At 44.9% G+C, this 57,671-nt stretch carries 48 protein-coding genes, 2 tRNA genes and 1 pseudogene (1 of these 51 running past the window's edge); 15 read left to right on the top strand and 36 right to left on the bottom strand.

Translation table 11 applies throughout. The annotated features are described in order from the left end of the window. From VX941_07890 to VX941_07855, 8 genes are all read right to left on the bottom strand, one after another. Positions 1 to 1,145, bottom strand: partial view of an MmgE/PrpD family protein gene (locus VX941_07890; GenBank protein MEE2933329.1) — the 5' portion only. The gene continues 241 nt to the left of window position 1, outside the view; the window shows 1,145 of its 1,386 coding nt (coding positions 1-1,145); the start codon lies at positions 1,143 to 1,145; its stop codon lies off the left edge, out of view. A gap of 28 nt (positions 1,146 to 1,173) precedes the next feature. Further along, the gene (locus tag VX941_07885) at positions 1,174 to 2,652 is read right to left on the bottom strand and encodes an aldehyde dehydrogenase (GenBank protein MEE2933328.1); all 1,479 of its coding nucleotides are present in this window, start codon (positions 2,650 to 2,652) and stop codon (positions 1,174 to 1,176) included. A 94-nt stretch (positions 2,653 to 2,746) separates the two neighbouring features. Further along, positions 2,747 to 6,352 carry an ABC transporter ATP-binding protein gene (locus VX941_07880; protein ID MEE2933327.1) on the bottom strand — a complete coding sequence of 1,202 codons (3,606 nt, stop codon included), beginning with the start codon at positions 6,350 to 6,352 and terminating at the stop codon, positions 2,747 to 2,749. A 28-nt stretch (positions 6,353 to 6,380) separates the two neighbouring features. Beyond that, a complete protein-coding gene (locus VX941_07875) occupies positions 6,381 to 7,262 on the bottom strand; it encodes an alpha/beta hydrolase (protein ID MEE2933326.1) in 882 nt (293 codons plus the stop codon). A 14-nt stretch (positions 7,263 to 7,276) separates the two neighbouring features. Then, positions 7,277 to 8,173 (bottom strand): alpha/beta hydrolase, encoded by an 897-nt coding sequence (locus tag VX941_07870; protein MEE2933325.1) that lies wholly within the window; start codon positions 8,171 to 8,173, stop codon positions 7,277 to 7,279. 6 nt (positions 8,174 to 8,179) lie between these two features. Further along, on the bottom strand, positions 8,180 to 9,013 hold the full coding sequence (locus VX941_07865; protein MEE2933324.1) for an alpha/beta hydrolase: 834 nt from the start codon (positions 9,011 to 9,013) through the stop codon (positions 8,180 to 8,182). Then, positions 9,003 to 9,917 (bottom strand): alpha/beta hydrolase, encoded by a 915-nt coding sequence (locus VX941_07860; GenBank protein ID MEE2933323.1) that lies wholly within the window; start codon positions 9,915 to 9,917, stop codon positions 9,003 to 9,005. Before VX941_07860 ends, VX941_07865 begins: the two co-directional genes overlap by 11 nt. A 95-nt stretch (positions 9,918 to 10,012) precedes the next feature. After that, positions 10,013 to 10,915 (bottom strand): DUF1932 domain-containing protein, encoded by a 903-nt coding sequence (locus VX941_07855; protein MEE2933322.1) that lies wholly within the window; start codon positions 10,913 to 10,915, stop codon positions 10,013 to 10,015. Between the two features lie 257 nt (positions 10,916 to 11,172). Between VX941_07855 and VX941_07850 the strand changes: the two are divergent. After that, positions 11,173 to 11,781: pseudogene (locus tag VX941_07850) on the top strand (tripartite tricarboxylate transporter substrate-binding protein). A gap of 28 nt (positions 11,782 to 11,809) precedes the next feature. Here VX941_07850 and VX941_07845 read toward each other — a convergent pair. The 7 genes from VX941_07845 to selA form a co-directional block, all read right to left on the bottom strand. Next, positions 11,810 to 12,031, bottom strand: coding sequence for a hypothetical protein (locus VX941_07845; GenBank protein MEE2933321.1), 222 nt, complete (start codon positions 12,029 to 12,031; stop codon positions 11,810 to 11,812). A gap of 21 nt (positions 12,032 to 12,052) precedes the next feature. Then, complete coding sequence (locus VX941_07840; protein ID MEE2933320.1) at positions 12,053 to 12,358, bottom strand: hypothetical protein; 306 nt, start codon at positions 12,356 to 12,358, stop codon at positions 12,053 to 12,055. 18 nt (positions 12,359 to 12,376) lie between these two features. Then, entirely contained in the window at positions 12,377 to 13,495 is a 1,119-nt protein-coding gene (locus tag VX941_07835) for a hypothetical protein (protein ID MEE2933319.1), read from the bottom strand. A 59-nt stretch (positions 13,496 to 13,554) separates the two neighbouring features. Continuing rightward, positions 13,555 to 14,106: a carboxymuconolactone decarboxylase family protein gene (locus tag VX941_07830; GenBank protein ID MEE2933318.1), complete on the bottom strand. Its 552-nt coding sequence runs from the start codon at positions 14,104 to 14,106 to the stop codon at positions 13,555 to 13,557. 41 nt (positions 14,107 to 14,147) lie between these two features. After that, positions 14,148 to 14,244, bottom strand: a tRNA-Sec gene (locus tag VX941_07825). 181 nt (positions 14,245 to 14,425) lie between these two features. Then, positions 14,426 to 16,369: a selenocysteine-specific translation elongation factor gene (gene selB / locus VX941_07820; GenBank protein ID MEE2933317.1), complete on the bottom strand. Its 1,944-nt coding sequence runs from the start codon at positions 16,367 to 16,369 to the stop codon at positions 14,426 to 14,428. A gap of 3 nt (positions 16,370 to 16,372) precedes the next feature. Continuing rightward, the gene (selA, locus tag VX941_07815) at positions 16,373 to 17,791 is read right to left on the bottom strand and encodes an L-seryl-tRNA(Sec) selenium transferase (GenBank protein ID MEE2933316.1); all 1,419 of its coding nucleotides are present in this window, start codon (positions 17,789 to 17,791) and stop codon (positions 16,373 to 16,375) included. Between the two features lie 387 nt (positions 17,792 to 18,178). On the opposite strand from selA, the gene VX941_07810 reads away from it, so the two are divergent. After that, entirely contained in the window at positions 18,179 to 18,961 is a 783-nt protein-coding gene (locus VX941_07810) for a TorF family putative porin (GenBank protein ID MEE2933315.1), read from the top strand. 180 nt (positions 18,962 to 19,141) lie between these two features. Here the strand turns inward: VX941_07810 and VX941_07805 are convergent, their stop codons facing one another. Continuing rightward, positions 19,142 to 19,990 carry a TauD/TfdA family dioxygenase gene (locus VX941_07805; GenBank protein ID MEE2933314.1) on the bottom strand — a complete coding sequence of 283 codons (849 nt, stop codon included), beginning with the start codon at positions 19,988 to 19,990 and terminating at the stop codon, positions 19,142 to 19,144. A gap of 309 nt (positions 19,991 to 20,299) precedes the next feature. Between VX941_07805 and VX941_07800 the strand changes: the two genes are divergently transcribed. The 3 genes from VX941_07800 to VX941_07790 all read left to right on the top strand — a co-directional run bounded on the left by VX941_07800 (position 20,300) and on the right by VX941_07790 (position 22,989). Continuing rightward, a complete protein-coding gene (locus VX941_07800) occupies positions 20,300 to 21,166 on the top strand; it encodes a DMT family transporter (GenBank protein MEE2933313.1) in 867 nt (288 codons plus the stop codon). A 228-nt stretch (positions 21,167 to 21,394) separates the two neighbouring features. Next, entirely contained in the window at positions 21,395 to 21,934 is a 540-nt protein-coding gene (locus VX941_07795) for a hypothetical protein (protein MEE2933312.1), read from the top strand. A 98-nt stretch (positions 21,935 to 22,032) separates the two neighbouring features. Then, a complete protein-coding gene (locus VX941_07790) occupies positions 22,033 to 22,989 on the top strand; it encodes a D-2-hydroxyacid dehydrogenase family protein (protein MEE2933311.1) in 957 nt (318 codons plus the stop codon). Here the strand turns inward: VX941_07790 and VX941_07785 are convergent. Continuing rightward, entirely contained in the window at positions 22,986 to 23,984 is a 999-nt protein-coding gene (locus VX941_07785; GenBank protein MEE2933310.1) for an MDR family oxidoreductase, read from the bottom strand. The genes VX941_07790 and VX941_07785 overlap by 4 nt on opposite strands. Positions 23,985 to 24,167: 183 nt before the next feature. Here VX941_07785 and VX941_07780 point away from each other — a divergent pair, with 183 nt between their 5' ends. Both VX941_07780 and VX941_07775 read left to right on the top strand, forming a co-directional pair. Beyond that, complete coding sequence (locus tag VX941_07780; protein MEE2933309.1) at positions 24,168 to 25,358, top strand: DUF898 family protein; 1,191 nt, start codon at positions 24,168 to 24,170, stop codon at positions 25,356 to 25,358. Next, complete coding sequence (locus VX941_07775; protein MEE2933308.1) at positions 25,348 to 26,454, top strand: M48 family metallopeptidase; 1,107 nt, start codon at positions 25,348 to 25,350, stop codon at positions 26,452 to 26,454. Before VX941_07780 ends, VX941_07775 begins: the two co-directional genes overlap by 11 nt. 169 nt (positions 26,455 to 26,623) lie before the next feature. Here the strand turns inward: VX941_07775 and VX941_07770 are convergent, their stop codons facing one another. Further along, the gene (locus VX941_07770) at positions 26,624 to 27,514 is read right to left on the bottom strand and encodes a folate-binding protein (GenBank protein MEE2933307.1); all 891 of its coding nucleotides are present in this window, start codon (positions 27,512 to 27,514) and stop codon (positions 26,624 to 26,626) included. A 254-nt stretch (positions 27,515 to 27,768) separates the two neighbouring features. Here VX941_07770 and VX941_07765 point away from each other — a divergent pair, with 254 nt between their 5' ends. Genes VX941_07765 through asnB form a run of 4 tightly spaced genes read left to right on the top strand, consistent with a single transcriptional unit; the run spans position 27,769 to position 32,117 of the window. Continuing rightward, the gene (locus tag VX941_07765) at positions 27,769 to 28,569 is read left to right on the top strand and encodes a glycosyltransferase family 9 protein (GenBank protein ID MEE2933306.1); all 801 of its coding nucleotides are present in this window, start codon (positions 27,769 to 27,771) and stop codon (positions 28,567 to 28,569) included. After that, entirely contained in the window at positions 28,562 to 29,326 is a 765-nt protein-coding gene (locus VX941_07760; protein MEE2933305.1) for a glycosyltransferase family 2 protein, read from the top strand. Before VX941_07765 ends, VX941_07760 begins: the two co-directional genes overlap by 8 nt. Then, positions 29,323 to 30,348 (top strand): glycosyltransferase, encoded by a 1,026-nt coding sequence (locus tag VX941_07755; protein MEE2933304.1) that lies wholly within the window; start codon positions 29,323 to 29,325, stop codon positions 30,346 to 30,348. The genes VX941_07760 and VX941_07755 overlap by 4 nt, the downstream gene beginning before the upstream one ends. Further along, positions 30,348 to 32,117, top strand: a complete 1,770-nt coding sequence (gene asnB, locus VX941_07750; protein MEE2933303.1) for an asparagine synthase (glutamine-hydrolyzing) — start codon at positions 30,348 to 30,350, stop codon at positions 32,115 to 32,117. Before VX941_07755 ends, asnB begins: the two co-directional genes overlap by 1 nt. Positions 32,118 to 32,189: 72 nt before the next feature. On the opposite strand, the gene ppdK is transcribed toward asnB, so the two are convergent. From ppdK to VX941_07725, 5 genes are all read right to left on the bottom strand, one after another. After that, complete coding sequence (ppdK, locus tag VX941_07745) at positions 32,190 to 34,853, bottom strand: pyruvate, phosphate dikinase (GenBank protein ID MEE2933302.1); 2,664 nt, start codon at positions 34,851 to 34,853, stop codon at positions 32,190 to 32,192. Between the two features lie 5 nt (positions 34,854 to 34,858). Next, the gene (gene glyS, locus VX941_07740; protein ID MEE2933301.1) at positions 34,859 to 36,937 is read right to left on the bottom strand and encodes a glycine--tRNA ligase subunit beta; all 2,079 of its coding nucleotides are present in this window, start codon (positions 36,935 to 36,937) and stop codon (positions 34,859 to 34,861) included. Further along, positions 36,930 to 37,802: a glycine--tRNA ligase subunit alpha gene (locus tag VX941_07735; protein ID MEE2933300.1), complete on the bottom strand. Its 873-nt coding sequence runs from the start codon at positions 37,800 to 37,802 to the stop codon at positions 36,930 to 36,932. Before VX941_07735 ends, glyS begins: the two co-directional genes overlap by 8 nt. A gap of 281 nt (positions 37,803 to 38,083) precedes the next feature. Next, on the bottom strand, positions 38,084 to 38,962 hold the full coding sequence (locus VX941_07730; GenBank protein ID MEE2933299.1) for a S49 family peptidase: 879 nt from the start codon (positions 38,960 to 38,962) through the stop codon (positions 38,084 to 38,086). 78 nt (positions 38,963 to 39,040) lie between these two features. Continuing rightward, positions 39,041 to 39,994 carry a DUF2007 domain-containing protein gene (locus tag VX941_07725; protein ID MEE2933298.1) on the bottom strand — a complete coding sequence of 318 codons (954 nt, stop codon included), beginning with the start codon at positions 39,992 to 39,994 and terminating at the stop codon, positions 39,041 to 39,043. 131 nt (positions 39,995 to 40,125) lie between these two features. On the opposite strand from VX941_07725, the gene VX941_07720 reads away from it, so the two are divergent. Then, positions 40,126 to 41,142, top strand: coding sequence for a polyprenyl synthetase family protein (locus VX941_07720; GenBank protein ID MEE2933297.1), 1,017 nt, complete (start codon positions 40,126 to 40,128; stop codon positions 41,140 to 41,142). 6 nt (positions 41,143 to 41,148) lie between these two features. Here VX941_07720 and VX941_07715 read toward each other — a convergent pair whose 3' ends face one another. From VX941_07715 to VX941_07670, 10 genes are all read right to left on the bottom strand, one after another. After that, positions 41,149 to 42,081, bottom strand: a complete 933-nt coding sequence (locus VX941_07715) for a DMT family transporter (protein MEE2933296.1) — start codon at positions 42,079 to 42,081, stop codon at positions 41,149 to 41,151. A gap of 32 nt (positions 42,082 to 42,113) precedes the next feature. After that, positions 42,114 to 43,676, bottom strand: coding sequence for a phosphonate ABC transporter, permease protein PhnE (gene phnE, locus VX941_07710; GenBank protein MEE2933295.1), 1,563 nt, complete (start codon positions 43,674 to 43,676; stop codon positions 42,114 to 42,116). A gap of 8 nt (positions 43,677 to 43,684) precedes the next feature. After that, positions 43,685 to 44,455, bottom strand: a complete 771-nt coding sequence (gene phnC / locus VX941_07705; protein MEE2933294.1) for a phosphonate ABC transporter ATP-binding protein — start codon at positions 44,453 to 44,455, stop codon at positions 43,685 to 43,687. Positions 44,456 to 44,496: 41 nt separating this feature from the next. Beyond that, on the bottom strand, positions 44,497 to 45,372 hold the full coding sequence (phnD, locus tag VX941_07700; protein ID MEE2933293.1) for a phosphate/phosphite/phosphonate ABC transporter substrate-binding protein: 876 nt from the start codon (positions 45,370 to 45,372) through the stop codon (positions 44,497 to 44,499). A gap of 76 nt (positions 45,373 to 45,448) precedes the next feature. After that, a complete protein-coding gene (locus VX941_07695; GenBank protein ID MEE2933292.1) occupies positions 45,449 to 46,567 on the bottom strand; it encodes an NTP transferase domain-containing protein in 1,119 nt (372 codons plus the stop codon). A gap of 218 nt (positions 46,568 to 46,785) precedes the next feature. Further along, positions 46,786 to 46,862, bottom strand: a tRNA-Pro gene (locus VX941_07690). Between the two features lie 146 nt (positions 46,863 to 47,008). Then, on the bottom strand, positions 47,009 to 47,737 hold the full coding sequence (locus VX941_07685) for an ABC-type transport auxiliary lipoprotein family protein (GenBank protein MEE2933291.1): 729 nt from the start codon (positions 47,735 to 47,737) through the stop codon (positions 47,009 to 47,011). Continuing rightward, positions 47,734 to 48,783 (bottom strand): MlaD family protein, encoded by a 1,050-nt coding sequence (locus tag VX941_07680; protein MEE2933290.1) that lies wholly within the window; start codon positions 48,781 to 48,783, stop codon positions 47,734 to 47,736. Before VX941_07680 ends, VX941_07685 begins: the two co-directional genes overlap by 4 nt. An 8-nt stretch (positions 48,784 to 48,791) precedes the next feature. Then, positions 48,792 to 49,565: an ABC transporter ATP-binding protein gene (locus VX941_07675; GenBank protein ID MEE2933289.1), complete on the bottom strand. Its 774-nt coding sequence runs from the start codon at positions 49,563 to 49,565 to the stop codon at positions 48,792 to 48,794. A gap of 14 nt (positions 49,566 to 49,579) precedes the next feature. Further along, a complete protein-coding gene (locus VX941_07670; protein MEE2933288.1) occupies positions 49,580 to 50,716 on the bottom strand; it encodes an MlaE family lipid ABC transporter permease subunit in 1,137 nt (378 codons plus the stop codon). Positions 50,717 to 50,894: 178 nt separating this feature from the next. On the opposite strand from VX941_07670, the gene VX941_07665 reads away from it, so the two are divergent. Continuing rightward, a complete protein-coding gene (locus VX941_07665; GenBank protein MEE2933287.1) occupies positions 50,895 to 51,410 on the top strand; it encodes an adenine phosphoribosyltransferase in 516 nt (171 codons plus the stop codon). Here the strand turns inward: VX941_07665 and VX941_07660 are convergent. Together VX941_07660 and VX941_07655 are read right to left on the bottom strand one after the other, a co-directional pair. Continuing rightward, positions 51,398 to 52,183 carry a creatininase family protein gene (locus tag VX941_07660; protein MEE2933286.1) on the bottom strand — a complete coding sequence of 262 codons (786 nt, stop codon included), beginning with the start codon at positions 52,181 to 52,183 and terminating at the stop codon, positions 51,398 to 51,400. The genes VX941_07665 and VX941_07660 overlap by 13 nt on opposite strands. 222 nt (positions 52,184 to 52,405) lie before the next feature. Next, positions 52,406 to 53,773: a hypothetical protein gene (locus tag VX941_07655; protein MEE2933285.1), complete on the bottom strand. Its 1,368-nt coding sequence runs from the start codon at positions 53,771 to 53,773 to the stop codon at positions 52,406 to 52,408. Between the two features lie 566 nt (positions 53,774 to 54,339). On the opposite strand from VX941_07655, the gene VX941_07650 reads away from it, so the two are divergent. Together VX941_07650 and VX941_07645 are read left to right on the top strand one after the other, a co-directional pair. Then, the gene (locus VX941_07650) at positions 54,340 to 55,464 is read left to right on the top strand and encodes an enolase C-terminal domain-like protein (protein MEE2933284.1); all 1,125 of its coding nucleotides are present in this window, start codon (positions 54,340 to 54,342) and stop codon (positions 55,462 to 55,464) included. A 4-nt stretch (positions 55,465 to 55,468) separates the two neighbouring features. Further along, positions 55,469 to 56,410: a hydroxyacid dehydrogenase gene (locus VX941_07645; GenBank protein MEE2933283.1), complete on the top strand. Its 942-nt coding sequence runs from the start codon at positions 55,469 to 55,471 to the stop codon at positions 56,408 to 56,410. Positions 56,411 to 56,524: 114 nt separating this feature from the next. On the opposite strand, the gene VX941_07640 is transcribed toward VX941_07645, so the two are convergent. Further along, positions 56,525 to 57,385 carry a fumarylacetoacetate hydrolase family protein gene (locus VX941_07640; GenBank protein ID MEE2933282.1) on the bottom strand — a complete coding sequence of 287 codons (861 nt, stop codon included), beginning with the start codon at positions 57,383 to 57,385 and terminating at the stop codon, positions 56,525 to 56,527. Between the last annotated feature and the right edge of the window lie 286 nt (positions 57,386 to 57,671).

Below are 57,671 nucleotides of genomic sequence, written 5' to 3'. Positions count from 1 at the left end.
TGATCGTTTTCTAAATCGTCATTGGCTACAACTTTTATTCGATCTCTCATCGCAATGACCGCTGGGTGCGTGCATTTCTCAACTGAATAGCTGTCCATACTGCTCGTGTCTTCGCCTAAAAGTCCCATCGCTGTCGTGAAACGAAGACTAAATTTACCCTCAAGGCCCGTGCGGGGCTCGTGGATATTACACATTTTAAAGTAACCTGATGGTACGTGGAGTTCGACATTTTCTATCTCGTCGGGTGTGACGCCATGAGTAGAACGCACAACCCTAGCTGCTTCGATTGCAGCGTGAGTCCCATAACAAGCTGCATGATATTTAAATAACATTCCACGCGTCAGAAACCTTTCACCCAACCCATCAGTCGCGAGATCCGGCGTGAATGCATTTGTTTGTGTATCGCCAAACCCTTGGACACATTCGAGTATCTCCCTATTACTAGTCCAACCGCGTTTAGCCATCGAAGCCGCAAAAAGACCGTTTTGACATGCCTTCCCTGCATGCATCGGCTTACACATGGTACCAAAATTCGCTTTTAGCCCAGCCGCCTGGCTGGCCGCAATTCCAAATGCAACAGACATAGTGTCTGGTTTGAGACCAAGAATCTTCCCAGCAGCGGCAGCAGCAGCAAAAGTGCCCGCAGTCCCAGTCATATGCCAGCCTTTTTGGTAATGGGACTCTCCCATCAGCTGTTTGCCTATGCGGCAACCAATCTCGGTTCCAGCAACAAAAGCAGTAATGAAATCCCTACCGCTTGTGCCATCACGCTCGGCCGGCCCCATCATAGCCGCAAAAGTAATGACAGATGGATGACCAATCATTAACAGATTTACATCATCATAATCCAAAGCGTGGCTAACGGTCCCATTAATGAGAGCCGCTTGCGAAACCGAAGTTTTGAGTCCATCGCCAATGATTGTTGCTTGTGGATTACCTCCTTGTTCTTTGGCCTCAGAAATAAGCATCTTTGTTATGGGATCATCTTGCGCAGCCAGGGTTACAGCTAACCAATCAAGAAAACAGCACTTTGCAATTGATACAATATCATCTGGCAATTCGTCGAATGACAGGTCTGCAGCGTGGTTTGCCAACTTAGCTGTTAGCCCCTTGGCTTCTGGTTGATCAAAAGCAATTTGCGCCATACGTTAATTCCTCCCATTAAGAAAACTATTATCGAATAATGAATGGATTCGGCACCTCTTCTGCTGTGCTTATCCAGATACTTTTTGTTTGCATGTACTCGCGTATCGCTTGCTGGCCACTTTCTTTACCTAATCCTGAACGTTTAAACCCCCCAAAGGGCGAGACAAAACTGACTGCTCGATAAGTATTGACCCAAACTGTGCCTGCTTGAATACGTTTAGAAATTTCAAGGGCGCGACGAATACTCTGTGTCCATACACCTGAAGCAAGACCATAAACGACATCATTAGCGATTTCGACCGCGTGGTCGTCATCTTTAAATGGAATTACTGACAATACCGGTCCAAATATTTCTTCCTGAGCAATGCGCATTGAGTTTTTTACACCCGTGTAGATTGTCGGCTGGACAAACCAACCATTCTCAAGGGCTGGGTCTTCGGATTTACTACCACCCAGCACACACTCTGCTCCATCTTCTTTCGCTATATCAAAATAACCAAGAATTTTTTGAAACTGCGGCGGTGTCGTTACGGGGCCAACCTGTGTTTCTATTGACATAGGATCGCCCATTTTCGCGGTTTTAGCTAATATAATTAGCCTATCCACAAACTCATCATGAATGCTTTCTTGAACCAAGAGGCGAGATCCAGCTATGCATGTTTGCCCAGTAGCTGCAAATATCCCCGATATCACACCTTTAACTGCATTCTCGATCTCGCAGTCATCAAACACAATGTTCGGTGATTTACCCCCAAGCTCAAGACTAACCTTTTTAAGACCGCTAGCAGCATTTTCGTAAACCCGAGTTCCACTACCCGTGCCGCCGGTAAAAGAAACCTTTGCAACTTTTTCATGCGCAACAAGCGCCTCACCTATTTCTTTACCATAGCCGGAAACAACGTTTATAACACCCGGTGGAATGCCTGCCTCCTCAACTAATTTTACAAACTCAAAAGTAGATGCAGAAGTGTATTCTGATGGCTTTATCACTACCGTATTGCCAGCTGCCAAAGCTGGAGCAAGTTTCCAAGCAGTGATCAATAACGGGGAATTCCATGGCGTTATTGCAACGCACACCCCTAGTGGCTCATGAACAGTAAAATTAAATGTGTCGGGCTTATCAATCGGCAAGACTGATCCCTCAATCTTGTCAGCTAATCCACCAAAATAATAATACCATTGGGGAATATAGCCTAGCTGTGCACCCATTTCTGCCATGAGCTTGCCATTGTCTTGAACTTCAATGGCTGCAAGCTTTTGGGAATTGGTAGCAACGAGGTCCCCCAACTTACGCATCAGGCTACCGCGCTCTGTAGCTCCCAAATTAGGCCAAACACCAGATGAGTAAGCTTTGAATGCAGCCGAAACAGCACGATCAGCATCCGCAGCATCTCCGCGAGGAACTTCGGCCCACGGTTTTCCCGAATAAGGGTTGTAACTTTCTATCCAATCATCGTTGGATGGGTCTATCCACTTACCATTAATGTAATGCTGATAGCGCTTCAGAGCTGCCATCAGTACCTCCTATATTTCTGCTTGTATTTCTATACACCTCAATTACAGCCGGTATTGGCCTCCAGCGCAAGGGGCTGGGGTTTTTTTAGGCAATGCTCTGTGCCGACCCAACCATCTGACGCGAAACTAATTTTGCATATAATCCGTTATTTGAAAGCAATTCGTCATGCGACCCAACTTCGGAAATAGAACCATTTTCAAGCGTTACGATTAAATCCGCTTCACGAATTGTCGATAATCGATGCGCAATAACGAGCGTGGTGCGATTTGCCATTAATTCTTTCAAGGCGTCTCGCACAGATGCCTCACTTACAGCGTCGAGATGACTGGTTGCTTCGTCCAAAATAAGCACGGGTGCGTCTTTTAGGAATGCACGCGCAATCGCAACTCGTTGACGCTGCCCTCCAGAAAGATGCATGCCACGTTCGCCAACCGAGGAATCCAATCCACCTGGCACGGTTGAAACGAAATCTCCAAGCGCAGCTCTTTGTACAGCCTTATTAACCTCAGCATCACTAGCGTCTGGCTTGGCCATTAATATATTGTTCTTTAAGGTGTCGTTGAAAAGATAGGTATCCTGAGCCACGAGTGCTATTTGCCGACGCAGGTCATCAAGCGCAAATTCGCGAAGATCACAGCCATCCATCGTCACCCGGCCGTTATTTGGGTCCCAAAATCGCATTAAGAGGTGTGCAGTGGTACTTTTGCCTGAACCCGATGGGCCCACTAGTGCCACGGTTTTACCGGCAGGAATGGTGAATTCAATCTTATGCAGAGCATCTTGCTTGCGCCCAAAATAACGAAACGATACTTTTTCTAGAGCCAGCTCTGCCCCACCCACATTTTTTGGCATTGAAGCGCCCGGCCCATCGGTTACATCAACCGGCTCGCCATGAACTGCGTAAACCCTGCGTGTCGATCCGAGTGTGTCAGCAAGATGTCGACCAATATGAGCAATTTCTGAAATCGGTAAAAACGCGGCCATCGCAAGAATGGTCAAAAGGGGTAAATTAGCAGGTTCAAATGACCCAACTGTGACAAGGTGAGCACCAGTTGTGATGACGGCAAGACCACCGAGGCCGATAGCGGTTTCTAACATGGCCGCCTGTGCAGTCATATCTGAGAAGAAAGGAAGACGAACTTGATGGTGTTCCCGCACCTTCTGAATAAACTCAATCTCGCGACGTCGTTCCGCCTGAAATGCTGTAATTTCTACTAGCCCCTGGACCGTATCTACAGCATGAGCATTTAAGTTCCCTAGTACTTCCCGCGCACGCGATGCTAACCGGTCAATACGCTTACGCATAAGAAAGGGACTTAAAGCAACCCACGCTAAGAACGGAGCGAGCGCTAACGCAAGTTGCCACCCTTCTACTATCAATACTGTAAAAACAACAAATGGAACCAAAACCGCGACAAATGCCGGTGCAATAGTGTGTGCAAAAAAATACTCGATTGTCTCAACATCCTGTGTCGCCATGCTTACGAGATCACCAGTACGTCTTCTAAGCAAATAAGATGGTGCCAAAGCCTCAAGTTTTTCAAACAATTGGATCCGCATCTCTGCAAGCATCCGATAAGCAAAATCGTGGGCAAGCCAGCTTTCGAGCCAATGAAGGACACCTGCCGTGGGAGCGAGAATACCGAGCCATATTAAATACACTTCGAATGGTCCGTTTAGCTTAATTGCACTTACTGCTAACGCACCCATCACGCCCACACCAATAAATGCGCAAACTCGCGCCACACCCAGCATGAAAGTCGTCAACAACTGAATACGCCAAGGTCCGGCGAAACTCAATAATTCACGGAATACATCTAACCAGCCCATTCCATTTGCTCTGAGTATGGCATCAGTGGGCTCACTTTGTGCTTCAGCCTCAGCAAGATAACCAATATCATTCGTTTTCTTCGTTTGGTTTGGTGTGGTGTCGTCTGTACCGAAATATGAAACCTGATATTCTCCTACTTGAGCTGCCTGTGCAGCCATTAGTTTGTGATAAATTCCGCCAGCAGCAAGCAACTCCTCATGATCTCCTTGCTCACAAACTCTTCCATTTTCCAAGACCAATATTCTGTTAGCACCTATAACACTAGAAAGCCGGTGAGCAAAAATTAACACCGTTCGGCCTTGCATTAATCGGTCAAGCGCTTCTTGAATGATCGCTTCATTTTCAGCATCTACGGACGACAAGGCTTCATCAAGCACTAATATCGGCGCATCGCGTAACAAGGCTCTTGCGATAGCGATACGCTGACGCTGGCCGCCCGAAAGTCTAATGCCACGTTCGCCGATGGTAGTTTCATACATCTGTGGCAATTGTTTTATAAACTCATGTGCATTGGCCGAAATTGCTGCGGCCTTTATTTCATCTTCTGTGGCGTCTGGCTTTCCTAGGCGGATATTATCTTCGACCGTTCCATGGAAAAGATAGGTATCTTGATTTACGACTGCCATTTGTTTGCGGAGATCCTCCAATCGCAAATCACGTAACTTAATTCCACCAAGTAGAATCTCACCCTCACTCGGATCATATTGTCGGAGTAACAACTTGACAATCGTCGACTTACCACAACCAGATGGACCAACTATGCCGACCCTCTCCCCTTGTGCTAATTCAAAGCTCAACCCTCTATGAGCCTTGCGTCGGGAATTGGGGTACGAAAATTTTACGTTTTCGAATGAAATTGTTGGGGATAAATCGGGAGTTGGTTGAGCGTCGACGCACTCTTGAATTTCGGGTCTCGAACCTAAAAGCCCTAGCATCATATCTGCTGCCGACCTTCCGGTCATGCCAGCGTGAAGCAATGACCGCATATCGCGAAGTGGACGGTAAGCCTCGGTACCCATCATAAGGATAATCAATAAAGCAGTAAGCGAAATTTCTCCTTCGACCAACCGGTAGGCTCCCAATGTTAGGGTCGCCGCAACACCCACCGCAATACCAGCATCTGTTAGACCACGCGCAATCTGATTCGTAGCGAGGACCCACATGGTTGAACGCAGTAATTCCCTCGCTTTCAGCGCTAGATATAATGCACGTCTCTTCGCTTGTCCAAATGCCTTCAGTGTGCCAAGCCCCTGAACCGCGTCTAGAAATTCTGCAGCAAAGGCTTTGAATGCAATTGAGCGTTGCCGCGAATTTTTTGCTTCCATTTTATGAAAAATCTGCGGCCCAACCAGTGTAACTAAAGCTGCCCCAAGCATTACTAGCGCGACGGGAGTATCCAAAAATGCAACACCCACGAAAATTGCAAGCGGCGTTATAGTGGCGATGCAAAGCTGTGGTATGTATTGGCCAAAATAAATTTCTAACTGCTCAACACCGTCAATCATAGCAGCTATTACTGAACCTGTTCTTTCGTTCCCAAAATAAGATGGTCCGAGTGCGACTACCTGTTTGTACAATATTTTGCGGATATGCAACTGAACCTTAGCTGCTGTCTTGTGCGCGATCATGTTGCGCCAATATTCAAGCCAACCTCGGCATAACATTACGACCGCAATAACTGATATTGGCACCAATAATTGAGTTAGTGGCGTGCCCTCCCAGACCTGCCCCAATAACCAGCCAAGCAAAGCCAAACGTCCTACACCGAATGAGGCTGCTAGCAGTCCAACAAGGACTGCTGCTAAAATGCGTAAGCGCACACCTTTAGTATATGGCCACAATCTGGAGTCGAAATACATTGGCTACAATTACAGTTTTAAAATAGCTTCAATCATGCGATTTCATAAATGTGAGCAATTTTTCGTTCATTTCGTTTGGTGCCTCATAAATTGTCCAATGACCAGCACCCTCTATGATTTCAGTTTTTATTTTAAGACCTCGCGCAGAAATCTGCTCGTCGTATGATTGAATATAATGGGGGTAATACTGATCTGCTGTGCCCCAATAAGTACAAATTTGTGCCGCCGATCCAACCAATGCATCTGGCAGGGTTAGACGACGAGCGAAATGGTGGGCCTTCACTCTGGCTCGCGGCGCATTTTTGACCTGGGTATAAAGAGCAAGATCGTCAACTGCTCTCGGTCCGCTAAACATAACTTGACCTAGGTTGTGTCGATGCGCCTCAACGATCTCTTCTGGATCTTTCAAGCGTTTCCAGTTGATCAAGCCCTCTACCATAGTGCGTTGGCCAGTCAACCGAGCCGCTCCTATCATAGCGAATGTCTTGAGACGTGCCCCTAAGCCCATTGCCATGTAACCACCCAGTGTACTGCCATAGGAGAAACCCGCCATATGACATCGAGTTTTGGACCCTATTAAGTTGTCCAGACCCGAGTTCATAATAGAAGCTATCCCATCCATGGAATGAGGTTCCGGAGGTACCGAGGAATCCCCCAACCCTGGAGCATCTGGAACAAGGACACGATATTGTTCGGAAAGAAATGGTATATTTTTGATCCAGTGAGTCCAGCTTCCATGATTGCCATGCAATAGCAGTAAAGGATCACCATCTCCCCAAATATGCCATATCACATGGCCATCACCACATGGTGTATAAGCAATCTCGGCTGCATTCTCAAAACGAGCCACACACTCCTCTGGTGTTTCATCGATGCGCGGAAAGCCGCCAACCAGACCATCATTTTCCATTGGTATTACTAAATCTAATCATGTGCCTGAAACCACTCCATTAACCATTCGTTGACAGTTGTGTATGCCTCATAGGGTGACCAGTGGGACACATTGGCTATGGTCTTTACATCAAGCTCGATATTGTTTCCGTCAATAAGTTCTGTTTTGCTTTCAAGAAATGCCCTAAAGAAACCGTCTTCGGTTCCCCAGATATTTAGCATAGGTACACCTCTCAACCCAATAAGAGCGTTTATCAAGCTATCGCGGGGAATAAATTCCTTCGTACGTATGCGTGCACGTGGCGCATTTTGACTTTGCAGGTAAACAGCTAGATCGTCGATACACTCCGGCTTTGCGATCATCATCTCAGCGAGATTGTGTCTGTGTGCCTCCCACCTATCTTCATCTGTTGATGCGCGGCGCCAGCTTTTCATGACGCGCGGAATTTCTGAAGTTGCTGTCAATCGTGCAGATGCGCACATCGTCAATGATTTCACACGCTCTTTGAGGCGAAGCGCTGTATTAGCAGCAATAGCGCTTCCATAGGAAAACCCTATAAAATGAATCGGTACTTTTTCGGAAATTAAATCCTTAATCCCAATTTCGAATGCATCTATGATACACTCCAAGCTGTAAGGAGATGGAGGCAGGGAGGAGTCTCCAAGCCCCGGAGAATCTGCGCAAAAAACGGCGTATCTCTCAGCTACAACACTGATATTCCGGATCCAGTGGGTCCAGGAGCCGTGATTGCCATGAAAAAAAAGCACTGGATCACCATCACCCCATTTTCTCCACACCATACTTCCATCACCGCAAGGGGTATTTAAGATCTTTGCTGAACTATCAAACCGAGCAACACAATCTGCCGGTGTTTCCCCATGCCGCGGAACACCTCCTTTAAGAGCCTCTCGTTGTTTTTCCAGTAGCATGCAAGCTCAATCCCTTAACATTTCCAATGCTAACAAATTAAATTGTGCAGCTGCTTCATAAGGCACCCAATGACCAGCCTCAGGAATGACTTCAAATTCACAACAAGGTTGTATCCGTTCAAACACGTTACGACGTTCATACATGTAATCCCGAGCGTAGACATCCTTTTCGCCCCAGATGCCATATAAACTGCCCTTCAACTTCGGCAACGCATTGAGCAGCGCCGGTGTGCTCGCAATATGACGAGACTTCATTCGGGATCGCCGAGTATTCCTATCTTGGATACAGATTGCCAGATCGTCGACATTTTGTGGATTTCCGAACATAATGATCTCGAGATTACGTTGATGGCAAACAAGTCGTTCTTTTGAAGTATTTGATTTACGCCAATCCTGTAAACCGGAAATGGGTCCTTTTCTGCAGTCAAGACCATTCGACCCCACTATTAGCAATTTGTGTACGCGTTCGCCCTGCCATACTGCTGTATTGCCGGCCATAATTCCCCCAAATGAAAACCCGCACATTCGCAATTTTGTAAAATTTGGCAGTACCTGATCTATGCCATCAGAGATGATCTTGCTTATGTTCGGTGCGTCGTGCGGCTGAGGGGCCATGGAGGAATCCCCATGACATGGAATATCAGGACAGAATACCTGAAAATGACGAGCAAAGAATTCGATATTTTTGATCCAATGGGTCCAGCTTCCGAACCCGCCATGAAATAATATCAAAGGCTCGCCTTCACCCCAAACATGCCAGACCATTTCCCCTCCACCGCAACGCGAAGTCTTTACATCCGACAATGATTCTATTTTCGCGATATATTCGTCAGCGTGCATTTGCTTGCCCAACCTCATCCTCGCCTTTATGAGCAATTGCGCCTAATTGTTCTAACCCTATCTGATTAAAAGTATCAGACGCCTCATACATAACCCAATGGCCAGCCCCCTCAATGATCCTGCAGTCAGCACTGCTAAAGATCCCTTTTATAACATCGATCCGCTCTTCCAGATCTGGCATAGCGTAGACATCGCCCCGCCCCCAAATACCACTTATGGGAATGTTGACCTGCTCAAGTGCCCAACGAAGGGTGTCAGTTCCCGCTATGCGGTAACTGCGTAGCCTTGCTCGGGAAATGTTTTCTGACTGAAGGTAAACTGCTCTGTCATCGATATTATTTGGATTTCCAATCATTAATATACCTAGATTATGACGGTGCACTTCACGCCGCTCTTTCTCTGTCTTTGTGCCCCTCAGTGATTTCGGCTCAGCAGGCAAACCACTCCAAGGGCACCCCATCGCCCCTGCACCAACAAGGGTCAGGTGCTGAACGCGTGATCCCATACGCAATGCTACATATCCGCTATTTATAGCGCCAAAGGAAAAAGCCAAAATTTTGAAATGCGCCTTTTCTCCGATCAATGCATTAATGCCGTCACAAATTATATTAGCTAAATGCCCTACAGAGAAACGAAAATTATTATTATCGAAAGGTATTGGCGGCTCAGCGGAGTCTCCTAAACCAGGCAAGTCTGCAATAAAGAGCGTAAAGTGCCTCGCCAAACTGCGAATGTTCAGTGCCCAATGCCGCCACGAACCAGCCCCTCCGTGAAGCATTACTAGGGGAGGCCCACTACCCCAAATGCGCCAAACCATGTGTCCATCTCCGCAAGCCGTTTTCCGAACCTCGCAGCCGCTCAATAATTCTTCCTCTAATGCCCGTGCCTCTTCCCAGCTACACATGCGACACCCTCTATTATAATTGGTGAGATAGGAGACCCTCTGAAACAGGCCAAGTTGCTAAATTGATGTCGATACTTTGCGGACAAATATATTTCTTAGTTTTTCTTCGCACTTTTTACTGGCAAATGTTTTGCAAAAATTTCAATACATTGCTGCAAAGTTCGATCTTTATCATAATTTTCCCTTGTTTCTTGAGCGATTGGTGTAGAATCAAGAAGTTCCATTGTTTCGGCTGCACCTCGGTGGAAGTGTGATGAAGCCCCAGCTGCTCCCATAGTCTCAGCTATTTCTTCCATTTCACCAATCCAACGGCCCGCATCGAGCGGCAATCGAGGTAACATCTTGTTGATGTCGGCCCAGATAGCCGGACGGCTCTCTTCGAGCGCGCTATGAAGATGTTCTGAAACTCCGAGTGCCTCCGCGGTTACAAGTGCTGTCGTATATAGTGTCCAACTTCCTTTCGTAATAGCAGCGTAGCACATCTTTGCAGCTGAGGCTTTACCAATCTCAGTACCAAGATCTATAACTTCAATGTGTGGGCCGTTAATTTCCATCACTGCCTTGGTATCGGGGCCACTGACATACATGCTAGTAGGCCGTTCGCGAGTTCCAGGCCCGGGACCAACAATTCCAGCATCAATGTAATTAGCTCCAGCGCCGACAATGTGCGTGCCAACAACCTTAGAGGTGCTCGGCGATATAGCATTGCAATCTGCAAAGTGAGGTTTGGACCCTGTTCTTTTCATTGCTTTAGCTATTTCTTTCGCAATGCCTACTGAATTAGCTGGAGGCATTATGGATAAAATCAAATCTCCCTCGAGAACAACATCATCAATATTACCCATATCCTCAAAATTGGCCTTCAGTGCCAACTCCTTGGTGCGTTCACTGCGCCCATCGAGGCAGGTGATGATTCGAAAGCCCGCCCTGCCGAGCGCAATGCCATAATTGTGTCCCATATCACCGGGGCTTAAAACTGCTACTGTTTCTATTGTCATGGCCAATCCTTTCATGGCTTGCTATTTGTTGAATGGATAATAGCTCGGGCAGTATACATCATACTGTTATTATAAGATTTATCACAGCAGAGGCCCTTACTAGAAACATCGCAGTTGGTCGTGCTATGATGAAAAGTAATGAAAATAACAATACTAAAACAATAATAATGTAGAAAATACTCGCATCGTACAGGGATTTGATTTCGAATTTCAAAATATTTTTCGCAGCTAGCACTTTTGCTTTAGCTTCTGTCGCTGTGCCAGCTTTCTCAGTATTCCCCTATAAACCTATAACTCTTGTTGTCGGGTTTGGTGCAGGCGGTGGAACAGACTCGTATGCTCGTGCTCTCACTTCTGTTGCTCCTATCTTTATCAATAACCAGCCAATCATTATGGTCAATAACCCCGGTGGATCAACCATCCCTGCAACAAAATATGTTGCTGATTCTACACCGGGCGGCCATACCCTTTGTCTTGCTTCTGGCGGTTCATTTTATTTTTCCACGCAGTTTCGCAAGGCACCAGTTGATCCATTCAAGGATTTCAAAATTGTATGCATGGTCGGCCGCCTCTTACCTGCCTTATTCGTTCACCATGGTAGTAGATTTAGAACCGCTAAATGATTAGTCGATCATGTCAAGGCCAATCCCGGGAAAGTAAGATATTCAACTCCGGGTCGGACCACAACTTGGGGTATTGCGGGACTTGCCTTCAAAAAAAACAATATGGACGCAGTTGGTGTGCCAGCAAAAGGTGGAGCGCAAGCACGCGGGCTTCTAATTGGCAAACAACACGCACAAAAAACTAACCGCCATTATAGAGCAGGCTCCCTTCAGCAAAGTGCTAAAAACAATGTAGACTGTTGAGAGGCCTATGCTCGCTTAAAAAAATCAATTATTTTCCCATTAAGACCCTACGGATTTGCAAAGTAGCCTCATCCACGCGCATTTCTATTTCCTCATCAGAGATAGTGCTGAGAGGATGTGTTATAGCCACTGGTTCGAGATCCCTCATACCTAATGCGGTACGCTGTTGATGCGCTTCATGCAGAAATGTGGTCGTACAGATTACTGCCGTAGGAATTTGATACTTTTCAAGCGCAAAGCCATCATGCATACAGCACGATGTGCATGAGCCTCAATCCCCAATAGCAGTAATTGCTATATCATTATGTTCGGCAATCTCCGCTAGTAACGGAGCAGAAGCAACCTTCGAAAAACTCTCCTTTTTGTAATAATTTATACTCTCGAAACTAAATTCTTCGTCGAGCTTTGACATGGTTTTGCGCAGAAGTTTTCCTGCATTCCATTTCGTATTATCAAGTACTGCAAGTCTCAAATGCAGAAGTGATTTTGGTCGTATAGACAGTGGGACCAAATCGACCTCGGCGCTGCCGCGTGGATCATAGACAGCCTGCTGTTGAGCGGTTTCTCCTGAAATCATATTTCCTCTCCCAAGATTTTAATACTGACAAGCTTCATCATTACACAGTGTAGCTGTTGTTGTAGCCGGCAATCCCGAAACAGAGCGTAATACTGGATTGGTCATATGGCCCCACCCGGGAATAAAGGCAGAGAACCGCCCTGCCTCTCCACCGGCAACGAAGAGATGGATATGATCGGGTGAAGACACAATAGGGATTCGGTCTTCAATACCGCGTTTATACCATTTAGGAAGGTTACGATTGTAAATTTTACCATAACGATGATTAAAAGCTATATCACCGAATCTGTTCCCGGAGTGCATCCAAAGAAAGTTCCTTATGTCGCTACGGCTCCATCCTTTACTACTTATGGTTTTTGCGTGTTCTGGCCCCAAGACAATGGCGCAGTGACCACCTGATACTGCATTATTATTGGCAAAAGTGCTCATCGCAGAGGACACAGACTCTAGCACCCCCTCAGGGTCATCAGCAACATGGTTGGTGACTGAGTGGGGAGGTTCTGCAGCCATAACAAAGACCGTTGACTCAGAAGCATCATACCCTTTGTCCACGTGATAAGGAACAAAGGGACTTTCTTCTTCATTTTCAGCGATACAGTATGCGTATTTTGCTGGAGACCCCAATGTCGATTTATCAAGATCCCCAGGCCATGCTCCGCCTACATTTAGCAAGACCATACGAACAGCACGGCCTATTGTCGCATTGGCACGATTACCTGACCCAAATGTATTATAACCAGAGTTCATCCCGATCTCACCTCTCACAGGTCCATTCACTACTAAAAGTGGAGAAGCCATATGAGTTGTTGCCTGCACACCATTCAGATTAAAGGCATTATCAGTCAAAGCTACTAATGCCGCACGCACTACTCTCGCATATTCTGGTTTGCACCCAGCCATGACCAAGTTGATCGCAAGCACCTCGGTAGTTAATGTGCCCCAACGAGGTGGCACTCTGCACACAGCACTCCCTGTTACACCGCCCAGCTCCTCTAACATCGCATCAATTTTCCCCGGAGTAGGAGGAACCACTGGTAATCCATCAGAGAACCCTTGTTCGTAATACCACTCCACAAGATCAATATTGGAGGGCACTGTACTCTGTAAGGCTATTTGCTTTTTGACGATTGGAGCCATATCCTCCCCCACCTAATGTGACAAATCTTTTAATCAGTGTTTCTAAATCAATTTATAAGTCAGTCTGGCACAAAATTTAGTGTTGGGTCCACATCGCCCTCTTCTTCAATATCAATCTCAAGATTCTCAAGGTAACGACAGACCATCATGTAAAATCCAATAATTAAAATTGCCTCATTCAATTGACGAGGGTTAAGATATGTGGAAATGGTATCAAAGGTATTTTCCTTTGCCTTAATCGAGTGTACAACTTCGTCAGTAAACCGGATAACGATATTCTCGATATAATCGAAAATATCCTCATTCTCCCCCGAACTCACTGCCTTGATTTTGTCCCATGACACACCAACATGGCGGGCAATTTTCTCGTGTTGATAAATCTCGTAGGATGACTTCGACAGATGACCAACCCGGAGTATGATAATTTCCCTCAAAATCGGATCAAGTTCAGACCTCATTAGAAGAGCATTTCCGAACTTCATGAAGCCATAGTATGCAGACTCAGCATGAGCAAGCATTCGAAAAACGTTCAGCATTGGGTTTATACGCGCCGCCAGTTTCTGAACGTCCTCTGAAAGTTGTGAAAGGTCTGGATACTCAATCCGTGCCATTTATCGATCCTATATAATAAAAACCTTACAATTATGTTGGTTGGCGGAAGCGTGTGGGAGTCGAACCCACCAGGAGCATCAAAACACCCCTCTCCGGTTTTGAAGACCGGGCGCACCACCGGGCAACGTGACGCCTCCAATCGAGAGATTATGCTGCGACGAGCAAGTGATCAAGCGACTATAAATTATAGCAAGACTGAGCCAACGAATACTACGCGTCTAAAAACATTTTCTACAAGATCTAAGATCATAAGATATCAGATAGTAAAACCTCACAAAGGCCAGAACTTTGCTCTCCAAAAATGTTCTTTTCCCGGCCCTACACATTCGATTTATCGAGTGTAGAACCAAAAATTTCTTGGTGTGAACATTCTATTATTCTCTTATCGTTAATCCGCTTGGTAAATTTTTTTCTATCGAAGAACTCTAACACTTCAATTGCCAAATTGCGGCCTATAGTAGTGTTGTCTCGGTACAACTTAGCAGTAAACATACCATCATCGGCCTCACTAGCTATTCGCTCTGCTATTGCTGCTAATGTTTGCACAGTCTCAGAGAGGAAATACCGGTTATCCGAGATTCGATAGACAAGCCCCATAGAAGTTGCGCGGGTTAGTAGCTCTTCAACTTTCTTGAGATCTATATTAACTTCAGCCGCTATCTCGCGGGTACGAGGTGGACGCAAGCTATCATTAACTAGTAACTTTGCTACTTGCTCCCAAAGAGAAGCTGTCTTTCCTTCAAATTTGGGCCTATATCCCGGCAAACACAAAAACGCACCATTCGCAATAATTGAACCAGTCCGGATGAGCTCACTTATTACTGCTGAAAAAATTGGCTCATCAACTGGTGATACCATCGAACGCCGTAATCGCTCTTTCTCAGGGCCTGGCCTGTCTGGCCAACGTTGATGCCATGCCTCAAGACTATGAATACATTTCGATTTTAAAAGAGCCCAGTAATTTAGAGAGATACCAGTTGCCTTGTCAGCAGACTTGATACAGATCATGTTTGAGTTCTGCCATAATATCTCAGCTTCTTTGTCGCATATATTCCAAAGAATCTTAAAGCGGCTCAAGTTAACGCCGTTTCGTTGGCACTCTAGTAAGCTACCTAGCGCTTTTCCCGGATCGGAACATTCCAATGCTCTTAAAGTCTTGAAACGGTCTGGTTTTCGTCTTCCTCTTTCAGAAGCAAATGGATCAAGCACCATACCTCCTGCGATAGTGCGACGTGCTGACTGATCACGAATAACTAATCGATCACCGTGCAGACACCCTAATTCCTCATCTGTTATAAGCTGAACCAAGCCATGTTTCCCGGGAGCTATGGTCTGCTGCTCTAACACTGCCACCCGGCCAGTAACATCTTTAGCTCCGATGTGAATATGAACTGACGTCCAGTGCATGAGAGACCTTCTTTCTGACTTGAGAACAGTAATGGCGGCATCAATACGTGTTGTTGGCCGATGCAGTTCGCCATCTAGTACCCAATCTCCACGCGAGACTGTCGCCCTATCAATACCACTTCCTGTAAGATTTAGGGCACATCGCTGACCTGCATACCCAAGTTCACTCTCAGAATTTTGGGCATGGATTGAACGGATCCGCACATTTAGGCCTTGCGGCGAAACTAAAAGCCGGTCGCCTAATACAGTCTTTCCTGAGAAAACAGTTCCAGTAACTACTAATCCTGCGCCGGCGAGCGTGAAGACCCGATCGATTGCCATTCGAAATCTTCCTGTTTTTGCTCTTGAAGTATTTTCCAGGGCCTTTTCTTTGAGATGTTCACTCAGCTCAATAATACCCTCACCTGTCTGGCTAGAGCATGGAAATATAGGTTTGTTCTCCATGACTGTTTCAGCAACTAGTGATGCAATTTCTTTTTGTACTTCAACTCGCCGTTCTTGATCGATCCGATCTATTTTAGTTAATGCAATCGCACCATTTTCGACGCCAAGAAGATTTATAATTGCCAAGTGCTCTCTGGTCTGAGGCATAGGACCGTCGTCAGCAGCAATTACCAATAGAGCGAAATCGATCCCAGTCACGCCAGCCAACATATTTCTAATGAATTTCTCATGCCCCGGCACATCAACAAATCCAATAGTATGATTCTGATCGAACGAACGATATGCAAAGCCCAAGTCGATCGAAAGACCGCGTGATTTTTCTTCCGGTAGCCTATCCGTATTCACTCCGGTTAGCGCATGCACTAACACGGTTTTCCCATGGTCTATATGTCCTGCCGTTGCCACTATCATGGATTAGGAGTACTTAAGATGATCTAACTGCGCCTCAAACTCGACGCGATTGTCAAGGCAACGAAAATCAAGCAAAAATTTATCCTCAGTAACACGGCCTATTACTGGTATCGGTAAATTTCGAAAGGCAGCGGCGAGTGTTTTCAATTTCGAACCACGACCTTTCTTCCCTCCAACTGGCACAATCGCAAGCCCACCACTTGGCAATAGGCTTGTCGGTTGCGAACCACTTCCTACCTGACTTTTCATTTCAACAACGTCTACGGTCGCGTTTTTTTTTAATGCTTCGCTAACAGCGGCAGCTATCTCCGTTGCCTCATTCATTATATTTATCTTAGGCTTGGCCAGCGCCCTCAACGAAGGCAAGCGTTCAACTAGACAATCTGGGTTCAAATAGAGCCTTAGCACAGCCTCCAACGCAGCAATCGTCATCTTATCAAGCCTCAGTGCCCGTTTTAATGGATTTTTTTTAATCTTTTTAATTAGTGCGGCGCGCCCTGCGATTATCCCGGCCTGAGGACCTCCGAGCAACTTGTCGCTGCTAAATGTAACGAGGTCGGCACCATTTGTGATTGCATCTTGGGGTGTTGGCTCATGAGGTAAACCAAACTGCGTCATGTCAATCAGCATACCACTGCCAAGGTCTACCGCATAAGGTAAACTATGTTTATGAGCGATCGTCGCCAGATCAGATTGTGACACCTCTGCAGTAAAGCCAGTCACAACGTAATTACTAGTATGGACTGACATTAGTAGTGCGGTCTTTTTTTCAATTACCTCGGCATAATCCTCTTTATGTGTGCGATTAGTTGTCCCCACCTCACGTAACTTGCAGCCTGCGCGCTTCATGATGTCAGGAATACGGAAAGATCCACCTATCTCAACTAGTTGACCTCGCGATACTAACACTTCCTTTTTGTTAGCAATTGTATTTAACAATAGTAATACTGCCGCAGCATTATTATTAACCACCGTAGCTGCCTCTGCTCCTGTCAATTTACAGATTAAAGGTTCGATATGATCATCTCGGTCACCACGGCAGCCCTTACCTAGGTCATATTCCAAATTCGAGGCCCCGGTAGCGACCATAGTCACTGCGTCTATCGCTTCAATCGGTATAGATGCCCTGCCTAAATTAGTGTGTAAAACTGTCCCCGTAAGGTTAAAAACTCGCTGGAGTGATGGGCGCAGCCAACTGGACAAGCGTTTATTAACCGCTACAAAAATATTTTGTGAATCCATCATTGCTGGAGTCACAATGCCCGATACTATTGAAGAACGGAGTGATCCTAATTCTTCGCGAATGGCGTCCGCTACCAAATAGCGCCCATAAGCCTCGCACGCCATCTCCATTTCCGGAGTCTTGAGTATTTTATCTACAGACGGCGGTCGCAGCTGTTCGGTATCTTTATTTCGACCCATCACAATTTCCTTTATGGTCTAAACCTATTGTAGTGTTCAAACTAACCATAAGCAAAGAAACAGAGAATTATAATCCTAGGCAAAATATTTGCCTAAAAAAAAATCATGTTGATCAATATTATTGCAAAATCACCGGCCATTGGGTGCGGGCGCTTAAATGCTGGATGTGTACAATACCGCCAAACATAGTATAGCATATTTTTTAGTCAAAATGCCAAGAAATTGAGCAAATTTGAGCACTATTGCAGATTTACCACACCTTTAAAAATCGTTCCAAATCACCGTTTTGGATGCTTTTTATGTTTTGGCAGAATACTAGTTTAGGGTTATCAATAAAATCCAATAAAAATTGTTAGCGAAACATAAATTCACGCAAGGACGTAGGACATGCGCACTAAAATTTTAGCAGTACTCGCATCCGGATTGGTAGCTTTGAGTAGCATTGCCTTTGCCGGTGGCCACAAAAAAGACTCAGATCCGATAGACGCTTTTTTTAACCAAATTCCTGGGGAATTCTCATCAGATGTATCTTTAGCCAGCGATTATGCATTCCGGGGAGTTTCACAGACAGGAGCCAGCCCTGCCATTCAAGGTTCGTTTGGCTACTCGCTTGGATTGCAAGACCAATTTAAATCGCCCATTCCAATTAATTTGTACACGAGTGTTTGGGGTTCCAACGTGAATTTCGGCAGCACTGATGATTCTCAGATCGAAATGAATTTGACGCCGGGTATCAACACCGAAATAAATGGCGTTTCTATTGATTTCTATACAATTTGGTATATCTACCCCGACACGAGTGGGTCCGGTAATGATTATGTGGAGTACGCTGGCGGTCTAGGGTATGATTTTGGCTTTGCGTCTCTTGGCATATCATACACATATTCTCCTGATTACACAGTGAATGCGGGGGAATTCCATTATTTCGGCGCAAGTGTTAGCGTACCGCTACCTTACAAATTTACTTTGGATGGTACAGTCGGGACAGGAAGTTTTGAACGAGAGGCTGGGGTTGATTTCACCGACTGGTCCATCGCGCTTAGTCGCGACATCCGCGGATTCACACTCTCAGGAAAATATGTTGCAAACGATATGAACGATACCGATGATTGCGGTGGCGTTGGTAACTGCGATACACGCGGTATTTTCTCGATATCAAAATCATTCTAACTTGGACAAAGTTTTTGCTTCGCTGACTGGATGATAGGAGGCTGCGACGTTAACGCAGCTTCCTTTTTTCTGGGCGATTTTTCCGAAGATAGGATATACCATATAAAAGGATCAGCACGTAATCCGATCATACTCAGCCATCGTGTGCTTAAATTGGGGGGGGTATGTGCACTGGTAATTTTATGCTGGTTTGTCGCCTTTTATTGTAACCCTTCGACCTTTCCTTTCTTCAGGCCAGTAGTCCCAAATAGCGCGATGCATGCAACAGCGATTATCCCAGAAAGCCATATCATTTTTTGACCATCGAAATCTTATTTGATGATTAATGTGTTCGCCTTGCTGAAATAACAGCTCTAATAAAACATTGCTCTCGTCGTCAGACAGTTCATTGATTCGAGTTGTAAAGGTCCGATTAACAAAGAGCCCCTTTTTCCCGGTTTCGGGATGAGTTCTTACAATTGGATGAATAGCTTCCGGGCAGTCTATATCGGCATCTTTTTGGCCTCTATCGGCATATCGTCCCTTATAAATATGTTCTGAGCTGTGTAATGCTGTTAGATTATCTATCATAGTTTTTATTGGCTGGGATAACGCCTCGTACGCCGAATACATATTGTTAAACATGGTGTCACCGCCACACTCGGGTAAAATATGAATCTGCAACATCGTGCCTAAAGGAGGCTCCTCATCGCAAGATACGTCCGAGTGCCAGAATTCACCGTTAGCAATTTTTGAGTTCTTTGTTGCATGAATCTCAAAAACTTCCGGATGTCCATCCATTGTAGGCGCTGCAGGATGTGTATGGAGCTCACCAAATCTTTTGCCAAACTCGACATGTATTTCTGGCGGTATAACTTTTTGGTCTTTAAAAAATAACACCTGATAACGTAAGAACGCATGGTGGATTTCTTCAAATTGCTCGTCAGAAATCGGCTTACTTAGGTCAACTTTGTAGATTTCCGCACCTAAGTTAGGGGCAAATGGCTTAGCAATAATTTTTTTATAATCATTGGTTTTTACTGCGACCATTTATATATTCCTTTAAAACTTTATAGTTAGCTTGGATGAATCGGCTCTACATTGACGATTAGATATGCTATTCCCAGCAAGACAAAAGTCTCTTGGCCGAAAATAGCAATTTTTCACCAAAATTAATTTTTATGTCAATCAAAACCCAAATTTTCTGCAACTTTACTCAACGGCATACCATAAAATATCCAACACAACTGGCATAAGGTCAATCACTCCGATTTTTTATTTTTAATTCTGGCATGCCACTATGTGAAGGATGGAATTTAAAAAAATCAGCCCTCTCAAAATTCACTCGTACAGAAACTCATGGCTCGTCGCCCCGACTTTAAATCTCATGCCGCCTTTCTTATGCTGGTCTCGACTATTAGCTTTGCTATTATGAATGCCAGCATACGTGACATAACCCAAGAGCTTGAGCCAATGGTGGTTGTTTTCTTTCGTAATGCCTTTGGATTGCTAGTGATCTCACCGTTCTTGTTAAAAAATGGAATTAACACTTTCCGCACTGCTCGCCTCGGTCTTCATGGTATACGCGCTGGATTAAATGTAATGGCAATGGCCTTTTTTTATGTTGGCTTGAGCCTCACACCGCTCGCCGAAGCTACAGCTCTGGCGTTCACTGCCCCCTTATTCGCTGTTATGCTGGCAATTTTATTTCTCAAAGAACGCGTTAGCTTCACAAAGCTCTTAGCCATGTGCATCGGCTTCCTAGGCGCTTTGATTATACTCAGGCCTGGCTTTGGTTTTACTGACGTGGGTGCATTATGGATAATAATTTCGGCACTTATATGGGGGGGCACATTAGTCATAATTAAGTTATTAGCGCGGACTGAAAGCAGTATGACTATAACTGCTTATATGGCCCTGTTGTTAGCGATTATGTCATTTCCAACAGCACTAATTTTTTGGCAAACCCCAACCATCTCCCAGTTCGCCTATCTTTTTATCATTGCTGCTTTAGGAACCTTAGGTCAGTACTCACTTACCGAAGCGCTTGGAAGATCAGATGCACAGACGGTAATGCCATTGGACTTTATGCGGTTGATCTGGACTGCAATTCTCGGTTACGTGATGTTTAACGAAGTGCCTGATGCATTCGTGTGGTTCGGCGCAACGATGATATGTGCTAGCGCCACATACGTGGCAGTCGCAAAAAAAAGCGATAATATTTAATTTTTTTGCCGATATATTGTGTATAGACAAATTATTTTTATACAATACTTGTATTTATATAAGTAAAATAAAATATTATGTATATATTTTTATCTTTAATTTCATAATAAATGTTTTTTACTACACGAAACTACAAAGTTATTTATTAAAACTTTTTAAATAGAAATAAAGAAGCTTGAAAATTTTCCCAAAATACCCCACTTTAATCTTATGGCAGACATAGGCTCAATGCAGATTGCATCAAATTCCGTTAACGGGGTTAATTCTGCTTTCCGCGATAGTAACAATCAACGTACCAGAGGTCAGATAAACGGCGCACCCGACCGTCAAACCTACGATGGCATCCGGGTTACTGCGAAATACAGTGATCCGGACAGAGATAACGGGCTTCGCATGGTCAAGGGCGAGGAGCGACGTGCAGTCGAAACAGCCGATACTGAAGCATTAGTCGCAATGCAGTCGAGGAGGGCAGCAGCAGAAGCTCTTATGTCGCTTCAAGAAGTTGGCCAAGATCAACAGAATAATCCCGAAATTGCAAATGGTGGATCCGGTTCAGTCCAAGTCACAGAAGCCTCAGATAGTAGTAGACAAGATTTATCGCTGGGCACCGCTGAAATTAATACAGTCGGCAATCAATCTAACTTACACTTTAGCAGTAACAATAACAGCTCTAATGGGAACGCTGAGATTACTTCGCCCGATGGCAAAACCATCGCGGGTAATTCTGGGGCGCCACCACGCGGGTCAGTTTTAGATATAATCGCTTAGTCAAAGTCAATTTTTAATTGATGGCATTTGTAGGCATGCCTTCACGGCCCATACCCTGCCCAATGCTTTTACATTAATTTTTTAAGGTAAAAAATGTTATGCGCGTAGCTATCCTCGACGATTACTTTAATAAAGCTTTAGAATTTGCGGATTGGTCACAAGTCAATAAAAGAGCAGAAATTTCTGTCTTTAACGAACACCTAAAAAATGAGCAAAATATAATAGAAGCTCTTCATGATTTTGAAATTATTGTTGGGATGCGTGAGCGGACTCCTTTTCCGCGCTCAACACTAAAACAACTTCCAAATCTTCAACTATTAATTACCACAGGAGGCCGAAATAAATCTTTCGATCTAGAGGCCGCTGCAGAATACGGTATTACCGTATGTTGTACAGGGGGAGTTGGATCCCCAACATCAGAACTTGCTTGGGGGCTTATTATAAGTTTGATGCGAGATATTCCCGGGCAGCTCGAATCTATGCGGACGGGTGGATGGCAGACTAAACCAGGTTTTAATCTTGCTAATAAAACACTGGGTATCGTGGGTCTAGGAAATTTAGGTGCGCGGATGGCAAAAGTTGGAATTGCCTTTGACATGTATGTAGAGGCGTGGAGCCAAAATTTAACTGACGAACGTGCGCATGAGATCGGCGTTGTAAAAGTTTCTAAAGAGCAACTATTTGCTCAGGCCGATATTATTACCATACATTACGGCATGAGTGAACGTAGCCGCGGCATGATCGGCGCGAAAGAGCTAGCGGCGATGAAAAAGAGTGCTTACATAGTAAATACCTCACGCGCCCCAATCATTGACCAAGATGCTTTGTATATAGCACTTGAGACCAATCAAATCGCAGGAGCCGGACTGGATGTTTACATGTCCGAGCCGCTCGCAGCCACAGATAGGTTTAGAAAGCTTGCGAATGTTATTCTCACCCCTCACATCGGCTACGTTACAACTGAAAATCATGAAAAGCATTATGCGGACGTTGTCGAAAATATTATGCAGTTTCTTGATGACGAACCAATCAGGGTTTTAGCAGCACCGGATTAGATCGAAAAATCAACAAGCAATCGTCCCTTCACACTGCCATTTAAGATATCTGTGGCCGCTTTGGGCACATCACTTAGCGAAATGATCTGTGTCAAAGTATCGAGCCTCTCCAAAGGAAGGTCACTAGCAATACGCTTCCACGTAGCGCAGCGCACATCGTATGGCTGTACCACAGAGTCAATCCCTAAAAGGTTAACACCTCGCAACAAAAATGGAATGACCGTCGTATCCAATTTGGAACCACCTGCAAGACCACAGGCAGCAACAGAACAGCCATATTTTATTTGAGACAGTACATTAGCCAGTGTATTGGCGCCAACAGTATCCACAACACCCGCCCAACGTTCACTGTTTAGTGGCGCTTTAGCGTCACCAGCCAATTCTTCTCTCGGTAATATCTCTGCGGCTCCTATGGATTCTAAGAACTCATGTTCATCAATTTTACCTGTGGAGGCGCAAACCTCATAACCAAGATTAGAGAGTATAGCGATCGCAATTGAGCCAACACCACCTGACGCACCGGTTACCAAAACAGGTCCGTTACCCATCTTGAGGCCCTGCTTCTCTAGGGCCGAAATACACAACATCGAGGTGAAGCCGGCAGTACCGATTGCCATTGCATGTTTTGTTGATAATTTTTTTGGTAGAGGGACAAGCCAGTCTCCTTGAACCTTGACTTTCGCAGAATATCCCCCCCAATAACGCTCTCCAACATGCCAGCCAGTCAGAATAACTTTGTCTCCAGCCTTATAACGGTCGTCATTTGAGATTTCGACAATGCCAGCAAGGTCAATACCGGGCACATGCGGATAATTCCGGACCAAGCGGCCAAGACCATTCACCACCATACCATCTTTGTAGTTAACAGTAGAATACTCAACTTTAATCGTAACCTCGCCCTCTGGCAGGTCGTTTAAACATAGATCAGTTATTTCATTAACAACTTCACCATTTTTCTCTTTCAATAACAGTGCTGGAAATGTTTCCTTGGACATATTGGTAGCTCCTATAAGCTAAAGGTTAAGTAAAAGTACTCTAGAAAATATATTTTCGGAACCATGGGAAACGTCTCATGCAAATTTCTAATGTCAAAAGATCAGTGTATAACCGTGAGTTGAAAATGCGTGCCAGATAAGAAGTTTTGTTGGTTCCACGAAAGTCACAGAAAAGTCAGAAAAATGAAAAAAGAAGCAAGCCGGCTAGACGAATCGCATCAAAATCTTGCCCTTTTCTATGAGGGAAGACTTCGGGAGCTCTTGCCACTCGTTCTACTTAATTCAATGCTCTCACTAATCACATTTGGCATTTATAGATTTTGGGGCAAAACAAACATACGGCGCTATTTATGGAGCCGCATGTCTCTTTTGGGACAACCATTGGAATACAGCGGCACGGGCATGGAGTTATTCGTCGGCTTTCTTATCATAGTTTGTATCTTGGTTCCGATCGGATTTTGCAGTTTTTTATTGCCGATAATTCTCTTAGGCTATGGGATTACATTCGGACCTGCATTGGCACAAGGTGTCCTTGGGCTTTTATTTTTTTATCTTTCACACATCGCAGTCTATCGTGCCCAACGCTATCGATTAAGCCGAACCAGCTGGCGGGGTATTTGCTCCGAATTGAAGGGTTCCTCTGTGACATACGCAAATCAAGCGATACTCTGCACGTTTTTGATGTTTATATCGTTGGGTTTAGCCTACCCCTATATGCAAGTGAAGCTGCTTAAATATCGAATAGAGAATGCCGCCTTTGGCGGGGTTAGTTTCGAATTCGGCGCAAACGTGCGTACTCTACTACGTGCTTGGGTAATTTGTTTAAGCACCACAATTATTTTGGCGCTGCTTATATACACCGCGGTAGAGCCACACGTTTCAGCAGTGGTTGCATCCCTTTCTCAAGATGTGCAGCATATTCACTCGTTGGAATTTCTGCGTTACCTGTTAATGCCGCTCATCTTCTTTTGTTTGCTGCCTATCACAACAGTTTGGTATAAAGCAGTCTCAATTCGCCATTTCTGCAGTTCAATAAAATTTGAAGGGATGTCCGCTCAATCGAACCTAACAACGTGGAATATTATTCAAATCTATCTTCCTTTATTTTTCTATATGATTTTTGGCAGTTTGGTCTTACTCATGGTTGCTATTTTTATGAGTAATGAGCTGGCAGGCCAAGCGTATGCGATAATAATCTTTACTGCTTTTTATCTCTTTATGCCGATAATTCTAATGCATAGACACCTAACTAAAATATTTAACAGCCTAAGCCTTTCTGGCTCTTTTTCACCTGAGAAACTGTTCCAAAGCCAGCAGGATAAACCAAAGTCGGGCGAAGGCCTTGCAGACGCGCTCAATATAGATGCTTTCTAAGATAACTGAAAAGACACAGTTCAAAGCCCAATATAACGATGGTGTTACAGCCGCCGCATATCCCGCTGAAATTATTTTGACGGGGTTCGGGATTCAAATTGAGGGTAAGGGTTCTTTTCCAACTGCAGAATGGGCGTGGCGTGACATCGGGTTAGCAGAAGAAATTGCTCATAATCGTCCTATTCGTATCCTTAATCGATCTATACTAGGAGCAAGGCTCACCATTGACGACCCAGCGGCCGGCGAAGTTTTGCGCAAAAATGCACGGAACCTGACACGTCCGCCACACCCCATCAAGACCAAGATACTTTTGATCTCAGTCGGAATTTTGCTCACTTGTACAATAGGTTTTGCAACCTACGGACTTCCCCGGCTTGCTGGTCCTTTGGCAGATATGATCCCAATGCATTGGGAAGAGGGACTTGGAGACCAAGTAATAAGCATAGTGACCGATATACTCGGGCCAGAGGCTGATTATTGTACTAATCCGAAAGGTATTGCCGCCCTTAGAAAGCTCAAATATCGTCTGGAGAAGACTATTGAAACGCCATACAGCCTTAAAGTCCGAGTATTGAAAAGCGACACTGTCAATGCTTTTGCCGCTCCTGGCGGTAACGTGGTATTACTGAGTGGGCTCATAACAAAAGCCGACACTCCAGAAGAAGTTGCCGGTGTGCTGGCCCATGAGATAGGACATGTAATAGAGCGCCACCCAACAAAAGCCCTAATACATGCTCATGGATGGTCAATTCTTATAAGTGCGCTCACTGGATTTTCTGGTGCCACTGGAGATCTTGCATCTGGCATCGCACTCCAACTGGCAACCTCGTCGTATTCACGAAAGAACGAAGCAGATGCAGACTCCCGAGCTACCAGCATGTTAACGAAGGCGGGTATTGATAATGCTGGTTTTGTAACTTTTTTTGAAAAGTTAAAATCAGAGGGAATGAAAAAAAATACTGGGATCTTTAAGTACTTTGCTTCTCACCCAAATTTGCAAGATCGAATTGACGCAATCCGGCCAAAATCCGTGCCACGTTATAACCCAGCTTTAAGCAGCGCAGAATGGGACGCGTTACGAACAATTTGCGGATGACAAAAAACTTATTTTGCCCACCACATCAAAAGCAAAATAAAAATTTATATTTCGTCAGGTATCTAATCTCAGTTTATCGGGTCATTGAGAGTATCAATCTCTATATTTTACGCCAAACGCCACTTACCGAGAAGAACTCTGAACAAGAGTCGGTTACGATCTGTTACACCTAAAAATTAGCCCACTTCGGTTTTCGCGGAGTAATAATTGAGCCCTCGGAAACAAGCTTAATCTCTCCTGTTATTGCTCGTTCCAAGTATTCTAATCTCATCAGGGCAATTCCGAGTCCTGAGCGGGCACTGCGCATCTCTCCAACCTGCCGTTTATCGCAAAAAATAGCTGCCCCAAGTGAAGGCTCATGACCTTCAATATCTACAGGCACCATACGTTTCTTTAATAACCCACGGTATTTTGTCCGAGCAGTTAATTCCTGGCCCATATAGCAACCCTTTTCCCAATCAACCCCATTAAGTTCTTCAAAGTTGCTCTCAAGCAAAATAGATTTTTCGACAATCATATCTCGGCTACCATCTGGGATACCAAGGCCGAGCCTGAATGTATCGTAGTTCTCAGCCGATACTTCTTCCAAATCTATTGATCCTAGTGCTGCCTTAGCGGATTTTTTCCCTAAAAAAGTTCTCACACCCATATCAGCGAGCCGCGGATCAACAAAGGCGATGCCATCGCGAAATGCTGCGACCTCTCCAGGATTTTCAGTTAAACCAAAACATTCACAAACTCCGGTGCCATAGACAGCAAGAACCACCATGCCTTCCTCTTTACCTAGATCTACCGAAGCTCGCAATTTATATTTGCTCAATCGCCGCCCAAGATCCATCAAACGTGATGCTTCGCAATCTAGCAAATACCGCCCTTCAAATTCTGTTATGAAAAAGTCATACAAGTACTTACCTTGAGGAGTGAGTAATGCAGACCAGATAGCGCAATCTGGAGTTACCCTATTAATATCGTTTGAAATTAGTCCCTGTAAAAAACTTGAACGATCTGCACCACCAACAGTAAGCAAACCTCTATCTTGAAGTATACTGAATGAAACCATTATTTCGTCCTAGCCATTTCACACAGGGGCATTTAACAATTGATCAAACTATAACACGAGGGTATTCCCTACTATAATCATCTGCAATGCGTATTCTATTCATAACCGCAAATAGACTTGGCGATGCCATATTATCCACGGGTTTGCTAGGTCACTTCGCTAACACGTATCCGAAAGCAGCTATCACAGTGGCTACGGGGCCAATCCCTGCGCCAATATTCTCCCGCGCTCCTGGCTTAGAGCGGTGCATCATTATGGAGAAAAAGCCTCTTTCTTCCCATTGGCTCACACTTTGGAGGCAGGTTTTTACAACTCGTTGGGATATCATAGTAGATTTACGACGATCGGCGCTGGGTTATTTTCTAATGAACAGAAAACATCATTTGATTCCGAAACCAGATGACCAATGCCACCGGGTGAAATTCATAGCCCGTATCGTAGAACTTGAAGAAAAACCGCCGGCACCACGAATTTGGATCACTTCCCAGGAGCGCACAAAAGCTGTAACATTACTACCAGATTGTGGCCCAATCCTCGCGGTTGCACCAGCAGCAAACTGGCGTGGCAAGCAATGGCGTGCAGAAAACTTCGCAGCCTTGGTATCCCGAATTATTGCACAGGACGGTTTACTTCCTAGGGCAGCGGTAGCAGTTTTAGGTTCGGCAGATGAACGTCAACAGGCAGACCCAGTTCTGGCAGCACTCCCATCTGACCAGCGCATCGATCTAGTTGGGACCACCAGCTTGTTGACTTTAGCGGCATGTCTGGAACGATGTTCGCTTTTTGTAGGAAATGACTCCGGATTAATGCATATGGCGGCTGCGACTGGAATACCAACTCTCGGACTTTTTGGACCTAGTCGCGAAACGCTCTATGGCCCTTGGGGCAGTCACTGTAGATGGGTCAGAACCCCACAGAGTTTTGAGGAACTTACCGGCACTTCTGGTTACAATCATCGCACAACAGATACTTTAATGGATGGATTGCATGTAAAAGTGGTTGAAGATGCTCTTGTGAAATTATGGAATCAAGTGAAAGGGATGCAAGATGGATAATGCTAAGCAAAAAAGCATCTCTGCTTTGGTTGTTGCTCACAATGAAGAAACACAGCTTGCTGAATGCCTCAAACGACTATCATTCGCGGATCAGCTGGTGGTTGTACTTGATAAGTGCACCGACGATTCCAAACTTATCGCATCCAGTTTCACAGAGCACCTTATTGAGGGTAACTGGGACTTGGAAGGTGATAGAAGAAACGCGGGAATTCAAGCCTGCGATAGTGATTGGATTCTGGAGGTTGATAGCGATGAAAGAGTCTCTACCCTACTTGCTGATGAGATAAAGGAGGCAATTGAACACACGGAAGCAGGATATTTCCTCATTCCATTTGACAATTATATAGGTGAGACGAGGGTTCGCTATGGCTGGGGAGCTTCATGGGGTGTCAGCGCTGCACCGAGGTTGTTTCGAAAAGGGCACAAGCGTTGGGGATCCCAGCGCATCCACCCCTCACTTGAATTAAAAGGCCCTAAAAAGGAACTTGAAAATCGTATGATCCATTTCGTAGATAAAAATATTTCAGACATGATCCAACGGCTTGACCGTTACACCACAGCTAGAGCGGCAGATCTTCGATCATCCTGTAACATAGGATCATTCGGCCATAACATCAGACGTATGTTTTCCAGGTTTTGGAAATGCTACGTAAGCCGACAAGGCTACAAAGAAGGCCCCTACGGTTTCCTCAACGCTTTATTCGCAGGCCTCTATCCAGTACTCTCGTACTTAAAAGCACGATTGGAAAAGAGTTGATACGCATTCTGCACGCTATGGCAGGGGCCCGCGTTGGTGGTGCGGAAGAGTTTTTCTCACGACTACTGCCAGCATTGGCTCAAACTGGAGTGAGTCAAACAGCTGCCATTAGAACCAATGGCAAACGTGAAAGAATTCTAAATGACGCAGGAATACCGTTCGAAATTTATCGCTTTGGAAGCATTTTTGATCGGACAACAAGAAGGCGGCTCAAGCGACAGGCCGACGAATATGCACCGGATGTCATTTTTGCGTGGATGAGCCGTGCCGCTAATTTTTGTACTCCGGGAAAATATTTAATTATTGGCCGCCTCGGAGGCTACTATGACCTCAAATATTATAACAAGTGTGATCACTTAGTCGCCAACACTGAACATATCTGTCAATATATTGCAGGTTTGGGTTGGCCAGAAAGCCAGATTCATTATTTGCCAAATTTTGTTGACGGGACCCCTGGAGAAGCCATCGATCGATCAATGTTGAATACGCCATCCGATGTACCACTGCTACTCGCTCTGGGGCGGTTGCACTCAAATAAAGCCTTCGATGTATTATTGGAAGCTTTGGTCTCGGTGCCTCGTGCTTATTTATGGATTGCTGGAGAGGGACCAGAACAACAAGCACTAAAGACCTTGGCTAAACAGTTGGGCATTTCTGATCGCGTAAAATTTCTTGGCTGGCGTTCTGATACAAATAACTTACTTGCTAGTTGTGATTTGCTAGTCTGCTCATCGCGCGTTGAGCCTCTCGGCAATGTTGTGCTGGAGGCATGGGCTCAGAAAAAACCAGTCGTAGCCACCGAGGCGACTGGCCCCAAGGCTCTCATACAAACAGGGCTTAATGGGCTCTTGAGCCCCATCAATAACGCATCTGCGCTATCTACTTCGATTCAGTCGGTGCTTTCCTCAGAGGATCACGCGACGGAGCTGGCTGAACAAGGTTTCCGAACATATGATAAAAATTTTACTGAAGAGCGAGTTACCTCGCTCTACCGCAACTTTTTTACATTGGTTACAAGATAATGTGTGGAATTGCTGGCTTGATGACATTCAATGGCAAACCCCCAGCCAAATCGGTATTGGATGCGTTTGCGTCAGCACTTGCCCATCGAGGCCCTGACGGCGAAGGCCGCCATGTCGTAGGCAATGTTGGTATGGTGCAACGGCGGCTTGCTATCATCGACCTAGAAACAGGTGATCAGCCACTTTACGACTCTGCTGGCACAGCTCTTATCGCAAATGGTGAAGTATATAATTATCTTGAACTACGGAAAGAGTTCGGTCCAAAGGTTTTTAAAACGCGTTCCGATTGTGAACCACCATTATTACTTTACCATCGCGATGGAATAGATTTTGCGCGCAATTTACGTGGCATGTATTCGATAGCCCTTCACGACCCTGCGCAAGAGAAATTAGTTTTAACGCGCGATCCATTTGGAATTAAACCGCTTTATTATGCCGAGACAAAAAAGGGGTTTGCTTTTGCGTCAGAACCACAAGCTTTTTTTGCTGCAGGATTACTTACCCCTGAAATTGATGAAAACCGTTTGGATGAATTACTCCAAATGCAGTTTACCTGCGGTGATTCTACTATTTATAAGGGTGTTGAGAGAGTTAAACCGGGAGAGACACTTGTCATTCGGAGAGGTAGAATAATAGAGCGCACTTATCTTCCACCCCTACCTGATGGGCCCACCACCGATCAGCCGATAGGAGCCGCTATTGAGGCGCTTGATGCGGTCCTAGAGGAAAGCGTTTCTGTTCACCAACGCTCTGATGTACCGTACGGCTTATTCTTGTCGGGGGGAATTGATTCCTCTGCAATTCTCGCTCTTATGGCCAAACTTAATGAAAAACCGGTGCAGACATTCACCATTGGCTTTACATTCTCTGGAGTTTCGGATGAACGTGAACACGCGCGTGAGCTTGCTGACTCAGTTGGTTCGATCCACACTGAAGTTGCTTTTAGCGAGGCAGATTTTTGGAGAAGTCTTCCAACGATAGCAGCTGCTATGGATGACCCGGCAGCAGACTATGCAATTTTACCTACTTGGAAATTAGCAAGTGTCGCTTCCCAAGAATTAAAGGTGGTTCTATCCGGAGAGGGAGGCGATGAACTATTTGCGGGTTATGGGCGCTATCGCCGACTGCTGCGACCTTGGTGGCGTGGCGGGCGAACAATTCGTGAGCGCGGTACTTTTGATAGACTTAAAGTTCTTAGAAAGGCGCCTCATGCGTGGAGAGACTCCATAGCGTCTATGGAAGCAAGTGGATCAACAAGCCCCCGCAGCAAACTTCAAATTGCACAGGCCACAGACTGTCGCGATTGGCTGCCCAATGATCTCCTTACAAAACTTGATCGTTGCTTGATGTCGCATGGACTGGAGGGACGTACGCCATTTCTCGACCAAAAAGTGGCAGCGATGGTTTTCTTACTCAAAGACTCATTGAAGATCTCAAATGGGAGGGGGAAGTGGATTTTGCGCCAATGGTTAAGCAAAATTTTACCCAAGGCCGAACCATTTTCACGTAAAAGGGGTTTCACCGTACCCGTAGCTTATTGGATAAGCTCACGCGGTGAAACACTTGGGCCGCTTGTAGCAAGACTGCCTGCAATTCAGCAAATCTGCAATCCAACCGAAGTCATACGCATATTTAAGTCCAATGATAAACATGCAGGTTTTGCAGCTTGGACGCTTTTATTCTATGCACTCTGGCATAGGCGGCACGTGGAGGGCTTAAGGCCTGATGGGGATGTATTCGAAGTACTCTCTGCAAATACCCAGCTATGATTCAATACAACTATTATGCCGTATTTATGGAACTCTTCTCTGATTATAGCTGGGACAAATCTTGTTCATTTTCTACTTCTGCAAAATAGCAGCTTGGGCCGAAGCCAGCCGTGCTATGGGAACCCTGAAAGGTGAACAAGATACGTAATCTAGACCAATCTCTGCGCAAAACTGTATTGATGAAGGGTCTCCTCCGTGTTCACCGCATATACCAAGCTTTATATCAGGCCTAACAGACCTTCCCCGTTCAGCAGCCATGCGCACTAATTCCCCAACACCCTCTGTATCCAAAGTTACAAATGGATCAACTGAGAACACACCCTGCTCCTCGTACTCCTGGCTAAATGAGCCAGCATCATCACGACTGAGACCAAACGCCGTTTGTGTCAAATCATTGGTTCCAAAGCTGAAAAAACTCGCATTCTTAGCTATTTCAGACGCACATAATGCTGCTCGAGGTAATTCAATCATCGTTCCGACCATATATTTAAGAGTATCACCTGTTTCTTCCTCAATATCATTAGCAACCCTATCTATCACTTTTTTGATAATCTCAATTTCTCTACCGGTTGCCACTAGCGGCACCATAATTTCTAATTGCACTACTTCGCCAAGCTCATCTTTAACACTTAAAGCGGCTTCAAAAATTGCACGCGCTTGCATCTCTGAAATTTCAGGATAGGTGACCCCTAAACGACACCCTCGATGCCCCAACATAGGATTAGCTTCTTCTAACTGAGCGGCTCGACGGCGAACGTCATCGGCCGCAACACCTGCAGCCTCTGCAACTTCTCTAATCTCTTCATCGGTTTTAGGTAAAAACTCATGCAACGGGGGATCAAGCAGCCGGATTGTTATGGGCAGGCCTTTCATAATACGAAAAATATCTTGAAAATCTGCCTTTTGCATAGGAAGTAGTTTACCAAGAGCAGCACGACGTTGCTCAAGATTATTGCTGACTATCATCTCACGCATAGCAATTATACGATCTGATTCAAAGAACATGTGCTCAGTTCTGCAAAGGCCAACACCTTCCGCTCCAAATTCGCGAGCTATACGACACTCTGTAGGTGTTTCCGCATTGGTTCTGACTTTGAGACAGCGAATATCGTCAGCCCATTTCATAAGGCGTTGAAAATTATCAGACATTTCTGGTTGGATTGTAGCAACGCGTCCAACCATCACGTCACCACTAGCTCCATCCAACGTAATCTCTTCACCTTCCTCAATCACAACATCACGGGCGGTAATAGTTTTAGCTTTATAATCAACTCGCAGTTCACCCGCGCCAGCCACACAGGGCCTCCCCATCCCACGCGCAACAACAGCCGCGTGACTTGTCATACCCCCCCGAGTTGTTAAGATACCAACAGCGGCATGCATACCGTGGATATCCTCCGGACTTGTTTCAATTCGCACAAGAATAACTTGCTCGCCTCTTGCCGATATCCGTTCAGCCTCATCAGCATCGAAAACGACCTTACCAGATGCCGCGCCCGGTGATGCCGGAAGGCCACGTGCAACTATTTCTCTATTTGCATCTGGATCAAGAGTGGGATGTAAGAGTTGGTCTAGTGATGATGGCTCGATTCGCGATACAGCTGTCTGACTACTGATTAACCCTTCATCCACCATATCAACAGCTATTTTCAAAGCGGCAGCCGTTGTCCTTTTACCAGCCCGAGTTTGGAGCATATACAGCTTCCCTTGCTGCACCGTAAATTCTATGTCCTGCATGTCAGTATAATGTTGTTCAAGAGTTCTACGAATACCTTTGAGTTGGTCAAAAACTTTTGGCATGACCTCTTCCATGCTTGGCAAGCCGGACTCATTTGATTCCCTACCCTCTTTTGTCAAATGCTGTGGTGTACGAATGCCGGCAACAACATCCTCTCCCTGAGCGTTAACAAGATATTCACCGTAAAATATATTTTCGCCCGTTGACGGATCGCGAGTAAAGGCGACACCAGTTGCACAATTTTCCCCCATATTACCGAAAACCATAGCCTGAATATTAACCGCAGTGCCCCAATCCTCGGGAATATCATTGAGTTTTCGGTATGTGACCGCACGTGGAACCATCCAGCTTGAAAAAACAGCTCCAATCGCGCCCCAAAGCTGTTCCACTGGATCTTGAGGAAAAGGTTTGCCAGTCACACTAGAAACTTTTTCTTCATATGCCTCTATTAAAGACTTCAAATCATCTGACGACAATTCTGTATCGAGGGTTACTCCGGCCTCATCTTTTTTTAAATCCAAAATCTCTTCAAAATTGTAATGGTCAATGCCGAGGACGACATCACCATACATTTGAATAAATCGGCGATAACTATCGTAGGCAAATCGAGCATCATCACTTTTCTGAGCCAGGCCCTCTACAGTAATTTTATTAAGGCCGAGATTTAACACGGTATCCATCATGCCTGGCATCGAGACCCGGGCACCTGATCTTACCGATACCAGTAATGGGTTTTGTGGGTCACCAAATTTGCAGCCCACCTCGGATTCAATCAAGCATAATGCTTCATTAACCTGCTGCTTCAAAGTGTCTGGATAGGCATTATCATTCAAATAAAAATGTGTGCAAACTTCTGTGGTAATCGAAAATCCTGGAGGTACCGGCAATCCAAGCTTGGACATCTCAGCCAAGTTCGCTCCTTTACCGCCAAGTAAATCACGCATACTAGCATCGCCCGCAGTTTCACTTGCACCGAAACTGTAAACCCATCTATTCATCCAAATTACCCCCCAATTTGTTTGAAATCAGCAACAGCACGCGTAGTTTGACGAATCCCTGAAAGCAACTTTAAGCGATTGATACGTAATGCTGTGTCATTCGTATTGACTGTGACATTATTGAAAAAATTATCAACAGGTGTGCGCAATGCTGCCATCGCGCGCATAGCCGAAACATAGTCTTCTTTAGATAGTGCAGCGTCGGTGTCATCTCTCGCCTTTACTAGGGCCGCTGCGAGTTCTTTTTCCTCGTCTTGCACGAAAGCCGTTGCATCTATGTCCGCACTAAATTCTCTACCATCTCGTTTTTCCTCGATTGTGAGAATATTAGCGGCTCTATTAAAAGCGACCAACAAATTTTCTCCATCATCACTATTAACGAATTCAGCAAGTGCATCAACTCGTCTAAGTAATCGGACCAAATCGTCTTCGTCCCCGAGTGCAAAAATGGCTGAGATGAGATCGTGGCGGACGCCTTCCTCCCGCAGGTGCACCTTCAATCGATCTACGAAAAAACTCAGTAAATCATGTGCTACAGTGAATATCTCACAATTTATATTTTGCGCTTTGAGCGCTGCAACAAAAACTGGACGTAATGGTATCCTCAATTCATTTTCAACGATGAGTCGAATGGTTCCGAGCGCAGCTCGTCGGAGTGCATATGGGTCCTTCGATCCAGTGGGCTTGTCATCAATGGCCCAGAAACCCGCTAAAGTATCAAGTCTATCTGCTAAGCCTACAGTGATAGAGACCGGCGCCGAAGGACAAGTGTCACCACGCCCCTGTGGACGATAGTGATTGGCTATGGCTTCAGCGACTTGATCGCTTTCCCCGTCATTAAGCGCATAGTATCGACCCATTTTTCCTTGCAATTCCGGAAATTCACCGACCATTTGAGTAACAAGATCGGTTTTACAAAGACGTATGGCATTTTTTATATCTGAAGCGTTTGCTGCACCGAAATGTAGTGCCAATACGTCTGCAAGATGTTGCATGCGTTCAACTTTTTCAGTCAATGACCCAAGCTTATCATGAAAAGTAATCTCACTAAGTGCTGGGACGCGACTAGCAAGTGTGTTTTCCCGGTCCTTGTCCCAAAAAAAACATGCATCTGACAGTCTAGCCCTTAGAACACGCTCATTACCTGTAATTATTCCGCGTCCTTGATCTTTGGTCATGATATTGGCAACCGTAGCAAAATGGGGTGCAAGGTCACCTGAAGATGTCTCAAAAAGAAAATACTTTAGGTGTGTTCTGATAGCTGTTGTGAGAACTTCAGGCGGCAAAGACATAAATGCAGTATCAATATCACCGATTAGTGGAACAGGCCATTCCACAAGGCCAGCAACCTCCGACAGGAGTTGATTGTCCTCTTTGACATGCAAACCAGCTTTTCTAGCAAGCTCGGATAATTGTTTTTTTATCTTCCTTTTGCGTTCGTCAGGATCGAGGATAACGAATCCATCTTTAAGTTTTTCGCAGTAATCGTCAAAGCCTTTTACCTCAAAAGAATTAGGAGCCATAAAACGATGGCCGGAGGTGACCGTTCCAAAAGGTATTTTCTCCCCCTGCAAATCAAGTGCACCTTTGACTGGGATTCCATTAAATAAAGCCATTAATGAATGAATAGGGCGAACCCAACGGAATAAATTTTCACCCCATCGCATTGACTTCGGCCATGTAATACGCTCTATCGAATCAGTTATTAATTTTGGCAAAATATCAATTGTAGGAAGGCCTCCTTGTTCCAAGATGGCGAACAAAAATGTACCTTTTTCCGTTTCACGCTGTTCGCATTCTTCAACAGTTTGAATACCATTGCTACTGAGAAAACCATCAATAGCCCGTTTTGGTGCATCAATGCGTGGCCCGCGTCGTTCTTCACGAATATCCGGCTGGGTTTCGAGCATGCCATCTACCATAACAGTTAGGCGCCGAGGTGTTACGTAAGCCTCAATACAAGTAAACTCTAAACCATGGTCTTTAAGACCACGGCAGATTGACTGCTTCAAATCTTCACAAGCTTTGCTCTGCATCCTAGACGGTATTTCTTGGCAAAGAATTTCCAGAAGCAGTTCAGCCATCGACCAGGTGCCCCTGGTCAATCAACCAGCTTCTACAACACGCTTTTGCGAGCGAACGCACTCGCAAAATATAAGATTGCCTCTCTGTAACGCTAATCACACCGCGAGCATCGAGCAAATTGAATGTATGGCTTGCCTTTAAACAATGATCGTAAGCAGGCAGTGGTAATTCTCGTGCAGTCAAACTTTTACATTCTTTTTCGGCGTCACAGAAATGCTGCAATAATATTTCAGTGTTCGCACACTCAAAATTATAAGTGGAATATTGCTTTTCCGCCGTCCGAAAAATATCTCCATAACGCACCCCCTCTCCGTTGAAATCAAGACTATATACATTCTCAATCCCTTGAACGTGCATAGCCAATCGTTCAAGCCCATATGTGATTTCTGTACAAACAGGCTTACAGTCAAAACCGCCTACCTGCTGGAAATAAGTAAATTGGCTCACCTCCATTCCATCACACCATATTTCCCATCCAAGACCCCATGCACCCAGCGTTGGACTCTCCCAGTCGTCCTCAACAAACCGAATATCGTGTTGATTTATATCGATGCCAATTGCCGATAGACTTTCTAAATATAGCTCCTGACTTTCAATCGGCGAGGGTTTCAGTATCACTTGATACTGGTAATAGTGCTGCAACCGGTTGGGATTGTCTCCATATCGGCCGTCGGTTGGCCGGCGGGAAGGCTGAACATAAACTACTTTCCAAGGCTCTGGTCCTAATGCACGCAGTGTCGTCGCAGGATGAAATGTGCCTGCCCCAACTTCCATATCGTAAGGCTGCAAAATTACACAACCCTTGGATGCCCAAAATTCATGGAGTTTAAGGATAAGAGTTTGAAAAGAATTTTCCTGGGACATTTATAAAGCCATACTCTAGAGAATTACCTTGTGGCAAGGCATTTGGTAACCCAATTTAGACCCCCAAAAATTAAGGGTAAATACAGCATTGACCAATGAGTGCCATATCAATCACAATGATATCATTAAAGCTAGCATGCATACGAACCCAGCCCAAACCCAACATTTTTTATCTTTCTAGGATAACGCAACTTGCTATTGTTTGATTTCTAGTATTTACCATATGCTTTTTTTTTCGGCCAAGCCTCACGAAGCTAACTATCGCTTAAAACAATAAACAACTAGAGACCATATCTACTCCACAGCGCCCGCTCTTCGAGCGCCAGCAGCAATTCGTCTGCCCACCCCGTAGCATTTTTCCTAATGCCAAAGCGCTTTGCTAGGAAGCTTTTTTTCTCCTCAATTAAACTAAAACGAACATCTTCTCCATATTTCTTTTTGAGTATACTTCGCATTTCGCCAACACCGTCTATTAAACCAAGTTCGACGGCCTTTAAACCACTCCAAAAATCGCCGTTGAATATGACACGTGACGTACCCTTGAGTCTTTTGCCACGACGCTGGCGCACATATTCCTTAAATTGTTCATGCAGATCTTTTTGCAGCACTCGCAAATATTTCACGTCATTCTCATTCTCCGGAAGGAAAGGATCGAGCCGACGCTTGTTTTTTCCGGCCGTATAAACGCGTCGCTCAATACCTATGCGTTTAATAAATTTATCAAATCCAAAGCTGGCTGTGATAACACCAATAGACCCGACTACCGAAGCACCATTTGCATATATCTCATCAGCTGCACAAGCGAGCCAATATCCTCCGGATGCCGCAACATCGTCACAGAAAGCGTACACCTTTACCTTCTTTTGTTTTGCTAAGGCTTGAACATATTCTGCAATTAACGCTGATTGGACCGGAGATCCGCCTGGGGAATTTATAATAAGTGCAACAGCTCGGAGCCTCGGCACCTCAAAAGCTGCTTCAATTGTGCTTTCAAGGTCAGCCAAAGTTAGGCCATTCCTGCGACCCACACCACCCTCACCTATAATCCCTGAAAGACGTAATACCGCAATCTGTGGACAACGCCTGAAGTAATCAAAAAAGGACCTACCAACTGACTTTCTTTTCGATTTTTTTCTCATAGCTTTTTGTTTTTTTTCCATATCGATCCACCTAATGCTATTAAAATCCTTCGGCAAGTGCCCCAAAGAATAAACCCAGAATTAAGTTGCAGGGAATCTCTACAAAGCCAACGCAGACCCGCGTTCAAGTATATTTGCTGCCGCCACCGTGAAGGAACCATTAATATCATGTAAAACCAAACCGCGGGCAATACGTGCAGGGCTCTTTACGCCTTTGCGCGCCTGCACCAAAACACGCTTAGCGTCTTGGCCTTTCTCTTGTACTGAAGGCCATAATGGAAATATCGTTATACCGCCAAACCCAACCTTCAATAAAGCGATTAAATCGTCTATCCGGCCTGCATCGTAAATGACGTTGAAAGTACCCTTCGGTTTAAGCAACTTACGAGCAACGGATACCCAATCCGCTAATTTCGCGCTGCCCTCGACATGGCTACCCCACCTCATCGGATGCATTTTTGGATCAGCCCGCTCCTCCTCAACAAAGGGTGGATTAGCCATCACATGGTAAAAACTACAAGGTGTCAATGTCTTATGAAGAAGTATTATATCCTCGTTGATAATTCTGATTCGTCCGGTAAAGTGATTTTTGGCAACGTTGTCTGAAGCCAATCTTGCCAATTCCGATTGCTTTTCAACCGCTGTCACTGAACTGTCTGCAACCCGAGATGCGTAACATAACGTGGCAGTCCCCACACCACATCCCAATTCGAGCACCTGCCCCGATGCACTACTTGGAACAGCAGCGGCCAGTATAATGGGTTCAATGCCTGCGCGAAAACCTTCTTTCGGCTGGCAAAGCAAGAGACGGCCGCCTAAAATATAATCCGGTATCGGTTCAGATGCCCGTTCTCGCTCAGCCATCTCAATCAATTCCCGGGCTTGTCTAAATTCACTGTCGGCTACCATCAATCTCCTTGAGATCGCACCCGCAGATCCCTCTAAGACGCTCATATGTTCGTCTAAGGTGAAAAGCTTAATCCCGGAATCCGCGAGAATTCTGGTAACCCATGAGATGTAAACAACATCATTGGTGCGCAATATTTCCCGCATGTGTTTTGCTCCTTTACAAGCATTTAGTGAGACAATTCGTCTAGCTTGACCGTGAGGAAAGGTACTCTATGTTGGTGTGCTTTACACTTAGACAATATGCTTCTAGTGAAAGGCAAGATTAGTTGGGAAATATCATAAACCTCGGCATCACGCGAAAACCGTTGTCGGACACTCCATCTCTCGAGTCCATTCTTGCTCTTTTGGGTGATGACTTACATCGTGTCAATCAATTGATAGTTGAAAGCATGCACAGCCCCGTCTCTCTCATTCCCCAGCTTGCTGGACACATTGTTGCATCAGGTGGTAAGCGCCTAAGGCCACTTTTAACCCTTGCGGCGGCAAATCTATGCGGTTATCAGGGAGATCGCCACATCGGACTTGCAACATGTGTTGAGTTTATTCACACCGCAACATTACTACATGATGATGTCGTAGATGAGTCTCGGTTGAGGAGAGGAAAAGACAGCGCTAATGCCGTTTGGGGCAATCAATCTTCCGTGCTTGTTGGGGATTTTCTTTTTTCGCGTGCATTCCAGATAATGGTTAGTGATGGGTCTTTGAGAGTATTGAAAATACTTTCTAACGCTTCTGCGGTTATTGCTGAGGGGGAGGTCATGCAGCTAATGACCACCAATGACACTGAAACCAGTGAAGAGGCTTACCTCAGAGTGATCCGAGCAAAAACGGCAACCCTTTTCGCTGCGGCAGCAAGTGTTGGTGCCGTTGTAGCCGAACGTCCTACGGCGGAGGAGCAGGCTTTAGAGAGCTTTGGAATGAATTTAGGTATTGCATTTCAACTTATAGATGACGTCCTTGATTATGCTGCAGAAGAAGACGACCTTGGAAAAACAATTGGCGACGACTTTCGTGAGGGGAAAATTACGCTACCAGTTATTCTGGCTTGGCGACGAGGAAATGTTGAGGAACGTTTATTTTGGCAGCGCACATTGGAAGAGCTAAATCAGACAGAACAAGACCTAACATATGCAAAAACACTTATGAATAAGCATAATTCACTGCTGGACACTGTTGACCGTGCGCGCCACTACGGTGCTATTGCTCGTGATTCTCTTGGAATTTTTCACGATTGTCCGATAAAGGATGCGTTATTAGAAATGGTCAACTTCGCGGTACATCGTCTGAATTGAATAGTTTTAGGTTTTCTTCATAAACCTAACCTCTCTCTGAAATATATAGAGCCCGCTTCCCACGACTACAATGGCACCAGCAAGCATAGTGAGGCTGGGTATGTCTCCGAATATCAAATAACCGAACAGCGTTGCGAAAATCAGTGAGAAATATCGAAAAGGCACAACCACAACAGCCTCAGCTAATAGGAAAGCCGTGACCATAAAATACTGCCCGACCCCCTGCAGAATTCCCGTCATTGCAAGAAGCCAAAACTCTCGTGTCGTCGGCATACGCCATTCACCAATGCCGGGGATTAGATAGCCGATGGGCCAGCTTGCCAAACCACTCAAAAGTATGCATCCAGTCGAGACTAGCATGATAGCACTAGTTGATTCGCGCCCCGACATCGCACGAGTAATTATATCGCGTACAGATAAACAAAAAGTTGCACCTAGTGCTAACAAAGCCGAAACAGCAAATGGATTACTACCGGGACGAACCATTAATAATACGCCTATAAACCCCACAAAAACTGCAGACCATCGCCGCCAGCCGACATCCTCACCAAGTGCGAAGGGCGCCATGGCGGTTATAAAAATAGGAGAAGCAAAAAGAATTGCTATCGCATCAGCAAGTGGCAAATGGCGGGTAGCAGCCAGAAATAGATAGGTCGTCACAATTACACACGCTGCACGACATAACTGAGATCTCCAACTATAAACCCGGAGAGTGGAGAAACCGCCGCGCCAACCGATAATAATTAAAATTGGGACGAAAACAAAACAGGCTCTGAAAAAAATTATTTCGCCAATCACCAATGTGCCAGCCAAAAGTTTTGCCAATCCATCGGTAAAAGATAGTATCGCTCCTGATATCACTAAGAATGAGATTCCTCGCAGCTGGGACGATAAAACAGGCATTGCGGTGCGACCATGTTTGGTAAATTTTCCTTTCATACTAACTCAACACCACAACGTAATAATGTCTTTTAAACCTGCATAATTTTTGCGCGGACGTGAGACGAAATCATATCTATTAAGAATATTGTCGCGAAAATTACAATTATTATTGCGGAGACACGATCGTATTCAAACATGCGAAACGCAGACTGTAATTCATATCCAATACCCCCCGCACCAACTATCCCAAGCATCGTTGCCATACGGATATTACGATCAAGGATATAGAGATTATGACCAATGAACGCCGGCATAACTTGGGGAGCGACAGCAAAAGCAAGGACTTGGCCCTTCGATGCTCCCATTGAGTCAAGTGCTTGTATAGGATTTTCATCTATATGTTCGATAGCCTCAGCGTAAAATTTGGCTAGAAACCCCATTGTATGGAAACCGAGGGCTATTACTCCTGGCATTGCACCGAAACCAATTGCAATAACCAGTATCATTGCCATAATAAATTCAGGTATGGCACGAAAAAAAACCGTTACAGTGCGCGCAACGAAGTATAGGAAATAGTTCGGTGCAATATTGCGGGCAGACAATAAGCCTATGGGAATAGAGAGTATTATGGCCAGTAGCGTCCCGAGCATTGCTATCTCGACAGTTTCAACCATTGCGCTCATGAGCTCTCTAAAGTTTGAGAAATCAGGCGGTAACATTCTGCCTAAGACGTCAGAAATATACATAATTGATTGACTAATTAACTGAGCAAGATCGACCTCCAAATCTATAAAAACCAGAGCATAGACTGATATGAATGCAAAAATCCCCACAATTGTGCGCCACCCCCACTGAGGTCGTAAGCGTTTTTTGAGGTGATTTCGATGACTTTCAACGGGATCAACGTAACGGTCGATAAGCCCTCCGTACCCACCTACTTGAAAATGGTTATGAGCATCAAGGACTAATTCTTTGAGTCTTTGTTTCAAATGGGAAGGCAGCTTGCTGGTATAAACCAGTGGAGCACCAGGTATATTTGTAGACTGGTGGATTATTCGAAACTCACTGGGACTTACTGAACCATCAACTACCATCGCCTCAAGATTAATAGAACTCACTGCCGCAACATCGACCTCTCCGTCCATAACGGCTCGGATTGCGGTATCGTGATTGTCCATTGTGACGACCTTGGCAAAGGCGCTCTCATTACCAAGATCGATACCAATTTCAGCAAGTTCGCGACGGGGCACCTCTCGACCACTTGTGGAAAATTCATCTCCGACTCCAATAATGGAATTTCTTACATCAGCGAGCATGTGCATTTTACTGGTCGATTTTACAATAAAGAGTGAATGATAATTCGGGCTATTTTTACCCTTGGGTATGCCCACGGCAAATGCCTCTACCGTACCATCACGACCCGCAGCTTCCCTTAATGCATAGGGACCTAGCCAGCCTATCTGTGCGGATCCATTGCAAAGCATTTCGATCGCTTCCGCATAATCACTACACCGTTTTAAAAGGATGGAAACCCCAGTTTCTTTAGACAAATAATCAACCAACGTTCCAAGATCGAGACCACCGGGATGGTCACTGGCAGGAGCAATTGCCAAAGTCAATGTTGTGCCTGAGTCTTGAACGCATTTATTCACTTTAATCACTATTTTTTATCGCTAGCATGTTCGAAAAAAAGGCCACGATCATGCCCGCGATATATATTTCTTATATAAGCCTGATCGATATCGGCAGTTGCTTTGTCTAGAACAACACGACCACCAGATAAACCAATAATGCGGTCAGAGTATGTAAGCGCCAACTCGACTTGGTGAAGATTACAAATCACCGTTATAGAGTTTTCCCTAGCAATATCACGAAGCAGCATCATGATTGACGTTGAAATCATGGGATCGAGGCTCGCAACTGGTTCATCTGCTAATAAAAGAACCGGTTTTTTAATAATGGATCTAGCTATACCTACCCTTTGTTTTTGACCTCCAGAAAGTTGGTCGACCCTAAAATAAGCCTTATCCAGCAATCCCACTCGCTCAAGGCAATCAAGCGCCTTAAGCTTCTGTTCACGACTAAAAAGATATAGCATCGACAAAAATTTGTTGCTTGTACCCAGCAACCCAGTCAACACATTGTTAATAACTGAAAGGTTTTCAACTAGGTTGAAGTCCTGAAAAACCATTCCAATGTGCTGTCGCAATTTTGGTAGATTTACTGCTGTGAGGGGTTGATTACGGAATTTTATGGTTCCGGTGTCAGCTGTTACAAGACCATTAATGCTTCGCAATAATGTTGTCTTTCCTGAACCGCTAGGACCAAGGACGACAACAAAATCACCCGCCTGCACCGACAAGTTCACACCACGTAAGGCAAGGGTGCCGTTTCCAAAGGTCTTTTGCAATCCAGCAATCTCAAGTACCATTTCTTACGTAAGCTCCAATATGTCAAAATGCTGAGTTTTGTTTATTTTTTGGTCTCGGATAATACCCTGTCAATTTCACGCAGGGGATCATAATCTGTGTCCTTTACTTCGATATAATGTGACATCTCACCACCATATCCACCAATGCGACCGTATTTGTGTGCCTCTAAAGTCGCTTTTTTAATCTTCTGGCGCAGTTTTAGCGGTAGTTTTTTTGAATATGCTAATGGTGGGGGTGGTACCAAATCGGATTTATGCACAATTCTTATTTGCTGACGTTTTACCGTGCCATCGGCAATGCGGGCGTCAAAGTTCCTTGAGCTCATCCCACACACGTCAGCATGCCTGTTTATAACAGCTAACAAACAGGCATCGTGGCTGCCTGCATAAACCACCCTTTTGAAATGTTTTTTATTTTTCGTCGAAAGTCCTACCTTTCGTAATTCAACTTGCGGTATCAAATCACCGCTGGTTGAACCTATGGAATTCAATGCTAGTGTTTTACCTTTCGTATCATTTAGGGTCTTGATTGAGCTATCTGCCCTGACTACAAAATATGTGTAATACCCCGCTGTGGTATCGCCCTTGCGCACTCCCGCAGCAAACGCTTCAGCGTAAGCGATCTTTGCTGCTTGAATGTAGGTTTTGCCACCATACCAGGCAATCTGCGCACGACCAGCACGCATTGATTCCACGGCAGCATTGTAGTCAGTAACTCTAATTGGTTTGATTTCCACTTGCGCCAGTTTTTCAATAATTTTGATAAGCTTGACATAGTCGTTGTCATCCCCCTTTTCACTGGCAGGCACAAAAACCATGTTAATTTTGACGTCTTCCGCCGCCACATGATGGGACATTATGAAGAATGAAAAAGCAGTAATTGTAGTGAGAAAGGTTGTTCTTAGATGTACTTGCATCGCCATGATCCCAAATTTTCAAGTTAAGTCGGTTGGCTTACCCTACCAACGGCGCATTGTGCCTAATTGCATAAGACTAGGCCTCAAATTCTTTTAGAGCTTTTTCGTAATCCTCAACCGTATCAATCTCTCGCCAACCGCGCTCTATAATAACGCAGTGAACTGGCACACCAAGATCGACCATATCCTGAATAATGTCTGTTATGTAGGCTTTTTGAAATACTTTTGCCCGTTGATACGGCTTGTCCCAAAACATTTTTTTGGCTCGGTGAAAGTGGCGTTTTAGAATCTCAGCACCACGTGGTGATAGTTTCAACATGCCAATGAATTCGCCATGAACATCGTCTTTTTCGGTTAAGATTTTACCAATCTTAACCACCTCATTATTGGCATTAAAAATGACATTTTCTGCTTCCTCGATCGGATGATCATTGCGACCGACGTAATAACCCTGCCAATCTATATCGACCACAATTGAAATATCAGCTTGTGCTTCAAGCAATCGTCGCACGACTGCGGCGTCAAACATGATATCTGAATACGCTACCACTACATTCCCGCACAGTTCTTCCTCAGCATAAAAAAGCGAATTTAAAATATTATTATTTTCAAAATCAGAATTCTCATAGTAACGTAAATCCGGATAATTAATTTTCTCCTTTTTGTAGCCGCGTATCACCGAAATATTCTTTATTCCACACTCTCGGTAAGTATCCACCTGCCTCTCAAGCAATGTCTTTTCACCAAATTTAAGCATGCATTTCGGCAGCTCCTCTGTGTAACCTTTAAGGCGACTACCTAATCCAGCAGCAATCACGATTGCTTTGGCATTTGAAGATGTCATAAATTTCCCCAGTTCAAGAATGTCGTCTCCAGAAAGATTGTAAGCCTTAATTAAGCGTAATAACGATATGAGCTCGCGTTTATCCCCAATAAACTCTTCAACATCTGGCGGCAAAACATCCTTCGAGATACCCGCAAGGTCATTTATTATTTCAGAATCAGCGTCAAGTGTTTGAGCTAAGGCCTTAACTATTTCTATGCGCGGTGCCGGTCGTTTATTTTTTTCAATATCGTTTAGGTAGGAAGCAGATACGCCAACGGTCCGTGCTAACTCACGTTGACCGAGGCACCTTCCAATTCGCAAATCTCTAATGTACCCACCAAATGAGTGTTTGTTAGGTATCTCCGCCATTCTTTTCTGCTCACACCATGTTCTCTGATACGCGGTATTGTGTCCTTTAAAGGGCTTACGTGTTAAACTGTTCGCTAACAGGTTAACAGTACCGTCACAACTTAGTCAAGCCCTTCAAAAATCGAAAATAAGAGGGCGCAAGGTCCTCGATTATTAAGACGGGCCAAAACATAGAAGTTTTAATACCTAATGTCCTGACCATCCCACTGAAATTTAACTGGTCGGGGAGAGAGGATTCGAACCTCCGGCCCCTACGTCCCGAACGTAGTGCTCTACCAGGCTGAGCTACTCCCCGACACAGAACACCTTACAGGACCCGTTGTATATAAAGCAATCGCACACTATTTTCGACTGAGTATTGATCTATCATCTAGGCAGATCGGTCTGTATCAAGATTTAATCAGGCACGAGACCAATAGAAAATCATGACCAGCATAAACCCTAAGAAAATGCATCGGATCGTGCACTGCTTTTCTTAGTACGGTTACCTTGCCTCTGCTTTACGTTTTGCCCCGTCCTAAGTGTCCAAGAGACGATTGCTTTCAGGGCCTTACCCAACGCCTGATCAAAAGAACCTATTATTTCTTTCATCGTATTATCGTTTGCACGAACGCGTCGCTCAAATGTCTTAGTAGCAACTATCTCACGTCTAGGCATTCTAACAAGTTTTACGTTTATACGGACGCGCGCTACCGGCGGTGAAACGCCTTGGTCCATTATTTTTATACCTTGTGGCAATGCATCAGAATATTCTGCCTGAAATTCACGCAAATCTGTCTTAAGTAAGAAATCTGATCTCAAGCCTATTTGTTCGCGGCCGACACCAATAATTTTTCCGGAATTTTCAAATGATTCGATCATTAGTGTTTGAACCATCTTTGGTGCAAAATCGGTCCAGTTTGCCCGTTCGAAATAACGAAGTTCAATTGGGCTATCGTTCATTGCAATTCTAGCAGTGCTCAGACCCGCCGGTGATATCGGCGTATCGACCAATAATTGCCAGTTTACCGTTGGTACATCATCAGGGAAGGTACTCTTCGGAGTCAAGACATAAAGGCGTGGTGGCGCACCCTGCCCTGGCAATGGTATCGAGCATCCTGCGCACATAAACGTTACCATTAAGACTAAACCGCAAAAATATCTGTTTATCTTGGAATATTTTACTATCATTTAACTTCAACCCCTGGCTTAGTCTGACCGAAAAGGAAACGAGCAGGATCACGTTCAATTTGCGCAGCTATTCTTGTTAAAGCGCCCATCAATACTCGTGCCTCGGTCAACATTTGCGTCAATTCATACAACCCAGAAGAAGCAAAAGCATCAACGGGTTCTCTATTAGCCTCGACAAGCTCACTTAAAGTTCGTGCCGCTTGCCCAAAGTCTTTTAGAACCCCTCGCACTTCAGCTAAGGCAATCTTCGCTTCTGCGCCGACACCATCTATTTCATTTCCGATTCTGCCGCTAAGGTCTTTCGCTTCAACTGTGAGTTCATTTACGTTTGTTATTAGAGTGCTTGTCTGAGGCATTATTGCATCAACACCCCTCTTCAACTCTGCCATAGTCTCTCGCGCATCGGCGGCAGCTGCACGCAATTCACTCATTGTGCCCGAGGCACTGGTTAGAACTTTATCTATTTCATCTGAGCGGTTGGCGATCGTGCGTGTAACCTTCTCTATATTTTCCAAAGTGCTTCCAAAATTTTCACGATTCCGGGTATTAAAAAGCAAATTAAAACGGTCCACCAGTGCTGTAACACGTGTGATCAATTCTGGCGCAGACTCGAAAAGTTCTTGTAATTGAGACGCTTTCGCGGGAATTTCCGGCCTAGGTTCGTCGGGTCTTTTTTTTAGCCGCGGGGCGGAATTTGTGCCACCCGAAATTTGGACGTATCCTACCCCGGTAATTCCTTGAAATTCCATTGATGCGAAAGTATCACTTTTTATGGGCGTTGTCTCCGGTATCTCTATTGTTACCCGCACTCGTTCTACATTTTTTGAGTCAATTCGTATTTCTGATATAACCCCAACCGGAATTCCACGGTACCTCACAGGGTTTCCGGGCTTCAAACCAGTAACCGAACCTTCGAAATAAATATCGTAATAAGCGAATTCCTCATCGATATTCACCCCAGCCATCCAGATTATCGCGACAACCGAACCGATCATTATCAGCAGAGTGAAGGCACCGACAACAATGTAATTAGCCCTAGTTTCCATTATAGTACCTATTCATCCCCAAACTTCATGCCTGCAGCACGAGCCCTGGGCCCATGAAAATAATCGTGGATCCAGGGATGATCATCCTCCATGTGCTCAGCCATTGTACCCAGCCTAACTTTCCTTTCGACCAATACCGCAATTCGGTCGCAGATAGCCGCCAGACTGTCAAGGTCGTGAGTGACCATGAACACGGTTAAACCGAGACTTTTTTGTAAATCTGAAATGAGAGAGTCAAATGCTGCGGCTCCAATAGGATCAAGGCCAGCTGTTGGCTCGTCCAAAAATAATATCTCAGGATCAAGCGCAAGTGCGCGCGCCAACCCAGCTCTTTTGCGCATACCACCAGACAGCTCTGATGGGTATTTATTGGCGGCCTCAGTGGGTAATCCGACCATTGCTATTTTCAACGCTGCTAACTCATCTAAAAAAACCTTTGAAAGGTCTAAGTGCTCACGCATTGGCACCTGAATGTTTTCCAGGACAGTTAGTGACGAAAACAGCGCACCATCCTGAAATAAAACTCCGTATCGCGATTGTAACTTCCGCCGTGCTAGCGAACTGGCTCCCCTCCAATCAAGCCCTAACACTTCTACACTGCCGCGGCGGGGCGTTATTAGTCCAATAATAGTTCGCAGCAATACCGATTTGCCCGTACCAGAACCACCAACCACACCAAGAACTTCGCCCTTAGGAACCTCAATATGAAGCCCATCATGAATAACCTGAGATCCAAATTGTGTTTTAAGCCCCTGAACACGGATAACAACTTCGCCAGACACTCCGTCACCACCCTCTATATTTTAAGCACTGAAAATAAAATAGAAAACAGCGCGTCGGCTATGATGACGAGAAAAATGGATTCGACAACTGATTTTGTCGTCATCCTACCGACACTCTCTGCGCTCCCTGAGACCCTTAAGCCTTCATAGCACCCTACAATCCCAATGATGTAGGCAAAAAAAGGTGCTTTTACCATTCCAACTAGAAAGTGCGTGAGCGTGATAGCCTCTTCTAATTGTCTTAAAAATTGACTGAGTGTCAGGTCAAGCACTGCAACGGCCATTAATGCACCGCCAAGAATACCCATGACATCAGATAGAAAAGTCAATATCGGCAGTGATATTAAAAGTGCAAGTATACGTGGTATTACGAGCACTTCGACTGGATCCAATCCTAATGTACGCAGGGCATCGACTTCTTCGTTGACCTGCATTGTTCCAATCTGAGCCGTAAATGCTGAACCGGATCTGCCAGCTAGCATAATTGCGGTCATGAGAACCCCAATCTCGCGCAAAACCGAGAGCGTTAATAAATTAACAGTAAAAATTTCTGCACCAAAGCGACGCAATTGATCCGCCCCCTGAAAAGCAAGCACTACACCTATGAGAAAGGACAAAAGACAGACGATGGGCACAGCATCCAATGCTGTCTTCTCAACTTGATGAACAAGCGAATTTATCCTAATGCGGCGCGGATGCCTCAAACTACGCCCCAAAGCAATAACAGTAATGCCAAAGAAGTTTATTAAGGCTTTGCATTGCCTCGCTACCTCAAAAGCCGCCTGCCCTATGTTCTCGACATTAACGAGCCACATTCGTCGCTGCGGTATTTCTTTTTTTACTGAGCTACTCGCCGCCTGTTGCACTAGCGTTATTAATGGTTCGTGCTTTGCGCTAATGCCAACCATTTTGGTTTCAACGCCAGCGCGATGGGACTTATCTACAATATTTTTTAGGAACCAAGCGCCAGAGGTATCAAGCTCTGTGATCTCTGACAGATCAATCACCGGATAGGTATATTTACCAAATTCAAATTTTTCCAGCTGATCAGCCAAATCTGCTAATTGACGCACATTCCACTCGCCACCAGCACGCAACACCGGCGTACCAGCTTGAACTTGATAATCAAGCCATGCTGCGGATTTGGACACGCATTACTCCCCGCTCTGATCCAGTATGATACTGCCTTTTTAATTTTAATATGAATAACACAGCACTTGACTGGCTGAAAGCATGCCATTTGTTTGTGTATTTGATTGATACACGCCGTCACATTATAACAAATCCGACACAATAAAAGCGTCGGCTACCAATAAGGACTTGAGGAACATGAACCTTAAAGAACATATCCGTGGCATACCTAATTTTCCGAAACCAGGGATATTTTTTTACGATATCTCCACCCTCCTTGCGCACCCAGAGGCTTGGAGTGCGTGTATTGAAAAATTAGCCCATATCATTGCGCCACAGAAACCCGATCTATTGGTTGGCATTGAGTCACGTGGATTTTTAACCGCTGCACCCTTGGCGTTAGAACTTGGCGTTGGCTTTGCCATGATACGTAAAAAGGGCAAGTTGCCTGGAAATACAATCTCACATGAATATGATCTAGAATACGGGACTGATATAATAGAAATTCAGGCTGACGCTGTAAAAACAGGACAAAAAATCATCATTTTAGATGATCTGTTGGCGACAGGCGGAACAGCATCAGCAACGGCACATCTTCTGCGGCAAGCAGGGGCAAATATTTTGGCAGCTGTTTTCATTATCGAGCTCAATTTTCTTGCAGGAAGAAAAAAAATGGACTTCCCAGTCCACTCGATTGTCGCTTATGACGAATGAGGCGTTATTCGATTTACATCATAAAGAAATTCTATGAGTCCTTTCACAGCTCGATCGAGGATCTCCTTTCCCATTGATGACGTGGCTTGGCTTGCATCACCCACAGCACCCGTTTTGTTCAAATCCTCAGTCATCCAGGCATAGGTATTCCTGCCGGTAGGCTGCAAATGTGTAGATACGTCGGCTACTGCTTGGCCTTTTGATATAAAGTTATCTATTCGCTCCATTTTGACCTCTTCTGGCGCAATGTGAAGCATTAATGCTGTTTCAATGGCTCCGCCATGAATGCCAAAGCGCCGCTCATGTGGTGTAACCAAATCCTCCAAATCGATAAGGTGGGTCCAACTTGCTGCCGCAACAAAAAGATCAGTGGAAATACGCAACTGTCTCGCCGCTAGCGTCATTAGTTCATTCTGCCCACCATGACTATTAAAAATAACGAGTTTCCGCAAACCCGCTTTGGCAACGCTTTCTCCTATTTCGCGCCAAGTTGAAAGCAATGTTTCTATACTGAAACTCAAAGTTCCTGGAAAAGACTGATGTTCCTCACTGTACCCAATAACTTGCTGCGGCAGTACCATAACCGAAAGGCCCTCAGGAGCAAAGGTCATCACCTTGGTGACGATTGCTTCATTAATAAGTGCATCCACCCCGAGTGGAAGATGTGGCCCATGCTGTTCCACTGCCGACACGGGGAGCAATGCGATACTGCCAGCCATGTCAACGAAATCCTCGGTGGTGATACTAGACCAGCGCCTTATGCCATTAATCATAGCTTTCACCTTAAATAGATAATCATGTTTGCCATGATGTGCCTAAAGGTTAGGACATAGCTACACTTTTTATTATTATGCCAGAGTTGCGAACTAACATCAAAAGTGCACGTCTTAAATACAATTAAAAACATTCATCTAACAAAGGAAAAATGATGTTTGTGTTTTCGAATTTGGGTACCCTGTTGAAACAGCCCAGACAGGGGTATCGGCCTAAATCTGCTATCGAATAGCTAAAGAAACTCTCGAAAATATATTCGCTTCGCACAACTTTCCATTTAGTGTGATGGGAAATCCAAATGGTTTGGATACTTCCTTTTCAAACCCTTCATGCACTACAAAATCTTTACCGAAACTCTTTTTGAATGGTATTTCTAGCCTGCTCTGATGAATTACCCCTGCTTTGAGTTTCGAACATCCGATATATGATTTCATCAAGTGCCGTGTGTCATCTATGATTTGATCTCCTTGGCGGTCTAACCGAAACGCAACAGGTAATAACCCAGCCACGGCCAGGATTTTATATATTCCAAAAAATTCTACGAATTCCGACTTTACCTGCCTAACTTTAGAGTCAAAAAGCTCCCTCTCTGCATCAAGAAGTTCAGAAAAAGTTCGCTGCCTGCGATCAAACTGACGCCGAAAAACACTTCTCACTCTATAATTTATTCCGACGTCATTCCGGAAAACCTTCAGGCGCATTCTTTCGTTTTGAAGGGCGCGCCAGTAATGGTCTGTTTTCGTCCCCCGTCCGAGATTTTGAAAAACTAGTAATCCAGAAGGATTTTTCATGCAGGCCGTGAATTGTTTTTTGGAAGATACAGCAGGTTTATCACGCATGTTATTACGTCGTGATGGAATATCTCCGAAAGTCGGGAATTTTGGCAATGCCTGACTATCTGGCTCGGCTTCTGAGCTTCTAGTCTCTCTATCAGATGACGCGTCATTTCGAGTTAAACATGTTACCGCTATAAGCAACGGCACTAATTTCTGCATGAAGCGAGCTTCAGGCATGCTTGGCCGAACTAAATATTTCGGTGACGTTTTTATTATATGAGAGAATGTGTCATCTGCGTCAGACAACTTGGTTAATGCCTGTGAAAATATGATTTGTGCCGACCCTAACGATTCTTGAATGCGATTTATACCTGCTGCGGTTAGTTTTTGCGGCCCTTCCCTTTGTTGCGCGACAGTCAGATGATTTCTTTGCTTCTCGACGTATTCACCCGCGAGCGCCACAAGCTCTCGTTGAAGCAACGCGTAAAGGTAAACGGCAACAGCCCGCAATGTTATATAGGTATAGGTGTCAAGGTTATTGTTCGCGACAACCTTTGCTGACCTATGCGGAGCAAAACCAAAGGCGCGCCCGATTTGGACGTGGGGCAATTTATTTGTCGCTGTTATATTATTTGAAGCGGATAAGAAGGATGCATCCTCTTCAATAGGAAGGTCCTCTATTCCAATGCTTGCCTTTACGGCCATTTTTACAGCGGCAGGCAGAGTGATAGCCTCTGCTGGCTGGATAAATTGCCACTCGCTTTTGTTACAAATTGCACAAATAACCAGCAAAGAAAGAAGATATTTATTCATGAGGTACCTACGCCACCCCACTAACGGATTAGATACAAACCAAGAAAAAAAATCATGCTTGCAATTCTCAAAATTATTCCATTACCGAGCAGAGAAGAACACAACATAGTCCCTACCATTCGAGAATTGCTATGCAAGATGCGGGACAAAAATGCCAACCACAAAAAATTATTCCATATAAGTATGTATTAAAGCTAAAATTAAAGTATTTTTTATATTTAAAGTAAAAAATTAATAAATATTGTATATTTTTGAATATATTTATAATAATAGACGATTTAATAAAATTTTTTATGATACGGTTATTCCATATTTTTTCTGTCAATATGATCGTATTTTTAAATAATAGGCAATATTATTCACATTTAGTGCAGAATATGCCTATCTTATCTAACTCCGGATTCTTGAAAGTGATATGGAGATACCACCGGAAAAAGACCACGCATGATAGGTCGACGCGCTGATAAGTGAACTTGTATAACTTTAAAGAGAGTGGTTAAAAAAACCTAAAAATTAAAATGCAAATCCTCAATATATTTGAAAGCAGCGAAAGAATACATTCCTCGATGCGGAATGCCGTTATCGATTTTTCAAAAATGACCACTAGCATTGTAGCTTTGGTGACGGATCAGGTCCGAAATGGAGAAAAAGTTATTGGCTATGGCTTCGGCTCCAATGGACGGTATGCTCAAGGAGGTATCCTTCGCGAACGTCTCATCCCTCGCATACTAGAAACGCCACCAAAAGACTTATTGGATGATCGAGAAATTCTCGATCCCCTGAAAATACATTCAACAATGCTGGCAAATGAAAAGCCCGGCGGTCATGGAGATCGTGCAGTTGCAGCAGCAGTAATTGACATGGCCGTTTGGGACGCCGTTGCGAAAATTGAAGAAAAACCGCTTTGGAGGCTGCTTTCCGAAAAGTTTAATAACGGAAAATTTGACGAGGAAGTCTTGGTTTATCCTGGTGGTGGATATTATTATGACGGTCGCGAAATTGATGGCCTCTGTGAGGAAATGCAACGCTATCTGGACTTGGGATACCGAATAGTGAAGATGAAAATCGGAGGTGCCAGCCTTTCAAAAGACATGGCACGTATCGAGGCCGTTCTCAAAATATTAGGGGATAAAGGGGAAAATTTAGCAGTAGACGCTAACGGTAAATTTGGACTTGCTGAAGCGCTTGAATATGCAAAAGAAATGGAGCCACTAGGCCTTGCATGGTATGAAGAGCCTGGGGATCCTTTAGATTACGAACTGCATAGAGCGCTAATATCCCAATATGATGGTCCTATCGCGATTGGGGAGAACTCTCTTTCTCATCAAGACGTGGTCAATTTTGCTCTATACGGCGGCTTGCGTCCAAATTCTGACTGGATTCAGATGGACCCAGCACTAGGGTATGGCCTCACTGAATACCTTCATACGATCAATATATTAAAACCACTAGGCTGGACAAAAAAACACCATGTGCCGCACGGAGGACATCAACTAGGCCTCAGTGTAGCGGCCGGCCTGCAATTAGGGGGCACAGAATCTTATCCACTCGTATTCAAACCCTTCGGAGGATTCGCTGATAACGCATTAATTGAACATGGCTTGACCAAAGTACCTGAAGTGCCTGGAATAGGTATCGAGTTAAAGTCAGAATTATTCAGTCTATTTCGTCGCCTAACACAAGGGGGGTAAGCTTATGGCAGAAATTGTGATCACAGAATTTGTCGATGATGCAACAGTTCAGAACTTGTCTCAAGATTACCAAGTGCACTTTGATCCAACACTTGTAGACCACCAACAAAACTTGCCAATTTTGCTTCAAGATTGCCGCGCGTTAATTGTGCGAAATCGCACACAGGTCACCTCCAAATTATTGAAGTCTGGGCCCAACATTGAGGTTATTGGGCGCCTCGGAGTAGGTCTCGACAACATTGATACCGAAGCATGTCAGGAGCAAGGTATCGAAGTTTGCCCTGCCGTCGGAGCTAATTCCATCTCAGTTGCTGAATACTCAATAGCTGCAATGCTAATACTCCTAAAACGTGGTATTTTTGATGTGAGTGAACGGGTTATAGCAGGTGAATGGCCTCGCACTGAACTAATGGGTCTGGAAGCTGCGGGACGAAGTTTCGGGCTCATTGGATATGGAGCTATTTCTCGAGAGGTGGCTACACGTGCACATGCTCTAGGCATGCAGGTAACGGCTTTCGACCCTTTCATAAATGAAGATGACACAGGTTGGGACATCGCTAAGAAAGCCACACTCGATGAGATTATCACGACAAACGATGTCATAAGCTGTCATGTTCCGCTCAATAACGAGACGTACCATGTGATTGATGAAACCGCTATTGCGCGGATGCGTAAAGGCACGATTGTGATCAACGCCTCAAGAGGTGGTGTTGTTGATGAAAAAGCAATAATGGCCGGATTGAAGTCTAAGAAGCTTGGCGGAGCGGCATTAGATGTCTTTGAATATGAGCCGCTTGACCAAAAGTCAGGAGCTGAATTTCGTGAGGTGCCGAACCTTTTGATTACACCCCACGTCGCATGGGCAACTGAGGAAGCAAATATAAGAACTGGCTCAGTGACTGTCGCTAATGTTCGCAGAGTCCTAGGTCGTGCCCGAGGAAAATAAACTCGAAAATGCAACCATGCCCTGACACTGACAAGGGCCACAACTCAATTTAATTTTTCTGCTCTTTATGCATGTGCTGCCTAAAAGTGCAACAATTCTGATTTTTCCTTGTACTCAAACCTCGGCGCTTATTGGGTTGCGAAGGGTGCCAATGCCCTCTATTGAAATTTCACAGATGTCGCCTGGTGTCATAAAAATTGGAGGAGTCCGAACAAATCCGACACCAGGAGGTGTGCCAGAAACAATCAGGTCGCCAGCCTCTAGCGTCATGACCTTGGTAATTTCATGTATTAGCTCGGAAACATCGAACATCATATCTGCGGTATTGCCATCCTGAAGTAACTCATTATTAAGACAGGTTTGGATTCCAAGCCCTTGAGCGCCAGGCGGCAGCTCATCGATGGTCACCAACTCAGGACCAAAGCCTCCAGAGGCGTCAAAGTTTTTGCCAGATGTCCACGTTGGACTTTTAAATTGAAAGTCACGCACCGAACCTTCATTAAAAATCGAATATGCTGACACCATGTTAATTGCCTTTGCCCTTTCGATGTTACGCCCTTTTTTGCCTATCACGACCACCAACTCTGCCTCGTAATCAAATTCTGTGGATGCATTAGGTGCGATAAGGGGCTGTTCATGGGCCACCAACGTTGATTTAAACCGCGGGAAAAGTATAGGGTACTCAGGTTTCTCCAGTTTAGTTTCCGCCGCATGATCCTCATAGTTGAGCCCAACGCAAATAATTTTGCCAGGGTTCCAGACCGGTGGAAAATACTTTATTCCTGAAAGAGGGTGAACAGAATGCGGCGGAGGATTATTAAGAATATGTTGCAAGCGGCCTTCAAGCGGTGCCGCAAGTAGTGCACACATATCCGAAGGTAAATCCGGGGCTGCCTCAGATATATCCACCAGATCTTCACCACGTCGAAGCCCAATAGTCGGCTTGCCATTTTTGTCATATGCCAGAAGTCGCATGCTTATTAATCTCCTATTGAAGAGAATGTTGCCCGCAGGAAGTCATAGAAAACCCTATTGCCTTCCAATTAATTCGCAGTAACGAGGGGTGCATTAAAACACCAGATCAAGCTGTCCACAATCATCAGCGACCTTTAAAAACAGGACGCCGCTTGGACAGGAAGGCATTTATTCCTTCCTTGAAATCGTCAGTAGTCATGGTGTGATAAGTCTCTTCGTGTTCTACTGGGTTGATTGGTTCTGGGCTACAAAGACGGCTAATGAACTTCTTATTGAAGCGTTGAGC

The organism is Pseudomonadota bacterium (assembly GCA_036339585.1).
In the GTDB taxonomy this organism is placed as follows: Bacteria; Pseudomonadota; Alphaproteobacteria; order UBA8366; family UBA8366; genus UBA8366.
The sequence above is the reverse complement of the archived record's forward strand: the minus strand, read 5'-3'. Positions and strand labels throughout refer to the sequence as shown.

What these genes read in the sequence shown, in the direction of transcription:
- VX941_07855 (MEE2933322.1), bottom strand. Translation starts at nt 10,915, where the DNA reads ATGACAATAGAAACAGTAGCAGTTTTAAGCCCCGGTGATATGGGACAC.
- VX941_07725 (MEE2933298.1), bottom strand. Translation starts at nt 39,994, where the DNA reads ATGCGGGAAATATTGCGCACCAATGATGTTGTTTACATCTCATGGGTT.
- VX941_07830 (MEE2933318.1), bottom strand. Translation starts at nt 14,106, where the DNA reads ATGGCACGGATTGAGTATCCAGACCTTTCACAACTTTCAGAGGACGTT.
- VX941_07780 (MEE2933309.1), top strand. Translation starts at nt 24,168, where the DNA reads ATGAAAAAAGAAGCAAGCCGGCTAGACGAATCGCATCAAAATCTTGCC.
- asnB (MEE2933303.1), top strand. Translation starts at nt 30,348, where the DNA reads ATGTGTGGAATTGCTGGCTTGATGACATTCAATGGCAAACCCCCAGCC.
- VX941_07715 (MEE2933296.1), bottom strand. Translation starts at nt 42,081, where the DNA reads ATGAAAGGAAAATTTACCAAACATGGTCGCACCGCAATGCCTGTTTTA.
- VX941_07845 (MEE2933321.1), bottom strand. Translation starts at nt 12,031, where the DNA reads ATGCATGATGGCTTTGCGCTTGAAAAGTATCAAATTCCTACGGCAGTA.
- selB (MEE2933317.1), bottom strand. Translation starts at nt 16,369, where the DNA reads ATGATAGTGGCAACGGCAGGACATATAGACCATGGGAAAACCGTGTTA.
- VX941_07660 (MEE2933286.1), bottom strand. Translation starts at nt 52,183, where the DNA reads ATGATTAATGGCATAAGGCGCTGGTCTAGTATCACCACCGAGGATTTC.
- VX941_07860 (MEE2933323.1), bottom strand. Translation starts at nt 9,917, where the DNA reads ATGTGTAGCTGGGAAGAGGCACGGGCATTAGAGGAAGAATTATTGAGC.
- VX941_07865 (MEE2933324.1), bottom strand. Translation starts at nt 9,013, where the DNA reads ATGCACGCTGACGAATATATCGCGAAAATAGAATCATTGTCGGATGTA.
- VX941_07795 (MEE2933312.1), top strand. Translation starts at nt 21,395, where the DNA reads ATGCAGATTGCATCAAATTCCGTTAACGGGGTTAATTCTGCTTTCCGC.
- VX941_07680 (MEE2933290.1), bottom strand. Translation starts at nt 48,783, where the DNA reads ATGGAAACTAGGGCTAATTACATTGTTGTCGGTGCCTTCACTCTGCTG.
- VX941_07640 (MEE2933282.1), bottom strand. Translation starts at nt 57,385, where the DNA reads ATGCGACTTCTGGCATATGACAAAAATGGCAAGCCGACTATTGGGCTT.
- selA (MEE2933316.1), bottom strand. Translation starts at nt 17,791, where the DNA reads ATGGGTCGAAATAAAGATACCGAACAGCTGCGACCGCCGTCTGTAGAT.
- phnC (MEE2933294.1), bottom strand. Translation starts at nt 44,455, where the DNA reads ATGGTACTTGAGATTGCTGGATTGCAAAAGACCTTTGGAAACGGCACC.
- VX941_07760 (MEE2933305.1), top strand. Translation starts at nt 28,562, where the DNA reads ATGGATAATGCTAAGCAAAAAAGCATCTCTGCTTTGGTTGTTGCTCAC.
- VX941_07800 (MEE2933313.1), top strand. Translation starts at nt 20,300, where the DNA reads ATGGCTCGTCGCCCCGACTTTAAATCTCATGCCGCCTTTCTTATGCTG.
- VX941_07875 (MEE2933326.1), bottom strand. Translation starts at nt 7,262, where the DNA reads ATGGAAAATGATGGTCTGGTTGGCGGCTTTCCGCGCATCGATGAAACA.
- VX941_07645 (MEE2933283.1), top strand. Translation starts at nt 55,469, where the DNA reads ATGGCAGAAATTGTGATCACAGAATTTGTCGATGATGCAACAGTTCAG.
- VX941_07730 (MEE2933299.1), bottom strand. Translation starts at nt 38,962, where the DNA reads ATGGAAAAAAAACAAAAAGCTATGAGAAAAAAATCGAAAAGAAAGTCA.
- ppdK (MEE2933302.1), bottom strand. Translation starts at nt 34,853, where the DNA reads ATGAATAGATGGGTTTACAGTTTCGGTGCAAGTGAAACTGCGGGCGAT.
- VX941_07870 (MEE2933325.1), bottom strand. Translation starts at nt 8,173, where the DNA reads ATGCTACTGGAAAAACAACGAGAGGCTCTTAAAGGAGGTGTTCCGCGG.
- glyS (MEE2933301.1), bottom strand. Translation starts at nt 36,937, where the DNA reads ATGGCTGAACTGCTTCTGGAAATTCTTTGCCAAGAAATACCGTCTAGG.
- VX941_07765 (MEE2933306.1), top strand. Translation starts at nt 27,769, where the DNA reads ATGGAGAAAAAGCCTCTTTCTTCCCATTGGCTCACACTTTGGAGGCAG.
- VX941_07665 (MEE2933287.1), top strand. Translation starts at nt 50,895, where the DNA reads ATGAACCTTAAAGAACATATCCGTGGCATACCTAATTTTCCGAAACCA.
- VX941_07770 (MEE2933307.1), bottom strand. Translation starts at nt 27,514, where the DNA reads ATGGTTTCATTCAGTATACTTCAAGATAGAGGTTTGCTTACTGTTGGT.
- VX941_07790 (MEE2933311.1), top strand. Translation starts at nt 22,033, where the DNA reads ATGCGCGTAGCTATCCTCGACGATTACTTTAATAAAGCTTTAGAATTT.
- VX941_07655 (MEE2933285.1), bottom strand. Translation starts at nt 53,773, where the DNA reads ATGAATAAATATCTTCTTTCTTTGCTGGTTATTTGTGCAATTTGTAAC.
- VX941_07650 (MEE2933284.1), top strand. Translation starts at nt 54,340, where the DNA reads ATGCGGAATGCCGTTATCGATTTTTCAAAAATGACCACTAGCATTGTA.
- VX941_07880 (MEE2933327.1), bottom strand. Translation starts at nt 6,352, where the DNA reads ATGTATTTCGACTCCAGATTGTGGCCATATACTAAAGGTGTGCGCTTA.
- VX941_07695 (MEE2933292.1), bottom strand. Translation starts at nt 46,567, where the DNA reads ATGGCGGAGATACCTAACAAACACTCATTTGGTGGGTACATTAGAGAT.
- VX941_07785 (MEE2933310.1), bottom strand. Translation starts at nt 23,984, where the DNA reads ATGTCCAAGGAAACATTTCCAGCACTGTTATTGAAAGAGAAAAATGGT.
- phnD (MEE2933293.1), bottom strand. Translation starts at nt 45,372, where the DNA reads ATGCAAGTACATCTAAGAACAACCTTTCTCACTACAATTACTGCTTTT.
- VX941_07835 (MEE2933319.1), bottom strand. Translation starts at nt 13,495, where the DNA reads ATGGCTCCAATCGTCAAAAAGCAAATAGCCTTACAGAGTACAGTGCCC.
- VX941_07840 (MEE2933320.1), bottom strand. Translation starts at nt 12,358, where the DNA reads ATGATTTCAGGAGAAACCGCTCAACAGCAGGCTGTCTATGATCCACGC.
- VX941_07810 (MEE2933315.1), top strand. Translation starts at nt 18,179, where the DNA reads ATGCGCACTAAAATTTTAGCAGTACTCGCATCCGGATTGGTAGCTTTG.
- VX941_07805 (MEE2933314.1), bottom strand. Translation starts at nt 19,990, where the DNA reads ATGGTCGCAGTAAAAACCAATGATTATAAAAAAATTATTGCTAAGCCA.
- VX941_07775 (MEE2933308.1), top strand. Translation starts at nt 25,348, where the DNA reads ATGCTTTCTAAGATAACTGAAAAGACACAGTTCAAAGCCCAATATAAC.
- VX941_07735 (MEE2933300.1), bottom strand. Translation starts at nt 37,802, where the DNA reads ATGTCCCAGGAAAATTCTTTTCAAACTCTTATCCTTAAACTCCATGAA.
- VX941_07685 (MEE2933291.1), bottom strand. Translation starts at nt 47,737, where the DNA reads ATGATAGTAAAATATTCCAAGATAAACAGATATTTTTGCGGTTTAGTC.